The organism is Halanaerobium polyolivorans (assembly GCF_020711195.1).
GTDB classification, from domain to species: domain Bacteria; phylum Bacillota; class Halanaerobiia; order Halanaerobiales; family Halanaerobiaceae; genus Halanaerobium; species Halanaerobium polyolivorans.
Genome location: NZ_JAJFAT010000001.1, coordinates 230,687 through 284,616, shown reverse-complemented (window position 1 = coordinate 284,616; position 53,930 = coordinate 230,687). Strand labels below are relative to the sequence as shown.

50 protein-coding genes, 2 pseudogenes and 1 riboswitch (1 of these 53 cut by a window edge) are annotated in these 53,930 nt (G+C 30.3%); of the genes and pseudogenes, 41 read left to right on the top strand and 11 right to left on the bottom strand.

Annotation, left to right across the window (positions count from 1 at the left end; translation table 11 throughout):
- Positions 1-905: pseudogene (locus tag LJ207_RS01435) on the top strand (hypothetical protein); the annotation flags it as partial.
- An 83-nt stretch (positions 906-988) separates the two neighbouring features.
- On the opposite strand, the gene LJ207_RS01430 reads toward LJ207_RS01435, so the two are convergent.
- Entirely contained in the window at positions 989-1,657 is a 669-nt protein-coding gene (locus LJ207_RS01430) for a DUF3159 domain-containing protein (protein ID WP_229343383.1), read from the bottom strand.
- A 226-nt stretch (positions 1,658-1,883) separates the two neighbouring features.
- Here LJ207_RS01430 and LJ207_RS01425 point away from each other — a divergent pair, with 226 nt between their 5' ends.
- Positions 1,884-2,426 (top strand): macro domain-containing protein, encoded by a 543-nt coding sequence (locus LJ207_RS01425; protein ID WP_229343381.1) that lies wholly within the window; start codon positions 1,884-1,886, stop codon positions 2,424-2,426.
- 36 nt (positions 2,427-2,462) lie between these two features.
- The gene (locus LJ207_RS01420; RefSeq protein WP_229343379.1) at positions 2,463-3,053 is read left to right on the top strand and encodes a hypothetical protein; all 591 of its coding nucleotides are present in this window, start codon (positions 2,463-2,465) and stop codon (positions 3,051-3,053) included.
- Positions 3,054-3,116: 63 nt separating this feature from the next.
- On the opposite strand, the gene nadE is transcribed toward LJ207_RS01420, so the two are convergent.
- Positions 3,117-3,908 carry an NAD(+) synthase gene (gene nadE, locus LJ207_RS01415; RefSeq protein ID WP_229343377.1) on the bottom strand — a complete coding sequence of 264 codons (792 nt, stop codon included), beginning with the start codon at positions 3,906-3,908 and terminating at the stop codon, positions 3,117-3,119.
- 232 nt (positions 3,909-4,140) lie between these two features.
- On the opposite strand from nadE, the gene LJ207_RS01410 reads away from it, so the two are divergent.
- Complete coding sequence (locus LJ207_RS01410) at positions 4,141-4,761, top strand: cyclase family protein (protein WP_229343375.1); 621 nt, start codon at positions 4,141-4,143, stop codon at positions 4,759-4,761.
- A gap of 50 nt (positions 4,762-4,811) precedes the next feature.
- Positions 4,812-5,558, top strand: coding sequence for a DUF1385 domain-containing protein (locus LJ207_RS01405; protein WP_229343373.1), 747 nt, complete (start codon positions 4,812-4,814; stop codon positions 5,556-5,558).
- 51 nt (positions 5,559-5,609) lie between these two features.
- Here LJ207_RS01405 and LJ207_RS01400 read toward each other — a convergent pair whose 3' ends face one another.
- Positions 5,610-5,804 carry a DUF6485 family protein gene (locus LJ207_RS01400; protein WP_229343371.1) on the bottom strand — a complete coding sequence of 65 codons (195 nt, stop codon included), beginning with the start codon at positions 5,802-5,804 and terminating at the stop codon, positions 5,610-5,612.
- 139 nt (positions 5,805-5,943) lie between these two features.
- On the opposite strand from LJ207_RS01400, the gene LJ207_RS01395 reads away from it, so the two are divergent.
- From LJ207_RS01395 to LJ207_RS01345, 11 genes are all read left to right on the top strand, one after another.
- A complete protein-coding gene (locus tag LJ207_RS01395) occupies positions 5,944-6,744 on the top strand; it encodes a Cof-type HAD-IIB family hydrolase (protein WP_229343370.1) in 801 nt (266 codons plus the stop codon).
- Between the two features lie 37 nt (positions 6,745-6,781).
- Positions 6,782-8,134, top strand: coding sequence for an N-acyl-D-amino-acid deacylase family protein (locus tag LJ207_RS01390; RefSeq protein ID WP_229343368.1), 1,353 nt, complete (start codon positions 6,782-6,784; stop codon positions 8,132-8,134).
- 55 nt (positions 8,135-8,189) lie between these two features.
- Positions 8,190-9,596, top strand: a complete 1,407-nt coding sequence (locus tag LJ207_RS01385; protein ID WP_229343366.1) for a YfcC family protein — start codon at positions 8,190-8,192, stop codon at positions 9,594-9,596.
- Between the two features lie 197 nt (positions 9,597-9,793).
- A complete protein-coding gene (locus LJ207_RS01380) occupies positions 9,794-11,017 on the top strand; it encodes an NAD(P)-dependent malic enzyme (protein WP_229343364.1) in 1,224 nt (407 codons plus the stop codon).
- Between the two features lie 114 nt (positions 11,018-11,131).
- Complete coding sequence (locus LJ207_RS01375) at positions 11,132-11,677, top strand: nucleotidyltransferase family protein (RefSeq protein ID WP_229343362.1); 546 nt, start codon at positions 11,132-11,134, stop codon at positions 11,675-11,677.
- 21 nt (positions 11,678-11,698) lie between these two features.
- Entirely contained in the window at positions 11,699-12,709 is a 1,011-nt protein-coding gene (locus LJ207_RS01370) for a GTP pyrophosphokinase (RefSeq protein WP_229343360.1), read from the top strand.
- A 269-nt stretch (positions 12,710-12,978) separates the two neighbouring features.
- On the top strand, positions 12,979-13,182 hold the full coding sequence (locus tag LJ207_RS01365) for a hypothetical protein (RefSeq protein WP_229343358.1): 204 nt from the start codon (positions 12,979-12,981) through the stop codon (positions 13,180-13,182).
- Between the two features lie 233 nt (positions 13,183-13,415).
- Positions 13,416-14,699, top strand: coding sequence for a homoserine dehydrogenase (locus LJ207_RS01360; protein ID WP_229343356.1), 1,284 nt, complete (start codon positions 13,416-13,418; stop codon positions 14,697-14,699).
- A 205-nt stretch (positions 14,700-14,904) separates the two neighbouring features.
- Positions 14,905-15,639 carry a class I SAM-dependent methyltransferase gene (locus LJ207_RS01355; protein ID WP_229343354.1) on the top strand — a complete coding sequence of 245 codons (735 nt, stop codon included), beginning with the start codon at positions 14,905-14,907 and terminating at the stop codon, positions 15,637-15,639.
- Positions 15,640-15,684: 45 nt separating this feature from the next.
- Positions 15,685-16,446, top strand: a complete 762-nt coding sequence (locus tag LJ207_RS01350) for an epoxyqueuosine reductase (protein ID WP_229343352.1) — start codon at positions 15,685-15,687, stop codon at positions 16,444-16,446.
- A gap of 25 nt (positions 16,447-16,471) precedes the next feature.
- Positions 16,472-17,047 (top strand): TVP38/TMEM64 family protein, encoded by a 576-nt coding sequence (locus LJ207_RS01345; RefSeq protein WP_229343350.1) that lies wholly within the window; start codon positions 16,472-16,474, stop codon positions 17,045-17,047.
- Here the strand turns inward: LJ207_RS01345 and LJ207_RS01340 are convergent.
- Positions 17,044-18,195 (bottom strand): acyltransferase family protein, encoded by a 1,152-nt coding sequence (locus tag LJ207_RS01340; protein ID WP_229343348.1) that lies wholly within the window; start codon positions 18,193-18,195, stop codon positions 17,044-17,046. The two genes, LJ207_RS01345 and LJ207_RS01340, sit on opposite strands and share 4 nt — an antisense overlap.
- Before the next feature lie 245 nt (positions 18,196-18,440).
- Here LJ207_RS01340 and LJ207_RS01335 point away from each other — a divergent pair, with 245 nt between their 5' ends.
- Both LJ207_RS01335 and LJ207_RS01330 read left to right on the top strand, forming a co-directional pair.
- Positions 18,441-18,776 carry a rhodanese-like domain-containing protein gene (locus LJ207_RS01335; RefSeq protein WP_229343346.1) on the top strand — a complete coding sequence of 112 codons (336 nt, stop codon included), beginning with the start codon at positions 18,441-18,443 and terminating at the stop codon, positions 18,774-18,776.
- Between the two features lie 38 nt (positions 18,777-18,814).
- Positions 18,815-20,758 (top strand): thioredoxin domain-containing protein, encoded by a 1,944-nt coding sequence (locus LJ207_RS01330; RefSeq protein ID WP_229343344.1) that lies wholly within the window; start codon positions 18,815-18,817, stop codon positions 20,756-20,758.
- Positions 20,759-20,797: 39 nt separating this feature from the next.
- On the opposite strand, the gene LJ207_RS01325 is transcribed toward LJ207_RS01330, so the two are convergent.
- The gene (locus LJ207_RS01325) at positions 20,798-22,060 is read right to left on the bottom strand and encodes a 4Fe-4S dicluster domain-containing protein (RefSeq protein ID WP_229343342.1); all 1,263 of its coding nucleotides are present in this window, start codon (positions 22,058-22,060) and stop codon (positions 20,798-20,800) included.
- Between the two features lie 186 nt (positions 22,061-22,246).
- Here LJ207_RS01325 and LJ207_RS01320 point away from each other — a divergent pair, with 186 nt between their 5' ends.
- Together LJ207_RS01320 and LJ207_RS01315 are read left to right on the top strand one after the other, a co-directional pair.
- Positions 22,247-23,017 carry an S-methyl-5'-thioinosine phosphorylase gene (locus tag LJ207_RS01320; protein ID WP_229343340.1) on the top strand — a complete coding sequence of 257 codons (771 nt, stop codon included), beginning with the start codon at positions 22,247-22,249 and terminating at the stop codon, positions 23,015-23,017.
- A gap of 129 nt (positions 23,018-23,146) precedes the next feature.
- Positions 23,147-24,487: a citrate synthase gene (locus LJ207_RS01315; RefSeq protein WP_229343338.1), complete on the top strand. Its 1,341-nt coding sequence runs from the start codon at positions 23,147-23,149 to the stop codon at positions 24,485-24,487.
- Between the two features lie 61 nt (positions 24,488-24,548).
- On the opposite strand, the gene LJ207_RS01310 is transcribed toward LJ207_RS01315, so the two are convergent.
- Positions 24,549-24,893, bottom strand: a complete 345-nt coding sequence (locus LJ207_RS01310; protein WP_229343336.1) for a hypothetical protein — start codon at positions 24,891-24,893, stop codon at positions 24,549-24,551.
- Between the two features lie 161 nt (positions 24,894-25,054).
- On the opposite strand from LJ207_RS01310, the gene LJ207_RS01305 reads away from it, so the two are divergent.
- The 6 genes from LJ207_RS01305 (at position 25,055) to LJ207_RS01280 (ending at position 28,857) form a co-directional block, all read left to right on the top strand.
- The gene (locus LJ207_RS01305) at positions 25,055-25,897 is read left to right on the top strand and encodes an oxidoreductase (protein WP_229343333.1); all 843 of its coding nucleotides are present in this window, start codon (positions 25,055-25,057) and stop codon (positions 25,895-25,897) included.
- Positions 25,898-25,973: 76 nt separating this feature from the next.
- Entirely contained in the window at positions 25,974-27,320 is a 1,347-nt protein-coding gene (locus tag LJ207_RS01300; RefSeq protein ID WP_229343331.1) for a C1 family peptidase, read from the top strand.
- A 93-nt stretch (positions 27,321-27,413) separates the two neighbouring features.
- The gene (locus LJ207_RS01295; protein WP_229343329.1) at positions 27,414-27,743 is read left to right on the top strand and encodes a tRNA-binding protein; all 330 of its coding nucleotides are present in this window, start codon (positions 27,414-27,416) and stop codon (positions 27,741-27,743) included.
- 73 nt (positions 27,744-27,816) lie between these two features.
- The gene (locus tag LJ207_RS01290) at positions 27,817-28,164 is read left to right on the top strand and encodes an ArsR/SmtB family transcription factor (RefSeq protein WP_229343326.1); all 348 of its coding nucleotides are present in this window, start codon (positions 27,817-27,819) and stop codon (positions 28,162-28,164) included.
- 29 nt (positions 28,165-28,193) lie between these two features.
- Positions 28,194-28,580, top strand: coding sequence for a hypothetical protein (locus LJ207_RS01285; protein ID WP_229343324.1), 387 nt, complete (start codon positions 28,194-28,196; stop codon positions 28,578-28,580).
- 4 nt (positions 28,581-28,584) lie between these two features.
- Entirely contained in the window at positions 28,585-28,857 is a 273-nt protein-coding gene (locus LJ207_RS01280; RefSeq protein ID WP_229343322.1) for an SHOCT domain-containing protein, read from the top strand.
- A gap of 63 nt (positions 28,858-28,920) precedes the next feature.
- Here LJ207_RS01280 and LJ207_RS01275 read toward each other — a convergent pair whose 3' ends face one another.
- Complete coding sequence (locus tag LJ207_RS01275) at positions 28,921-30,219, bottom strand: YhjD/YihY/BrkB family envelope integrity protein (RefSeq protein ID WP_229343320.1); 1,299 nt, start codon at positions 30,217-30,219, stop codon at positions 28,921-28,923.
- 125 nt (positions 30,220-30,344) lie between these two features.
- Between LJ207_RS01275 and LJ207_RS01270 the strand changes: the two genes are divergently transcribed.
- From LJ207_RS01270 to LJ207_RS01245, 6 genes are all read left to right on the top strand, one after another.
- Positions 30,345-30,830, top strand: a complete 486-nt coding sequence (locus LJ207_RS01270) for a hypothetical protein (RefSeq protein ID WP_229343318.1) — start codon at positions 30,345-30,347, stop codon at positions 30,828-30,830.
- 262 nt (positions 30,831-31,092) lie between these two features.
- Positions 31,093-34,524 carry a pyruvate carboxylase gene (locus LJ207_RS01265; RefSeq protein ID WP_229343317.1) on the top strand — a complete coding sequence of 1,144 codons (3,432 nt, stop codon included), beginning with the start codon at positions 31,093-31,095 and terminating at the stop codon, positions 34,522-34,524.
- 200 nt (positions 34,525-34,724) lie between these two features.
- Complete coding sequence (locus LJ207_RS01260; protein WP_229343315.1) at positions 34,725-35,084, top strand: DUF4870 domain-containing protein; 360 nt, start codon at positions 34,725-34,727, stop codon at positions 35,082-35,084.
- Positions 35,085-35,214: 130 nt separating this feature from the next.
- Entirely contained in the window at positions 35,215-35,673 is a 459-nt protein-coding gene (locus LJ207_RS01255) for a hypothetical protein (RefSeq protein WP_229343313.1), read from the top strand.
- Positions 35,674-35,703: 30 nt separating this feature from the next.
- On the top strand, positions 35,704-37,020 hold the full coding sequence (locus tag LJ207_RS01250) for a metallophosphoesterase family protein (protein ID WP_229343311.1): 1,317 nt from the start codon (positions 35,704-35,706) through the stop codon (positions 37,018-37,020).
- Positions 37,021-37,022: 2 nt separating this feature from the next.
- Complete coding sequence (locus LJ207_RS01245; protein WP_229343309.1) at positions 37,023-39,929, top strand: AAA family ATPase; 2,907 nt, start codon at positions 37,023-37,025, stop codon at positions 39,927-39,929.
- 19 nt (positions 39,930-39,948) lie between these two features.
- Here LJ207_RS01245 and LJ207_RS01240 read toward each other — a convergent pair whose 3' ends face one another.
- Positions 39,949-41,205, bottom strand: coding sequence for a Y-family DNA polymerase (locus tag LJ207_RS01240; RefSeq protein ID WP_229343306.1), 1,257 nt, complete (start codon positions 41,203-41,205; stop codon positions 39,949-39,951).
- Between the two features lie 160 nt (positions 41,206-41,365).
- Here LJ207_RS01240 and LJ207_RS01235 point away from each other — a divergent pair, with 160 nt between their 5' ends.
- Complete coding sequence (locus LJ207_RS01235) at positions 41,366-41,512, top strand: hypothetical protein (RefSeq protein WP_229343305.1); 147 nt, start codon at positions 41,366-41,368, stop codon at positions 41,510-41,512.
- Between the two features lie 140 nt (positions 41,513-41,652).
- The gene (locus LJ207_RS01230; RefSeq protein ID WP_229343303.1) at positions 41,653-42,798 is read left to right on the top strand and encodes a ribose-phosphate pyrophosphokinase; all 1,146 of its coding nucleotides are present in this window, start codon (positions 41,653-41,655) and stop codon (positions 42,796-42,798) included.
- A gap of 75 nt (positions 42,799-42,873) precedes the next feature.
- Here the strand turns inward: LJ207_RS01230 and LJ207_RS01225 are convergent, their stop codons facing one another.
- Positions 42,874-44,139 (bottom strand): ATP-binding protein, encoded by a 1,266-nt coding sequence (locus LJ207_RS01225; RefSeq protein ID WP_229343301.1) that lies wholly within the window; start codon positions 44,137-44,139, stop codon positions 42,874-42,876.
- 94 nt (positions 44,140-44,233) lie between these two features.
- Here LJ207_RS01225 and LJ207_RS12465 point away from each other — a divergent pair.
- Positions 44,234-44,422: pseudogene (locus tag LJ207_RS12465) on the top strand (TIM-barrel domain-containing protein); the annotation flags it as partial.
- A gap of 65 nt (positions 44,423-44,487) precedes the next feature.
- Here the strand turns inward: LJ207_RS12465 and LJ207_RS01220 are convergent.
- Positions 44,488-46,077 (bottom strand): DEAD/DEAH box helicase, encoded by a 1,590-nt coding sequence (locus LJ207_RS01220; RefSeq protein WP_229343299.1) that lies wholly within the window; start codon positions 46,075-46,077, stop codon positions 44,488-44,490.
- Positions 46,078-46,511: 434 nt separating this feature from the next.
- Here LJ207_RS01220 and LJ207_RS01215 point away from each other — a divergent pair, with 434 nt between their 5' ends.
- Both LJ207_RS01215 and LJ207_RS01210 read left to right on the top strand, forming a co-directional pair.
- Positions 46,512-47,690, top strand: coding sequence for a quaternary amine ABC transporter ATP-binding protein (locus LJ207_RS01215; protein ID WP_229343297.1), 1,179 nt, complete (start codon positions 46,512-46,514; stop codon positions 47,688-47,690).
- Positions 47,691-47,747: 57 nt separating this feature from the next.
- A complete protein-coding gene (locus tag LJ207_RS01210; protein WP_229343295.1) occupies positions 47,748-48,596 on the top strand; it encodes an ABC transporter permease in 849 nt (282 codons plus the stop codon).
- A 70-nt stretch (positions 48,597-48,666) separates the two neighbouring features.
- Here LJ207_RS01210 and gdhA read toward each other — a convergent pair whose 3' ends face one another.
- Positions 48,667-50,007, bottom strand: a complete 1,341-nt coding sequence (gdhA, locus tag LJ207_RS01205; protein ID WP_255666606.1) for an NADP-specific glutamate dehydrogenase — start codon at positions 50,005-50,007, stop codon at positions 48,667-48,669.
- 251 nt (positions 50,008-50,258) lie between these two features.
- A riboswitch (Lysine riboswitch) is annotated at positions 50,259-50,449 on the top strand.
- 108 nt (positions 50,450-50,557) lie between these two features.
- Between gdhA and LJ207_RS01200 the strand changes: the two genes are divergently transcribed.
- The 4 genes in view from LJ207_RS01200 to dapD are tightly spaced (at most 24 nt apart) and all read left to right on the top strand, a layout consistent with a single transcriptional unit that may run on beyond the window.
- Positions 50,558-51,796 (top strand): diaminopimelate decarboxylase family protein, encoded by a 1,239-nt coding sequence (locus tag LJ207_RS01200; RefSeq protein WP_229343293.1) that lies wholly within the window; start codon positions 50,558-50,560, stop codon positions 51,794-51,796.
- Between the two features lie 2 nt (positions 51,797-51,798).
- Positions 51,799-52,677 (top strand): 4-hydroxy-tetrahydrodipicolinate synthase, encoded by an 879-nt coding sequence (gene dapA, locus LJ207_RS01195; protein WP_229343291.1) that lies wholly within the window; start codon positions 51,799-51,801, stop codon positions 52,675-52,677.
- Positions 52,674-53,321, top strand: a complete 648-nt coding sequence (locus LJ207_RS01190) for a 4-hydroxy-tetrahydrodipicolinate reductase (RefSeq protein ID WP_229343289.1) — start codon at positions 52,674-52,676, stop codon at positions 53,319-53,321. Before dapA ends, LJ207_RS01190 begins: the two co-directional genes overlap by 4 nt.
- A 24-nt stretch (positions 53,322-53,345) precedes the next feature.
- On the top strand, positions 53,346-53,930 hold the 5' portion of the coding sequence (gene dapD, locus LJ207_RS01185) for a 2,3,4,5-tetrahydropyridine-2,6-dicarboxylate N-acetyltransferase (protein ID WP_229343287.1). Its footprint extends 114 nt past the window's final position; 585 of the gene's 699 nt are visible here — the first part of the coding sequence; the start codon lies at positions 53,346-53,348; its stop codon lies beyond the right edge, outside the window.

Sequence of the window (53,930 nt, the reverse complement as noted above, 5' to 3'; positions counted from 1 at the left end):
AGTTAGTTACCATAGATATTGATCCTAGTACAGGTTATGGTGAAGAGCTTTTAGAAAACCTGATACCTGGTGACTACGATGTAGAAGAGTTGGATTTTGATGGTTCAGAAGCCTGGGATTCTGATATAGTTGGTTCCCCAGCAGAAGTTGTGGCAGGAGCTACTCCAGTAGTAGAAGTTAATATAACAAACACCTATTTAACAGGTGAGCTATTGATAACAAAACAGTTCGACTTAAATGATGTTGAAGGAGATGTAGACTTCCCTGCTTCGATTACAGTAGAGGTGACAGGAGATTCCTATCCTAATGGTGAGTTAGTTACCATAGATATTGATCCTAGTACAGGTTATGGTGAAGAGCTTTTAGAAAACCTGATACCTGGTGACTACTATGTAGAAGAGTTGGATTTTGAAGGCTCAGAAGCCTGGGATTCTATTATAGTCGGTTCCCCAGCAGAAGTTGTGGCAGGAGCTACTCCAGTAGTAGAAGTTAATATCTTTAATAACTTTATAATGGCTGCTGAAACTGCTTGGGCTGCTCATGATGTGGGAGTTTATAGATATAATCCTGGTAGAGGTGGTAACTGGGCAACTTATGTTAAATATGAAGATATTCTTACAGATAATGGAGAAGCAAATATTTATGCAGGTCAATTTGAATATGTAGGTTATGTAGTATTTACAGAAAATGGAAGTTTTGTAGAGATTGAAGTTTATCTTGATGGCTGGGCATTTGAACCAGGTACCACAAATCTATATGTTCAAGATTATAGTAGTGAACCTAGTGGAAACCCTGCACCTGGCAGATTTGATTATAAAGCAACAGAATCAGGTCTAGAAGCTAGTATTAGAGTTCCATTAAATGATTACTATGGTATCCACTTAAATGTTTATCCATTGTATTAATCATTTATAAGCTATTAGCTATTGCTTTTTAAATGATCATAGTTAATCAGTTAAACCCCGAATTTTAATTCGGGGTTTGACTTTTAAAATCCTTTTTTCTGTCCTTCCCAGGGAGGATTTTTATCATTTTTAAATTCTTCAACTCCTGGGCCACCTAAATTTTTAAGCCTCCAAAGTCCATAAATATAACTAATAATTAAAATTGTTATTGTAAATGGCCAGCCAAGCAAAATATTTGCCCAGGCTAAAAACAAGGGGCTTGCAGATTGAAATAATATTATTTGAATAATTAATCTTAAAGCAATAAATATTGCCCAAAAAATGCTAACTTCTTGATAAGCAGGCTTAATATCTTTTCTCCAAAACCATGCTAAAGGCCAAGATCTTGAGATGTGACTTGCCCAGGCAGCTATTGGCTTGCCTAAAATTATAGAAGTTAGGGTAATAATAAGCAGTATAGAACTACTAAAGATGGCCGGAAGAAAATAGCTGCTTGCATTATCTGTTAATAAAGTGAGAGCAGAGGCAAAAAGTACTATAAATAAACCGCCCCAAGAGTATTTCCAATTTTCTTTTTTGATAAACCTTTTCAAAATTAAGGCTAAGGCAGTAAAAATTGCCAGAATTAAGGCATAATTGAGATTAAAAAAATTATTGACCAAGGCAAAGATCAAGGGAGGTAAAATTGTATCAAAAGTTCTACTGAGAACTATATTTTTTAATTCGGCTTTTATATCTTTTATGATTTTCATTTTTGTTAAGTCCCCTTTGAAAATTCCATTCTACTTTATCTAGATATTATTATTAATTTAAAAAAATTACAAGTAAAGATTTAACCAAAATCAAATTAGTTTCAGCTTTAATAATGTTCTTGAACTCAGGCAGGAGAAAGTTAATAATTATAGAATATAAAAAATAGATATAAAAAAATCAAAGCATTATTATCAGTGTAATAGAAATTAAAGGAGGTATCTAAATATGGATAAAATTAAAATTTCTGAGCTTGAACTAGAATTTATTCAGGGCGATATTGTTAAGCAAGCTGATTTAGATGCCATTGTTAATGCTGCCAATGCAGAACTTAAAATGGGAGGAGGAGTGGCAGGAGTTATTCACAGAGCAGCAGGTCCAGAACTTGAAAAAGAATCTAGCTCTTTAGCTCCTATCAAACCCGGAGAAGCAGTAATTACAGCTGCCTATCAGCTAGAAAATGATTATGTGATCCATACTTTAGGACCTGTTTATGGTGTTGATAAACCGGAAGCAAAACTGCTCGCTAAATGTTATCAAAATAGTTTAAAGCTTGCAGAAAAAAATAATATAGAATCACTTGCTTTTCCTGCTATTTCAACAGGAGCTTTTAATTATCCTATTGAAGAAGCTGCTGTAGTTGCATTACAGACAATAAAAGATGAAATTGATGAGCTTAACAGTGTTAAATTAATAAGATTTATCCTATATAATGAACATGATTATAATATTTATAAAAATAGAGCTGAAAAAATTTTCGAAGTTGATTAGTTTAGTTGAAAACTATTTAGCAAGGGAGGGTTAAAAGTGGACATTACCTGTGATCAAGAGTGTGAAATGGGATATATTTATCTAAAAGAAAGTTACAGTGGTAATTATGAACACTTTAAATTAAAAGAAACTATCTCACAACAAAATATTGATAATACTATTGATAATATTTATTTACAGCTTAATAGATTAAATTGGCCTAAAAAAACTTATAAAGAAGCTTTAAATAATGGTGATTTTATTGAGGAATTTCAAAATGATTTAGATGATGAAGGATATATGAAAGGGATTGAGTTAAAATTAACCCAGCAAAAGTTAAAAGAAATAGTAGATAATCTAGAAATGGCTACTTTTGAATTTACTAATTCTAAATTCTATTATATACCATTTGCTAAAGATGAAGAGATATTTTCAAATAAAAATTACATTTACCCTTTTACAAAGGATGAAGATGCTTATGTGATTTTATCCAGATCTAAGCAAAGTCGTTATGAAATCGATGAAAATGGTGGTACAACAAAGGTCTATGTAATCGCATATATTAAAGCTATAATGTTTACAGAAGAATCACCATATGATATTAATTATTTTAAAAACTTAAAAATTTTCAAAGCATTTGATGAGTAAATATATATCAAAGGCCGGGGAAGTGAATGTTATGTTCCCCGGCTTCTTTATATTAATTAATTATCAATTCAATTGGAAAATAGGAGTTTTTTCTTTATTTTTTGCACTATCAATCAATTCTTCCACCCTGGCAACATCACTTTCATCAAATTTGCTCAAATCATTGCCATTGCTCATTTCTTTATAGATTCGATCAAATTTCTCATAACTAATTCCAAATTCTTTTTCATCTCTATCACTTTCATCACCTCTACAACCACCAGTAGGGGGACGATTTATTATCTCTTGTGGTACTTCTAATTCTTTGGCTAATTCCCAGACTTCTGTTTTAGTTAAATCACCAATTGGCCTCATATCTGTGGCACCATCACCATAAAGAGTATAATAACCTGTTTTGATTTCACTTTTATTACTAGTACCCATAACTACATAATTCATTTTTTCTGCTATATAATAGAGTGTCATCATTCTTAAACGGGTTTGAATATTTTGTTCAGCTGGATTAGGGGTTGGAATTTTAGTTTGTGGCCAGTATTCTCTTTCTACACCATCAATTTCTATATCCTTTAACCTGTTTTCAAGTGGTCTGTTAATATCATCCATATTAACTTTTAAAGTTTCAATGTCAAATTTATCAGCGAGCATTTCTGCATATTCCACATCTTTAGAAATTGTTCCATTTGCCGGCAGCATAACCCCTAATGTGTTTTCTGGGAATGCCTTTTTGCTTAAAGCTGCAACAACAGAAGAGTCAATTCCTCCACTTAATCCAATGACAACACCATCAGCATCTCTTTTTTTAACTTCCTTTTTCATCCATTCCTGAATTTCCTCACTCAGATCTTCATCAATCATTAATATTAATACCTCCCAAAATTGAATAGATATTGATTATGATTAACAAATCCATCAAAAATTATAAGAAATATTACTAGCTCTGTCAAGCTATATAGCAAATTATCTTAACAATATTTGTCTATGAATACTTTCCTTGTATTTAAATTACTTCAAATTTCTGATATAATAAATTTTAATAATTATTATTAAGAAGAATTTAATTTATTTTAGATTTGTAAAGGGGAATTTTATGAAGAAATTAGTTGATTTAAGTCATGAAATTAGAACTGATATGCCTGTTTATCCTGGGGATAGAAAAGTTAACTTAGAAAAAGATCGAGATTTAGAAAAAGATGAATATACAAATCATAATTTAAGTATGGGGATGCATGTTGGAACTCATATTGATTTACCAATGCATATGATCAACAGCAACTATGCTGTTAGTGATCTATCATTAAATAAACTATCTGGGCCAGCAAAACTAATTTATGCTAAAGGTGAAAGAGTTATAGAATATAAAAGTATTTATGAAGAACTGATTAAAAAAGATGATATCGTTATATTCTATACAGGTTTTGCTGAGAAATTTAATAGTGAAGAATATTATCATGATCACCCTTTAATAAGCAGAGGTTTAGCTGAGTTTTTGGCTGAAAAAGAAATTAATATTCTTGCTTTTGATATGCCCTCTCCAGATAAATCACCTTATGAGATTCATAAAATATTATTTGAAAAAGATATTTTAATTTTAGAGAATCTCTGTAATTTAGATAAACTACTTGGTTTTAAAGAATTTAAATTATTAATTTTTCCTTTAAAAGTTAAAACTTCTGGAGCACCTGTTAGGGTTGCAGCAGAAATTTCTTAGTGAATTTTGATATTATTTTCTAAAATTTTTCTAATCTGAGGAGATTTTAAATGAATAAAAAAGAAAGTATTGGTGGAAGAGCTTATAGTAATGGGGTTCAACTTATGAACAGCAAAAAAGCTGTTAAAGCTTATTATGATAAAACTGGAGATTTAAAAGTTAATATTAAGAGATCTAAAAAGATAAAAAAAGCTCATATATTAAAAAAGATTCCTGTAATAAGGGGTATTTTAAGTATTTTAATTGCCCTCTGGGTATTTTTAAAAGAGGTTTTGAAAAACCCAATAAAATACTGGTTTATATTTTTAATAATACTTTTTGATTTAGTATTTTGGTTTGGTGGTAATGGAGAGATCAGTACTTATAGAGCTGTATTTTTAATTAGCTATTTTATGCTGCCTTTGTTTTTGATCTTTTATTTTCGTAATAATATTTCTGAAGTTTTAAAATTTCATGGAGCAGAGCATATGGCAGTAAATTACTATGAAAACGACTGTAAGGGTCAAATAAAAGACTATTCACGTATTCATAAAAGTTGTGGCAGTAACTTTATCTTTTATTTTTTACTCTTTCAAATAATTGGGAGTTTATTAGGTTTTGAATTTAATTTGTTTATTCGTCAGCTTTTATATATCGGGCTTGCCTATGAAGCAATGAAATATACACCTGATAGTTTACTTTTTATCGTGACTATTATTCAGAGATTTGTTGCAAAAAAACCTGATCAAAAACAAATTATTGCCGCGGAAAAAGCTTTATATATATTACTGGAGGAAGAAGGAGATGATTTTATATAAAAAATGCCCTAATCAAATTAGGGCATCAAAGCTTTAAATCTCTGATTTTATTTAAGAATTAAGCTGCACAAAATGATCTATGCTGCGGTCATAAGTTTTTTCGGCATCTGCACTAAAATAACAGGCTGGCAATTCACCTCTTTTACGGTGATAATGCAGACATTCACAGCAGTAACCTTTTTTAGAGCAGGTGTAAGTACAGTTGCACATGTCTTTATTATTATTAAAATTTTTGCAGTCAGCCATTTTGATTCCCCCTTTTTTAAAAATTCTCATTTTTATTTTAACTAAAAATAAGCTTTTTGTCCAATTAAATATCTAGCTTTATAATCTAAGAGAATAAATTATAATATTTTAAATAATAAATATAAATGGAGTGATTAAATTGACGACTAAACTGTTGGCTTTAGATTTAGATGGAACTTTATTAAGAGACGATTTAACTATATCTTCTAGGAATAAAGAAGCTATAAAAAAAGTTAGAGCAAAAGGAGTAGAGGTAGTAATAGCAACTGGGAGGCCCAATTCTGCAGCAGTGAAATATATTAAAGAATTAGAGCTAGATAGTTATCTCATTACATATAATGGTGCTTTAATCAAAGATATTAAAAAGGATAAAATTATTAAACATTCTCCTGTTGAATTAGAGATAAGCTATGAGATTTTAGATTATGTTAAAGCAAATGATTTGTATTTAAATATCTATTTAAAAGATCAAATATTTTGCAATAAAGATTGTGAAGAAAGGCAATATTATAAGGAATTGATGGGGGTAGAACCAACTATAGTAGAAGATAATCTTGAGAAGATTTTTGATCAAGAATCTACTAAATTATTAATAATAGAAAAAAATCTTGAAGAAACTGAGAAAATATTTAATCATTTAAGTGAAAAGTATTCTGATAGATTAAAGTTCAAAAGATCTATAATAGATTGTATTGATATTATGGATAAAAGTGTTTCAAAGGGTAATGCCTTAAAGGTATTAGTAGATTTATTAGGACTTAATTCTGAGCAGCTCACTGCTATTGGAGATAGAAATAATGATTTAGAGATGATTGAATATGCTGGGGTTGGAGTAGCTGTCTCTAGTGGAGAAAAAATATTAAGAGATGCTGCTGATTATATTACTGCTTCAAATAATGAAGATGGAGTCGCAGAATATATAGAAAAATTTATTCTTTAGCATAAATTAAAATGATTAGAAAAAGGAGGTGGTTTATTTGTATGATCTCCTAATAAAAAATGGGATAATTATTGATCCCATAGAGGGGAAAGCTAAAACAAATATATCTCTAAAAGATGGTAAAATTGCTAAATTAAGCCAAAATGATATGGCTGCCAAAAAAGAAATCAATGCAGAAGGTCAATATATAAGTCCTGGTTTTATAGATATTCATATTCATGAAGACAAATTAATAAATAATAAGATTGAATTTGATGTATTTAAAACTATAGTTTTAATGGGGGTTACCACAGCAGTAGGAGGAAATTGTGGTTTTAGTTCTCAAAATTTATCAAATTATTTTGATGAATTAGAAAAAAAGAAGCCTTTAATTAATTATTTGAGTTTAAGTGGTTATGGTAGTTTAAGAGAAAAAGCAGGTGTGAAAGATAATTACAAAGATATTTCAGGCTCTAAATTTAAAGAAATCAAAAGGCTCCTAAAAGAAGATTTAGAAGCAGGTAGTTTAGGACTTTCTTTTGGTTTAGAATATACTCCTGGAATAAGCACTAAGGAAATGATTGAGCTTTCTGAGCTTATTGCAGAATATCCTGATCGTTTAGTTACAGCTCATTATAGATTTGATTCTTTACGTGCTTTAGAATCAATAGCAGAACTGATTATTATTTCCAGAGAAACAGGACAAAAAATACAAATATCTCATTTAGGTAGCTGTACGGCTTATGGGCAAACAACTGAGGCCTTAAAGATGATTGAGCAGGCCAATAAAGCAGGGGTTGATTTAATGGCTGATATTTATCCCTATGATGCTTTCAGCAGCTATATTGGTAGTGCAGTTTTTGATCCAGGATGTTTTAAAAACTGGGGAATTAATTATCAAGCAGTTAAGATTTTAGAAGGCAAATATAAAGGACATAAATGCACTGAAGAAATCTTCAAATATTTGCGAAAAAATGAAGTCGACACCCTAGTAGCTGTTTCTGCAATGGATGAAGAGGAGATAGTAGAAGCTATTCAAAACCCGCTGCTGATGATTGCAAGTGATGGACTGCTTAATAATGGTCAGGGCCATCCCCGCTCAGCTGGTACTTTCCCCCGTGTAATAGCAAAATATGTTAGAGAAGAAAAGCAAATAAGCTTAAAAGATGCTGTTAAAAAGATGAGTTATCTGCCTGCTAAAAGAATAGGGCTTAAACAAAAAGGGAGAATTAAAGCAGGTTATGATGCAGATTTAACTATCTTTGACTTTGCTAAAATTAAAGATAATGCAACTTTCGAAGAGCCGACTAAAGCCCCCACAGGAATTAATCATGTATTAATCAAAGGGGTTGAGATTGTGCAGCAATCTAAATTAACCGGGAAAAGATCTGCCGAAATAATAAAGTTATAGCTATTTATTTTTTTAATTCAATCAATATAAAAAGATCAAAGGAGGAAAATAACTAATGAGTAGTCAAAAGAAGAGAGTAGGATTTGCTGAAAGGTTTCCACATGTATTGGTTTTACTATTTGCAATTATTTTACTAGCCGCTCTTTCAACTTATATCGTGACTCCAGGTTCATATGAGCGAGTAGTAGTAGAGGGAAGAGAGGTTATTGATCCAGTTTCTTATCAGGTAGTAGAAAGAACACCAGTTGGCTTTTTTGGTGTTTTGAAATCTATTCCTCAGGGTTTAAATGAGGTAGGATTTATAATATTCTTTATATTTATAGTTGGTGGAGCCTTTGGGATTATTTCTAAAACTGGAGCTGTTGATGCTGGGATAGCTTCATTAACCAGAATCTTAGAGGGAAGAGAGAAGATTATAATTCCAGCCATTATGGGCGTTTTTGCCTTAGGTGGTTCAACTTTAGGTATGGCTGAAGAAACCTTAGTATTTATTCCGGCTATGGTTCCACTGGCAATTGCCTTAGGTTTTGATTCGCTGACAGGGGTTGCAGTTGTTTTAATTGGAGCTGGAGCAGGTTTTGCAGGTGCATTTATGAACCCTTTTACAATAGGTATAGCTCAAGGAATAGCTGAACTGCCAATTTTTTCAGGGATGGGATTTAGAATAGGTGTTTGGTTTGTGATCACTGGAATTGCAGTTGCTTTTGTATATAGATATGCAGCCAAAATAAAGGAAAATCCTGAATTAAGCCCAATGTATGAAGAAGATCAAAAGAGAAGTCACTCAGTTGATATTTCTGAATTTGATAAATTAGAAAACCACCACAAACATGTTCTAGCTGTTGTTATTATTGGTTTTTTAATATTAATCTGGGGTGTAACTCAATACGGATGGTATATAACAGAAATATCTGCCCTATTCCTTGGGATTGGTATAGCCTCAGGTTTAATAGGTAAACTAGGTGTCAATGGGACTGCAGAATCCTTTGTTGAAGGAGCAAGAGATTTAACAATGGCAGCAATTATCGTTGGTGTAGCCAGGGCTATATTAGTTGTATTAAATGATGGTAATATTATAGATACAATATTGTTTTCTGTCTCTAATGCAATAGAAGGACTACCTTCATATTTTTCTGCCCTTGGCATGTATTTTTTCCAGAGCCTTTTAAATATCATAGTTCCTTCTGGAAGTGGTCAGGCAGCTTTAACAATGCCAATTATGTCACCTCTTTCAGATTTAGTAGGTGTTTCCAGACAAACTGCTGTTCTTGCTTATCAATTAGGGGATGGATTTACAAATATCTGGTCTCCAACTTCAGGCTATTTTATGGCAGGTTTGGGACTGGCTGGAGTAGGTTGGGAGAAATGGGCTAAATGGTTTATGCCTTTATTGCTAATTTGGCTTGCAGCTGGTGGGGTGCTGGTTACAATTGCTCACCTCATTCAATATGGTCCTTTTTAAAGTAAAAATATAATAGAATTAATTTAAACTCTGCTTAAAAATTAAAAGCAGGGTTTAAAAATAATAAATATTATTTTAAGTTAAAGGAATAAATTTTTTGATTAAGTTAAAGGAGAATCTAATTTCACAGAGAATAATTTAATAGAATTAATTTTAAAGTTTTAATTACTTAATTTAAGAGGGAGCGAATAAATATAATGAGTCTAAAAGAAGAAGCATTAAAAATGCATAAAGATAATCAAGGTAAATTGATGGTAAAAACAAAGGTAGCAGTAAATGATGAACATGATCTTTCACTTGCTTATTCCCCTGGAGTTGCAGAGCCCTGTTTAGAGATAGAAAGAGAGCCTGATAAGATTTATGAATATACAAATAAGGCTAACTTTGTGGCAGTAGTAAGTGATGGTAGTGCTGTCTTGGGCTTAGGAGATATTGGAGCAGCAGCTTCAATGCCTGTTATGGAAGGTAAGGCAGTCTTGTTTAAAGAATTTGGTGGTGTAGATGCTTTTCCAATCTGTCTGGATGAATCTGATCCAGATAAACTAATAGAGATAGTTAAGAAGATGGAATCTGTTTGGGGTGGAATTAACTTAGAAGATATTAAAGCTCCAAAGTGTTTTTATATAGAGGATCGACTAAAAGAAGAGTTAAACATCCCTGTTTTTCATGATGATCAGCATGGAACAGCTATTATAACAATAGCTGGACTTATCAACTCACTTAAAATTGTGGACAAAAAGATAGAAGATATAAAAGTAGTAGTAAATGGAGCAGGTGCTGCTGGAGTAAGTATTATCGATTTACTTTTAGCTGAAGGGGTAAAAGATATAGTTGCTTTAGACAGTAAGGGAGCTATATATAAGGGTAGAGATAATCTTAATGAGAGCAAAAAAGAACTTGCTAAAATAACCAACAAAAACAATCAAGCTGGAGATCTGGCAGAAATAATGAAAGGGACAGATGTCTTTATAGGTGTATCAATAGCAAATCTAGTTTCAAAGGATATGGTTAGGTCGATGAATGCAGATCCAATCATCTTTGCCATGGCCAATCCAGTTCCAGAAATAATGCCTGATGACGCCTTTGCAGCCGGGGCTAAAATAGTAGGTACAGGTCGTTCTGATTTTCCAAATCAGGTTAATAATGTGCTTGCCTTTCCTGGGATTTTCAGAGGAGCCCTTGATGTAAGAGCGAGAGAGATTAATAGAGAAATGAAACAGGCAGCAGCATATGCTTTAGCAGATTTGATTGCTGAAGATGAACTTAAAGCTGATTATGTGATTCCAAAACCATTTGATCCGAGGGTTGGTCCCCATGTAGCAGCTGCAGTAGCTCAAGCAGCAATAGATACTAATGCAGCTAGAATCAAATTAACTTATGAAGAAGAACTAGCAAATGCTAAAAAAATAATGGCTAAATAAAGAATAATTGAATTTGCTTAATTATAGTTCAAAAAAAGACAGTTCTACATTTAAGAGCTGTCTTTTTTAATTAAGTTTAAGTTAAATCAAAACAGCTAAAATAGGAGAGAAATTATGAAAAAAACATTATTAAAAATAGCTGAGCACTTTAATGAATCTGATATTAGTTGGGCTGTAGGAGCATCATATTTGTTGAAATTGCATAATATTGTTGAACAGGCAAATGATTTAGATATTTTAGTTTTAAAATCTGATTTGAATAAGGCAGTTTCAATATTAAATAAATTAGGAAAAGAAGCAAGTCTAGAAAAAATGAATAAAAACTTTTCAAGAGATTTTTATAAATTTAAAATTAATGGAGTTGAGGTCGATCTTTTTGCTGATTTACTAATCAATTATAATAACAAATCTTATAATTTTCAGTTAAAAAAAGAATCAATCACAGATTTTAAAAAAATTAATGCTTTTTTAATACCTCTAGCTTCACTGGAAGATTGGTATATTTTGTATTCTTTAATGACTGGCAAAGAAAAGAAAATAAAATTGCTTGAAAACCATTTTGAAAAACATGGCATAAAAAACCCAGAAATTTTAGAAAAGAATTTAGAAAAAGCTCTTCCTGAAAAACTCAAACAAAGTATTGTTAAATTATTGAGATAATGAAAGAAAGGGGAGTATAAAATGGCTGATAAAAGAACGGTCAAAAAGGCAGTCGAAAATTATAGAAGAAACAGAGAAAAATTTATCCATTTAACTGTAGAAGTAGAGAAAATCGTAAAAGAAGTATTAAATGAGCAGGAAATAGAATATCATAATATAGAAAAGCGTACTAAAAGCATTGAAAGTTTTAAAAGAAAAGCAAGAAGAGAAAAATATAAAGATCCAATTAACGAAATAACAGATTTAGCTGGGATAAGAATAGTAACCTTATTTGAAAAAGATGTTTATGAAATAAGCTCTATTATAAAAGAAATATTTAAAATTGATTATGAAAACAGTGTTGATAAATCTGATTTTTTAGATGCCGATAAAATGGGTTATAAGTCAGTTCATTATATAGCAGCTTTAACAGAAGAAAAGATCAAAAATTCTCAATTACAAGCTTTTAAAGATTGTTATTTTGAGATACAAATTAGAAGTATTCTCCAACATGCCTGGGCGGAAATAGAACATGATAGAAATTATAAGTTTAAAGGCAATTTACCCAAGCACTTACAGAGAAGATTTTATTCCTTAGCAGGTATGCTAGAAATGGCAGATAGAGAATTTAATCAGCTGGCAAAAGAAGTGGAAGCCTATAAATCAAAACTAAAAGAAATTACCAGTGATGGTGAGATCACTCTATACCTAAGTCATAATTCTTTAAAAAAATATTTTTTGAATAAATTTAAGGAGCTGATTAAAGAAAAACAGATAAAAGTAAATTTTGATGATGAGAGTATTATTAAAGAATTAAGAATTTATGGGGTTAATGATTTGATAGAATTTGATGAAATAGTTGCAGATGATTTTCAAAGAGCTTTAAAAAATATCTTAAATAATAAAAGGAAGTTAAAGTTGGCAAAATTAATCAGAACTATTATGATAATCAATGATTACCATAAATATTATGAAATAGTTTGTGCTGGACAAAAAGTAAATCCTGATAATTTCTATATGGAGCTCTTAAAATATTACAATATTTTTTTATAAATCGAACGATATATAGCTGCAAGATTCCTAATCAAGTTAATTTTTACTATTAATTTACTATTAGATTAGAAAAAGATTAGAATAAATAATTTTAGCAGGATTTTTTTAAAAAATCAATAATAATTATAATAGAGCAAAGATAATGTTTTTAATAAATCTATCAACTTCTTTTTGGAAAATTTATAGTTGATTATAATTTTAACCTTTTTCTAATTATAAGAATAAGGTTATTTTCATAAGCACATTAAATTTTGAAAGGAGGTATGAAAATGAGAAATTTAAGAAACAAGAAACTAATAATTCTCTTAAGTATCTTAGCTTTATTTGCTTTAGTTCTTGTTGGGTGCGGTGTTGATGACATCGAAGAACCAGTAGAAGAACCAATGGAAGAACCGATGGAAGAAGAGCCTGCTCCTCCAATGGAGGAAGAACCTCCTCCAGCACCTGAAGATGATATGAATGGAGAATTTTAATTAAAAATATATTTAGCTTTAAAAATTGATTAATAACTGAGAAAAATTATGAGGTCCCTATTAATTTAGGGGCCTTTTTCATTTTTAGAGTATAAATTTGCAGCTATTTAACATACAGGTTTAATTATTAAAAAAAAGATGGTATAATTAATTTATCAAAACTTAATTGATTTTAATCCCCTTTGATTGGGGATTTATTAAATTAATATAAAAACATCAGGAGGGGAAAGAATTTGCTTAAGATTGGAATTTTAGGATTAGGAACTGTTGGCAGTGGAGTAGTAAAGATTATGCAGCAAAATAGCGCAAACATTCATAATAAAGTAGGAACAAATTTAGAAATTGAAAAGATTTTAGTGAGCAATATAAACAAAGATAGAATTGTGGATATTGAGGCAGGTATTTTAACAGAGGATGAGACTGAAATATTAGATAATCCAGCTATTGATATAGTTGTAGAACTGATTGGTGGAGAAGAGCCTGCTTATCAATATATAATGAGAGCAATTGAAAATGGAAAACATATTGTAACAGCAAATAAATTAGTTATTGCAAAACACGGTAAAGAAATTTTTAAAAAAGCTGAAGAAAAAAATGTGCAGGTGAGTTATGAAGCAAGTGTAGCTGGTGGTTTACCAATTATCAGGCCACTTCAAAATTCATTGGCAGCTAATAGAATCGAAAAGATTTATGGTATTTTAAATGGTACAACAAATTATATATTAACAAAGATGAGCGAAGAGAATCAGAGTTTTGAAGAAGCATTACTTAATGCTCAAGAAATGGGGTATGCAGAAAGTGATCCCACTTCTGATGTAGATGGATATGATGCTGCGTACAAGATAACTATTCTATCGTCTCTTGCTTTTCAAAGATTTGTAGATGTAGAAAATGTCTATGTAGAAGGTATCCGAAATATTGCTATTGATGATATTAAATTTGCTAAAGAGATGGGCTATGTAATAAAGCTTTTAGCAATCGCAAAAAATTCTGAAGAGGGTCTTGATATTAGGGTCCATCCTGCTTTTGTTCCTGAAAATCATACTTTAGCAATGATTAATAATACTTATAATTGTGTTTACTTACATGGAGATGCCGTTGGGGAAGTAATGTCTTCAGCAGAAGGTGCAGGTCAAATGCCAACTGGAAGTGCTGTAGTAGCTGATATTATTCATATTAGCAAAAACATTAATTATAATAAACAGGAATTCCCTAAAATTGATGCCTCTGAAGATAATAATATAATTGAGACAAAAGAAATAGAAAGCAGCTTTTATATCAGGCTGAGTGTTTTTGACAAACCTGGAGTTATGGCTAAGATTGCTAAGATATTTGGTGATAATAATGTTAGTCTTGCTTCTGTATTACAAAAACAACGTTTAAATCCAGTTGTACCACTTGTTTTGATCACTCATTCTGTTAAAGAGAAATATCTTTATAGATCAATTGATCAAATAAAAGAATTAGAAGATGTCAGAGATATAAATAGTGTTATTAGAGTAGAAAAGCATATTTAATAATATATCTGCTAATATTTTATAATAATAATCAAAACAAATTATTCTAGATACCTGGCTTTTAAAAGCTAAATATCTGGGGGTAAAAAAATGAAAAAAAACAAAAGTGACAAAAAGTTAGTTGTCAGGTTTTTTGAGTTTTTGGTTTATTTAATAGTGCAGATCATATTTAGCAAGAAATTATTATTATGGATTAATATTAACTATGGCTCCAATCATTATTGCAAATAACAAATCGGAATATCTACCTAAAATTGTTTCAATACCTTATCCTAAAAATGAAACTCTGTTTTTAATGCCTAATATTAGGATAATACAATTTGATAAAATTCTAGCAAAATATAAAGATAATTATGAGCAGATTGTATTTATTGAAGCAGGTTATGATACTAGATCATTTATGCTGGCAAATTCAAATAATAAATCTTTGAATATTTTTGAAATTGACTACCCTAAAAGACAAAGTATAAAAATTGAAGCAGCAGAAAAAGCAGATATTGAGAAAAATAATATAAACTTTATTCCTATGAATTTAGAGCAGGGAGTAGTATTTAATAATTTAATCGAGCAGGGCTTTATTCCTTCTCAGAGAACTTTATTTTTATTAGAAGGTTTAAGTTATTATCAGGATGAAGAAATAGTAAAAAAGATATTATTTTCAATCAGTGAAAATAGTACTGAAGGAAGTATTATTGTCTTTGATTTTATTTCTAAAATTGTTGAAGCCGATAATTTACCACTTGATTTTAAATTGCGTAAAAAATATTTAGGTTTGCTTGAAGAAAAATTATTGTTCAGCTTAGATATCCAGCAAAATCCAGAAGCACAGGTTGAAAAATTTGTAGAAGAAATGGATCTTAGTTTAAAAAGTTACTATTTTGGGGGAAGCAAAAATAATAATACACCTAATTTCATGGCAATAATAGAATTGCTTAAATAAGATCATAGATTTGACGTAACTATTTATAATTTTGGAGGCAAAATTATGAGAGAAAAAATTGAAGTTTTAATAAAAGACTTTGTAGCTTCTTATCAGAGAACAAAGAATCTAAAAACTAAATGGAGAGAAGCAGTTGTAGGCTTTGCAGATGTTGAGCATGATTTCAAAGAGTTGATTTCTCCTGCTCACGCTCTAGCTGAAGATTATCTCAATGGGGCTAAAACGATAGTTGCTTATTTTTTGCCTTATGCTCAAGAAATTGTTAATTCAAATATTGGGGGAAGATACAGTTCTAAAGAATGGGCATTAGCCTATGTAGAAACAAATGAGTTGATTGTCGAACTTGATAATTACTTAAAAAAAGAACTTGATAAAATGGGTATTAATGCTGCTGTTATTGCCCCAAGAGAAAACTTTACTCAATCTGAATCTCCTGCCGATTGGTCACATAGACATATGGCCTATTTTGCAGGCATGGGTAATTTTGCTTTGAATAATATGCTAATTACAGAACAGGGGTGCTGTGGTCGTTTTGGCAGTATAATAACAGACCTGGATATTGAAACAAATAAAATTACTGATCAAGAATACTGCCTTTATAAAGAAGGATTAGATTGTCAGCTTTGTGTTGAAAACTGTATAACTGGTGCCTTAAAAGTTGATTTTTTTATTGGAGAAAAATGCTACAAAATCTTATTATATAATGATGTTCTGCATTCAGATATTCTTGCTTCTACAGAAGTTTGTGGTAAGTGTTGTGCAGGGCTTCCTTGTTCAATGACTAATCCGGTAAAAGAATATAAATAGAAATTATTGTTGTTGGGGGTAGAGGATGAATAAACATTGGTATAAATTTTTATTATTAATTATAATTATAGCTATAGGGATGTTTTCACTTTATTATTTTGGAGTTGCTGATTATTTCACATTAGAAAACTTAGAACAAATTAGAGATCAAATAGAAGGATATGGTTATTTAGGACCCATAATATATATAGCGGTATTTACAATTGGCACACTCTTTTTTCTACCTGCAATTCCTTTTGCAATTTTAGGTGGTTTGTTATTTGGCTTTTTTTGGGGCTTAGTTTGGGTTTTAGTAGCTACCACTACTGCAGTATCATTAGCTTTTTTGGCAGGGAGATATGCAATTCACGATCTGGCCGAAGATATTTTTAAACATAAAGATTATTATCAAAAAATCCAAACTGGTTTTAATGATTATGGCTGGAAAGTGATTTTAATTACTCGTTTTTTACCTATGTTTCCTTTTATACCCCAAAGCTATATTTATGGATTGATAAATATTAAATTTAGAACCTATATTATATTTTCATTTATAGGTAAAATACCTGCCAGTATTGCCTATGTTTATATTGGTTCTTCATTGATGCACTGGGTTGTTTAAAAAATTTTCACTTGCTTATAAAGTTTAGTATATAGCAGACTTAGTAAATAGCTTAAGATAAAACTAGCTCCAAAAACAACCATAAATTTAGTAAATATAGAAATATTGAAAGTTAATAAATAATATTGAATTGCTACTAAAATAATCATATGGAAAAAATAGATCTGATAAGAATTAGCTGCTAGACTATTAAGGGTTTTAAACGGTTTGTCCAGGTATTTTTTGAAAAATAATAATAAGCTGCTAAATATTAAAAAGCAAAGTGAAAAATGCAAAAATGCATTTAATAGCTGTAAAGGCCTTGTCTTATTGGCCAGGGCCATAAAATTTATTTTGAAAGCTAAATAAATAACTGATAAAATTGCTGTTGAAATTAAAAATAATGGCAATTTTTTTGTCATTTTTTTAGTGATTTTTATTTTCTTTAAATAAGCAAAAATCCCAAAAGAAAAATAAAGTATATAGATGGTCCATCTAGTAGGTTGAAAAACAAGTATGTTTAGAATAGAGACCCAGCTGTCATCAGCGCTAAATTGACTAACTATAAAGAAAGACAATATTCCTAATGCAAAGAAAATAAATAAAAACTTACTCAATTCATGCTGGCTTATACTTTCTTTTTGTTTTTCATATATAGAATCAATTTTATCTTTATTAAGTCTGTAAATTAAGACAAAAGCCAAATAAAAGACAAAAAGCGAAGATAAAAACCAATAATGACCAGCATGTTCTGCCTGAATAAAATTATTGAAATAAAATCCCCTCCAATATTCAAGGTAGCTTAGATTAGGAGATATATACTCAAGTGCATAAAAATAATTCATTATTGGTGATAAAAAAACAATTCCAAGGCCAAAAGGAACTAAGATTCTTTTACTTTTTTTATTAATAAATAATTTTGCTCCATATTTTTTTAAAGAATAATAACAAAAATAACCAGCAATAAAAAACATAATTGGCATTATAAAAACATCTATTAAAAGACTTAAGAGCCCGAATAAATCACTTTTTGGGCTGTCGTTAACATACCATTCATAGCCTTGCACATGAGGAAGCAAAGAGTGGAGCAAGACAACTAATGTTATAATAAAAACTCTTAAATAATCAAAATAGTACATTCTATTATCTGTTTTATTTTTGACTGCCATTTATTTCACCCTTTAGTTAATTTTTTAAATCACATTGTTAATTATATGTGATGTTGAAAATATTTTCAAGCAATATTTAGAAAATTTCTATTAATCTATTATTAAGATAAATTATTATTATTATTTGTTTATTATATTCAATAATTATGATATAATAATTAAAGAAAAGTAATATTTGCTAATTAAAAAGCAAATATTGAAAAACAAGAGAAATAACTTTAATTTAAAGAGGGAGGAATTTTATTATGATCAAAGATCTTTTAGCAGGTGTTTTCGGCAAAGGAGTAGCAAAAATAGATGCAGAAGAAGTCATAGCAAAAGATTTAAAAATAATTGACCTAAGAAATAAAAAAGATTATGAAGAAGGACATATACCAGATTCCATAAATATTCCTTATGGAGAATTTAAAACCGATCACCCTAAATTAGCAGAAATTGATAAAGATGAGGAATTTTGTGTTGCCTGTATAGCTGGTATTTCCAGCCAGAAGATAACAAGGTTATTAAATGAGGCTGGTTATAAAAATGCTAAAAGCTTAAAAGGTGGAATTAAATCATGGAATCATGACTGGGTACAATAAATGTTTTATTATTTTCCTGAATAGAAGGGGTGGTCATTTTGAATTCATATAATAATTTAAAGGATGAAAATAGTCCCTATCTTAAACAACATGCTGATAATCCCGTAAATTGGTATCCCTGGGGAGATGAGGCTTTTAAGAAGGCTAAAGAGAAAGATCTACCCATATTTTTGTCCATTGGTTATTCTACCTGTCACTGGTGCCATGTGATGGCAGAAGAATCTTTTGAAGATGAAGAGGTTGCTAAAATGCTCAATCAATATTTTATTTCTATTAAAGTTGATAGGGAAGAAAGACCAGATATTGATGCCTTATATATGGATCTTTGTCAGGCGATGACCGGCAGTGGTGGTTGGCCTTTAAGTATATTTATGACAGCAGATAAAAAGCCTTTTTATGCAGCTACCTATATTCCTAAAGAAAATAAGTATGGTAGAAAGGGTCTTTTGAGTATCTTACCTGAAATTCATAATTTATGGACTGAAGAAAGAGAGAAGCTGCTGCAAGCTTCAGAGAATATTGTTTCTCATTTAGCTAAAATAAATATTAATCAAAAAGCAGATATAAAAAGTGATATATTAGAAAAAACAGCTCAAGAAATAGCAAATAATTATGATAATCAATATGGAGGATTTGGTAGTTCACCTAAATTTCCAATGTATCAATACCTTTTATTTTTACTCCACTATTGGAAAAAAACTGATGAGCAAAAATATCTATCTATTTTAGAAAAAACTCTTCAAAAAATGAGAGCTGGAGGAATATATGATCACTTAGGCTGGGGGTTTCATAGATATTCGACAGATAGAGAATGGGAAATGCCCCACTTTGAAAAAATGTTATATGATCAAGCTTTAATGATTTACATCTATACTTCAGTTTATCAAGCAACATCTAAAGATATTTATGCAGATGTAGTAAAAGAAATTATCAGTTATTTAGAAAATGAAATGTTAGCTGAAGAAGGAGCTTTTTTTGCGGCTGAAGATGCTGATAGTGAAGGAGAAGAAGGCAAATATTATCTCTGGCAAAAAGAAGAGCTCAAATCTATTCTCAGTAATAAAGAATTCCAAAAAATTGCTGAGGTATTTAATATCAAAACAAGTAAAAATATAAATTTAAATTTAAAAAACATTCAAGATTATAATAACTTAGAAAATATAAAAGATAAATTATTACAGTATAGAGAAAAAAGAATAAGGCCAGGTAAAGATGAAAAGATCTTAACAGATTGGAATGGCTTGCTAATTGCCGCTTTAGCAAAAGCAGCTTTTGTTTTAAAAGATAATAAATACCTAAAATTGGCTGAAGATGCTGAAAAGTTTATTCATAACCATCTGAAAACAACTAAAGGTAGATTAGCTCACAGTTATTATCAAGGGAAGAAATCAGAGGTTGATAACCTAAATGATTACAGCTTTTTGCTTTGGGCTTTAATAGAATTATATCAGGCAACTTTAAAAGATGAATACTTAATAAAGGCAGAAAAAACTGCTAAAATAATGAAAGAATATTTCTGGGATCAAAATCAGGGTGCTTTCCATTTTAGCTCCAAAGACAATAAAGATCTATTTTTAAAGCAAATTAAGGCTAGAGATAATTCACTACCCTCTGCTAATTCTACAGCAGCTTTTAATTTTTTAAAGCTGGCTCATCTTAAAGATGATTTATCATATCAAGAAGATAGTGAAAAAATTATTGCTGCCTTTTCTGATAAGATAAATAAGGCTCCCAGCAATTATATTTTTTTAGTTTTGAGTAATTACTATTTAAATAATCCCTTTGTTGAGCTAAAGATTCATGGAGATAAAAAATATCCCTTAGCCCAAGAATTAATTGAAAATATAAGAGCTAGATATTTACCTGATTATCTGTTAAAACAGCAAAAAGATGATCAAAATAACAAATTATCAGTTTGCAGAGATTTCATTTGTCAAATGCCAACTGATAATTTAAATGAAATATTAAAAGAAATTAAATAATATTTTATATTAGTTAAAGCAAACTTAGCTAAGTTTGCTTTAACTAAATTTTTTAATTAATTTAGCAAGATATTTAGATTGAAGCTGTTTATTAGCCATAATTTGTTTGATTGGTGGTAGTTTCAATATTGCTGAAATAACAGCTGCCATTGCTCTATGACTGGCAAAAACCTGTTTATCAAAAATTAAATTTTGCAATTTGCCCCTTTCTACTGCCATCATTACAGTCCGATGAACAGAATTTACAGGGGTAATTATTTTTTCCTGACGCCTTTTTAGTTCAATACTGTTATTTGGACATTCTCTCAGACAGACTCCACAACCTAAACAAAGTTCTTTATCTATAATAATCTTTTTGTTTTGCTTATCTTCAATTTCTGAGATGGCATTAACAGGACAAATTGAAATGCATTTTTTACATTGGCTGCATTCTGAGTTAATTATAGCTGCTAAATAATGGGTTGTTTGAATAGGATGTAAAGCTCCAAACTCTTTTGCAGCTACAAGTGCCTCACAACAACAGCTACAGCAGTTACAGATGAAACTGGGCTGTTCCTGAACATTTTCTCCACACTGGACTAAATTATGTTCATAAGCTTTATGTAATAGTTCCAGACATTCTGAACTATCTACTCGACGAGCATGGTCATGTCTGATTAATGAATCTGCAGTATTATTAAAAGTCATGCAGATATCTAAAGGGGCATTACAAGCTTTATCTAAATGATGCATTTTATGTCTGCAGTAACAAGTACTAATTCCAATATCATCTGCAGTTTTTATTATATGACTTGCCTTTTCAAAATCGAGAATATGGACCAAATTATCTCTTGAAAGCACATCTTCATTGACATAAACTCTACCAAGTTTAGTGTCTCCACCTAAAAATAAATCTTTGATAAAGTCTTCTTCAATATTAAGGTATTGATAATATAGTTCTGCCAGTAATTTTTGATTTATATCATTTCTAGTTCTCATCATTGAAAATTCAAAAAATCCAGCCATAGGTGGTGGGAGAATATAGTGCTTTGTATTTTTGTTTATTGAGTCTAACAAAATTGCTCTTGCTGCAAGTTCATTTAAAATTTTTTCAGTTTCTTTTTTATCTTTTTTAAGTATTTTAGCTGCTTCTTTTGCTGTAAAGGGTTTTATAGGAAGTTGTGCAACTATTTCTGCTTCTTTTTCGCTAAATAACATTGCTAAAATCTCATAAAGAGTTTTGCTTGGTGGAGCCCCTTGAGGAAATTTATTTAATCTTTCTACAAGATTTTCATATGACTTTTTTGCAGTTTTATGTGACATTTTTCTCACCTCTAATTAAATAATTAATTATTTAGCCTTAATCTCCTCTAAAAAATTGCTACAAAAAAATAATATTTTAAAAAAAGTCTTTACAGAGCAAAAGATTGACTAAAATTTTTTAAAATGATACAATTTTTATAATATAGATAGTTTAGTGAAAATCTATTTTATTAAGGGGGGAGAAGATTGGATAAAGCTGTAATAGGTGGGACAGGTGTTTATGATTTAGATAATAAAAATATCAGCAGAGAAGTAAAAACAGAGTATGGAACAGTTAAAGTTGATATTATAACTCATTATGGAGAAGAGATAGTTTTTTTAGCCAGGCATGGTAAAAATCATTCAAGAGCTCCCCATAACATTAATTATAGAGCTAATATTAAGGCTTTAGAAAAACTAGGGATTAAATATATATATGCTACTGCTGCTGTAGGTTCATTTAATGAAAATTATGAACCAGGTGATATAGTTGTAATTAAAGATTTTATTGATTTTACTAAAACAAGAGCTCAAAGTTTTTTAGATTCTGAAGCTGAGTCGGTAAAACATTTTGATATGAGTGATCCTTACTGTAAAAATATGCGCAGTAAATTTTCTCAAAGAAGCTTGGCCAAACAATTAAAAATCAAAGGAAATGCTGTCTATGTTTGTACAGAAGGGCCTAGATTTGAAACTGCTGCAGAAATAGAAATGTTTAAAAAATTGGGGGGAGATGTTGTTGGTATGACAGGAGTACCAGAAGTAATATTAGCTAAAGAACTCGGTATCTGTTATGCTTCAGTTGCTATTATAACTAATTGGTCTACCGGGATGAAAGATGAATTAGATATCCATGAATTTCAAGAGCTTATCTCAGCAAAGAAGGCTAAAATAACAGAAGCTTTCATGCATGTTTTTTTAGAAGGTCTTGATCAAAACAACTGCAGCTGTGGGGATTCATTAATAGAAATTGGATAAATCAGCTTTAAATGATATAATTAATTAAAGAATCTTAAATATTTTAAATTTTATTTTGCTGCTTAGTATTCTAGTAGGATTTTTTGCTTTTAGAAATACATATTTAGAGTAGATAATAGGAGTGAGAATATGAGTATAAAAAAATGGTTGAAAGAAGTTTCTTCTACTGTTGAGGAAGTCAATAAAATTGACAAAAGATATTATAAAAAATATGATATTAAACAGGGTTTAAGAAATGCTGATGGTACTGGTGTTGTGGTTGGATTTACTAAAATTGGTTCAGTACATGGTTATACTTTATGTGATGGTAAAAAAGTTCCTACTGAAGGAAGATTGTTTTACAGAGATATAGAAATTGGAGAGTTAATTGAGAAAACAGGTAAATTTGGTTATGAAAGTATAATATATTTATTACTATTTGGAGAGCTTCCTAATAAGAAAAACCTCAAAGATTTTAATGCAATTTTAGATAGTTTTAGAAAGCTGCCCCCTCACTTTACCGAAAATACAATCTTAAAAAGTCCCAGTAGTGATGTTATGAATAAACTACAGAGAAGTATTTTAGTACTTTATTCATATGATAATAATCCGGATTGTCTTGATATTGAGAAAATATTACTGCAGAGCATTAAACTTATAGCAAGATTCCCAACTATCATTTCTTATGGTTACCAGGCTAAAGCACATTATTTTGATAATCAAAGTCTTTATCTTCATAATCCTAAAAGAGGTGTTGGAACTGCTGCTAATATTTTGCATATGATTAGAGCAGACAATCAATATTCTAAATTAGAATTAGACACACTTGACTTATTATTAATTCTCCATGCTGAACATGGTGGAGGTAATAATTCAGCATTTGCTACCCACGTAGTTTCATCAAGTGGTACTGATACTTATTCAGCTGTTGGTGCAGCTGTAGGTAGTCTTAAAGGACCTAAACATGGTGGAGCAAATTTAAGGGTAAGAGCTATGATAGAAGATATGAAAGAAAATATTGATGATTATAGTGATGAAAAAGAAGTTAAAGCTTATTTAATAAAAATATTGAATGGAGAAGTTTTTGATAAAAAAGGTTTAATTTATGGAATGGGCCATGCAGTATATACTAAATCAGATCCTAGAGCAGAAATTTTAAAAGAGAAATCTCTGGAGTTAGCTGAGGCAAAGGGTCGAATTGATGAATTTAAATTATACAGCAATATAGAAAAACTAACAAAAGAAATATTTAAAGAGATTAGAGGAGAAGATACAGAAATTTGTGCTAATGTTGATCTTTATTCTGGTTTTGTTTATGAGCTGCTTAATATACCAAAAGAATTATATACCCCTCTATTTGCAACAGCAAGGGTAGCAAGTTGGTGTGCACATAGAATAGAGCAGGTAGTAAGTGATCACAAGATTATTAGACCAGCATATAAATCACTTAAAAATGAGGAAAAATGTAATTTTGAAGAAATAAAAAGATAATTTAATATTTAATCTTAAAAACCCTCCCTTTAATTTTTAGAGGGAGGGTTAATTATATTCTTTATTCAATTAGCATTTCTGTTTCTAGTGAGCCAAATTGATTACAGTAAGCGATAAGTTTAATAAGATCGCCTTCTTCGGCCCCAGGAATTAAATAAAGTGTTTTCTGCTGATCATTGTCAAATTGAAGGAAGAAATCTTGATTGATAATTAACTCATCATTAAGGAAGACTTCAACCTTTTCAACATAATGATCGCGATTGTCTCCTGATCTGTGGTCTACAGAAGCTTCTAAAATATTATTTTCAAGGTCAAATTCTAGATCAATAGCTGCCGGTGGGTGAGCAAAAGCGTTTAAAGTGAAAAGAAAAAGTATAACTAATGTAAAACAAAATATTTTTTTCATTATTTACTCCTTTCTTTTAATAATAACTAATCTTAATTATATATATTATAGAGGAATTTAGAAAATCCTTTATTTTTTAGCTCATAAATAAAATAAATTTGTACCTTTAATGTACTGCAATACATTAAAGGTACACTTTATAAGGAAGTGAGGCTAATAAAATGAATAAAGAGGTAGTCTTGATAACAGGTGCTTCAAGTGGAATTGGGAAAATAACTGCTGAAAAACTTTTAAAAGCCGGTTATATAGTTTATGGTGTGGCAAGATCAATTGATAGTTTGAAATATTTAGCTGAATATAAGTATGGTCATTATAAATATCTTGATCTAAGTGAAACTGAATCTATTGAAAAATGTGTTTCAGAAATTATAGAAACAGAAAATAAGATTGATATTTTAATTAATAATGCTGGTTATGGTGCTTTTGGAGCTGTTGAAGATTTTGATATTTCTGAAGCTAGAGCTGAATTTGAAGTTAATCTTTTTGCAGCTGCAAAATTGATTAAAGAAGTTTTACCATTTATGAGAGCAAATAAAAATGGTAAAATAATTAATATTTCTTCAGTAGCAGGCAAAGTATGGTTTCCTTTTGCTGCTTGGTATAATGCTAGCAAATTTGCTCTTGAAGGTTTAAGTGATGTTTTAAGAAATGAAGTTAAGGAATTTGGAATTGATGTTGTGATAATTCAACCTGCTGCTGTTAAGTCAAATTGGGTCAATGGGGCTACAGAAAGTTTATTAGAAAATTCAGCAGAAAGTGTATATGCAGAAAATGCTAAAAAAACTGCAAAAGCATTTAAAAATATTTATGCAAATAATTACCTGGTTATAGAGGCTGAAGTTATAGCAAATCTTATTTTAAAAGCAGTTAAAGCTAAAAAAGCAAAAGCAAGATATAGAGCACCATTTTATGCAAAACTCCTGCTTTTTTTCCGCTCTCGTTTACCAGACCGCATTTTTGATTATTTGACAAATAAAATAATGAATTTTTTTGCTAATAAATAATTTTTTCTTTTTGTAAAGGAAATTTATAACTTTTCATGAATATATAAAAAAGAATAGGAGAGGGAGGAATTTTATAATGAACAGACAGATAATTAATTTTGAACAATTAAAAAGATTTTCGAATGAATTTAAGTCGAGAGAAAACAATCGAGTTATTGCCAATGCAATAATTAAAAATGGGATTAACAATACTGCTTTAAATAATGAGTCAGTTAAAAATATGCATCATGATTTTTCTAAAGAAATAGATGTGGGCTCTGTTACCAACCAGAAAAAAAGTGGTAGATGTTGGATGTTTGCTGCTTTAAATAATATTCGTTACAGTATCTCAGAAAGCTTAAATATTAAGGAGAATAACTTTGAGTTATCCCAATCTTATACAATGTTTTGGGATAAACTTGAAAAAGCAAATTATTTTTTAGAAAATATTATAACAACTGCTGATTTAGAACTGGACAGCAGGAGAGTAATGTGGCTTTTAAATGAACCTACAAATGATGGTGGACAATGGGATATGTTTACTGCTTTAATCGAAAAATATGGTATTGTGCCAAAATATGTGATGCCAGAAACTTATCACAGCAGTAATTCTCGTTTAATGAATAAAATATTAAATCTCAAACTTCGTGATCAGGCTCATACTTTACGTAATGATTTTAATCATGGGGCTGACAAAGCAAGCCTAAGAGAAGAAAAAGAGGAATTATTAGCAGAGATATATTCACTCTTAGCTTACTTTTTAGGTGAACCACCTCAGGAATTCGATTTTGAATATAAAGATAAAGAAGGTCACTTTTATAGAGATTCTAAATTAAGTCCAATGGAGTTCTATAATAAATACTCTAAAGTTAAAATGACTGATTATGTAAGTATTATAAATGCTCCAACATCTGACAAAGATTTTTATAAAACTTATACAGTTGAATTTTTAGGTAATGTAAAAGAAGGGCAACAAATTCATTATTTGAATTTACCGATTAAAATGCTTAAAGATTTAAGTAAAGAACAAATTAAAGCCGGTGAACCTGTTTGGTTTGGCTGTGATGTTGGCCAGTGGTATGATAGAGACTTAGGAATTATGGATACCGAATTATATAATTATGAAGAGGTCTTAGATACTAAATTTAAACTTGATAAAGGGAGTAGACTTCAGTATGGAGAAAGTGTTTTAACTCATGCTATGGTTTTTACCGGCATTAATATTGATGACAATGCTAATGTTAATCGCTGGAAAGTTCAAAATAGCTGGGGAGATAAGGTTGGTAAAGATGGATTTTTCATAATGAGTGATCAGTGGTTTGAAGAGTTCAATTATGAAGTTGTGATCCATAAAAAATATCTTTCTGATGAATTATTAGAAGCGTATAGCAAAGAACCAATTGTTTTAAACCCCTGGGATCCAATGGGATCACTTGCAAAATAATATTTTTCTAAAAATAAGATAGAGGGATAACTTTAATATTTTTCTAGTTATCCCTTTTTTAAAAATAATATATTTTAAAAAGGACTGGTATAAATGGCTGAATTTGAAGACTTTTTACAGCTTGATATTAGAGTAGGAAAAATTGTTGCAGCAGCAGATTTTCCTGAAGCCAATAAAGCTGCTTATAAACTAAAAATAAATTTTGGAGAAGAGATTGGTATAAAAAACTCCAGCGCTCAAATAACTGAATGTTACACTAAAGAAGATTTGCTTAATAAACAGATCTTAGCCATAGTGAATTTCCCGCCCAAACAAATAGCAAATTTTATTTCAGAAGTTCTTGTTTTAGGGACCTATTCCAATGAAGGTGTTGTTTTAATCACTCCAGATAAAAAAGTGGAAATAGGAGATAAATTAGGCTGAAAAAATTGACATAATTAATATTTTTCTATATAATATAAATGAGCATTAATATAAACATTCATTTATATAGGTGGTGATAATAATTGAAGAAGGCAAAATCAAAGAATTAGCAAATATATTTCAAATTTTAAGTGAAGAAAATAGAATTAAAATTTTATTTTCTTTAAAAGATGAAGCACTATCAGTATCAGAAATTATTAAAAGAACTGGTTTATCACAACCACTAGTATCTTTTCATCTTAAGACTTTAAGAGAGGCAAAGTTAGTTAATAAGTACAGAGAATCAACATTCGTTTTCAATAAAATTTGTAATAAAGAAATTGTTGATTTAATTAATGAATTTAGTAAATTTATTAAAAACAGAAAGGGAAAAAGCACAAGCAAAGAAACAAGATTTCCTTGTCCTCCCTGGAATAATTAAATAGTGTTTTAAGGAGTTGCTAAATTATTATGAATGATAACCAATCTGATGAGAATAATGAGGAGGAAAAAAATATGATGCCTGATATGGCAAAAAAAATGATGAGCAATATGCAGAATAAAGATAATTCTTTTAATCCTAAGCAAATGTGTGAGAGTATGATGAAATCTGTTGAGTCTACTGCTAAATTGGCTGGTCAAGCTAATAGTGAGGTCCAGATGCTATTTGAGGAATGGGTAGAGCAGGTTGAAGAAGAACTTTTAGAAATTTTAAAAGATGAGCATAATTTCGATACCCAAAATATTTCTAATCAGCTTCGGGTAAGTGAAGAATCGGTTTTATATTTTTTAAGCAAATTAGTAAGAGAGAAAAAAATTGAGATTCTGGATTTACAAATAATAGAAAAAGGAGAGTAATATTATGCCATTTTTATTTGGAGGAATGTGGTTTTTCCCAATGTTTTTAATGCCGATTATTTTTTTATTCATGTTTTTTACACTTCATAAAAAAGGATTCTTCACAAAATGTATGAATTCAATGCAGGAAAATAATAATTCAAAAGTTAAGAGTAATTATTATCTTGAAGAAGATTCCAGTAATTTAAAAGCTTTAGAAATTATTAAAGAAAGATATGCAAAAGGAGATATTACTAAGGAAGAATATAAAGAAATGAAAGAGGAATTATCAAAATAATAAAAGTAAATCCCCTTAAAGCTAGTAACTAAGTAAATTTTTTGCTAAAGGGGATTTATTTTTTTAATTTATTATATCTTTAATTTTAACTTCTCTTAAATTTTCTTTAAGGTCTGTATTGAGATAATTATAAACAGTTTCCATTTCTGGGTCTAGAAAAATTTCTTTTATTTCTACCTCCTTTTTAAGAGCAGGAGAGTCATAAATTTCCCAGAGGGATAATGAGGAAACATCGGTTAAAAGTGTATATTTTCCTTCTTTTGTTTCAGTTATTAAATTTTTATTTTCCATTTCTTTAAGGACTTCTTTTATTTTTTCTTTAGGTAATTTTATTTTATTAATGATATCATTTAATTTTAAACCATTCCTATCTTTTTTTAAGAAATCTTTTTGTAAAGTAATTAAAATGGCTGCTGGAATCAAAGCTTTAAATCCTTTTTGATCTTCTTTGCCTACAGTTAAATGTTCCAGATTATTTCTGTGCTGGAAAACATAAGATATTACAGCTCCAATGAGGACAATAAGCCAGATTAAATAGAGCCAGACCAAAAAGAAAGGAATAACATATAAAGAGCCATAAATTTGCCTTTCATAACTATGAACAACCAGATTACGAGTATAGATTGTATAGATATTTTTACTTAAAATAAAGAGACCTCCACTTATTATACCTGCAAAAGCTGCTGCCAAAGGATCAACATCTGTGTTGGGAATGAAATAATAGGCAATTATAAATACTAAAAAATTGAAACTAAATAGAATCCAATTAAAAATATTGCTCTCACTTATTCTTGTTCCCGGCATTCCCAGGCCTAGATATTGTTCAGCTAAAACCAGGGTTGCGGTTAAAAGTAAAGTTATTAAAAATGTTCCCAGAGTAATAAATGTCCAAAAAGCAACAAATCTTCTTACAATATCTCTATGTTCACTAACAGACCAGATTTGATTAAAGGTGACTTCAACTCTAGCTAACATGAATATAATTAAGATAAGCAGAGAGAGAAAACTAACAGCACCTAATTGCTCAATATCAACATTAAAGATATACATTTCTAGATAACTAATTAAAGTTTCACCTGTGCCTGCAGCTAGATTATTTAAAATTACATTTTTAATTTGATTAACAATGGTGTCTAATCTGCCAAAAAAGTTGAAAAGTGTCATGATATAGAAAGAAAAGATTAGAAAGGGAACAATTGTTAAAATTGAGATATAAGCCATACCCATAGCCTGAATTAATATATCATTTTCTCTGGATTTTTGATATACTTTAACTATAAACATTTTCCATTTCACAGGAGAAAGATCAGTATTTTTAAAATTATTTTTGATTTTATTGAGATATTTTTTAGCTTTTGTCATCTTGATCACCTTTATTTTAGAATTAATGAAATTTTTTTAGTAACTCTAGCCTATTATATTTATTCAACAAAAAAATTTTTTAACCTTTAAAGATATGAATTAATAATTTTTGGGAGGGTATAAACATGGATAAAAAGAAACTAGGAATTATTTTAATAGTAATAGGAATCTTTTTGCTCTTAAATACTTTAAACTTAATTGGAGAAGATATCTTTATTTATTTTTTAGGTGGTGGTTTTATAGTTGCTTACTTTGCATTTGGAGCAAGAAAATATTACAGAAATATAGGTTTCTTAATTCCTGGAAGTATTTTGCTTGCTTTAGCTCTATTTTCTGATTTGCAGAGAATAGAATTCTTCAGGAATATTGGCGGAGGTTTGTTTTTCATTTTACTTGGTAGTGCTTTTTTGATCGTTTTTATTCATACCAGAGCTTTTTCTAAATGGGATTGGCCAATTTATCCAGGCCTTGCTCTTTTCATTTTTGGTCTTTTTATAATTACCGTGGAAAAGACCGAGATTTTAAAAGATTTAACTATACTTAATTATTTATTTCCCATTCTTTTAATTGCTGCCGGAGGCTTAATAATTTTTAAACAAAAAGAGAAGTGATAGAGTGAAAGTCTGCTCGCAAACCTAGTGGGCTTGCCCCGAGGAGGGTCAATATTGACTAAAATAATAAGCAATTGTCATATTATTTTAAATATTATAAATCTAAGCCTAAATTAGATATTGCTAAATAAATATGATATACTATAAAAAATATTGGGAAGTAAAATAGTTTTTTAATAATTTCTACCTAAAACTAGGTAGGATTTTATTAAATATATGTAATTTAATTAGACAATTATTTTCTATGAAGGGAGATTAGAGTATGCCAAAAAAGTTTAAAAGAGTATTAGTGGCCAATCGAGGAGAAATAGCAATTAGAGTAATTAGGGCCTGTCAAGAATTAGGTATTAGAACTGTAGCAATTTATTCTGAAGAAGATAAAACTGCTCTATTTAAAACTAAAGCAGATGAAGCTTATCAAATTGGTGGTAACAAAGGACCAATCGAAGCTTATCTGAGTATTAATGAAATTATTGATTTAGCAATTAAAAAAGATGTGGATGCAATCCATCCTGGTTATGGGTTTTTAGCAGAAAATCCAGAATTTGTTCGTAAATGTCAGGAAGCAGATATTAAATTCATAGGACCTGATGCTGAAATTATGGATAAATTAGGTGATAAAATTCAATCTAAAATTTTAGCTAATAAATTTGGGGTTCCTACCATTCCAGGTTTAGAAAGACCTATCAAAAATGAAGATGAAATTAAAGAATTTGCTAAAAAGAATGAATATCCCTTAATGCTTAAAGCTGCTGCAGGTGGTGGTGGCCGTGGGATGAGAATTGTGAGATCTGATGATGAATTAATAGAATCTTTTAGGGATGCTTGTGAGGAAGCTCGCAAAGCCTTTGGTGTTGACGATATTTTTGTTGAAAAATATCTTGAAAATCCCAAACACATAGAGGTGCAAATTCTTGGTGATGAACATGGAAATATCGTTCATCTATATGAAAGAGACTGTTCAATTCAAAGAAGACATCAAAAAATTGTTGAGTTCACACCAGCAATTGCTTTAAGTGAGAAAAAAAGAAATGAAATTTTAGACGATGCTATAAAACTCTGTGAAGGTGCAGGTTATAAGAATGCTGGAACAGTTGAGTTTTTAGTTGATAAATATGATAATCATTATTTTATAGAAGTTAATCCCAGAATTCAGGTAGAACATACAGTTAGTGAAATGGTTACAGGTATTGATATTGTTCAGAGTCAAATCCTAATCGCCGAAGGTTATAGGCTTGATTCTCCTCAAATAGACATTAAATCTCAGGATGCAATAGAGGTTAGAGGTTATTCTATTCAGTGTAGAGTTACTACTGAAGATCCTACAAATAATTTTATACCTGATACAGGCAAACTTGATCATTACCGTACAGGCTCCGGATTTGGAATCAGACTTGACGGGGGAAATGGATACACAGGTTCAATTATCCAGCCTTATTATGACAGTCTTTTAGTTAAGACTATTTCTTGGTCTAGAACCTTTGAGGATGCTGTACGTAAAGTGCTTCGTTCAGTTGAAGAGATGAAAGTTAGGGGAGTTAAAACAAATGCTTCCTTTTTGATTAATGTTTTAAATCATGAAGATTTCAAAAAAGGACTTTGTGATACAGGTTTTATAGAAAACAATCCTGATTTATTTAATATTACTCCTAGATCTAATCAAGAATATAATATTTTAAAATATTTAGGGGAAATAATTGTTAATAAAACACGTGGTCATAAACCAGACTTTGATGTACCTAAAGTTCCTAAATTCGAAAAAATTGATAATTTAAGTGGTTCAAGACAACTTTTAGAAAAGGAAGGACCTGATGCATTAGTTGAATGGATTAAAAACAAAGAAGAAATCCTTTTAACTGATACAACTTACAGAGATGCTCATCAGTCATTAATGGCCACAAGAATGAGAACAGTTGATATGGAAAAAATTGCTGAAGCAACCTCTCATTTAGCCTCTAATCTGTTTTCACTGGAAATGTGGGGTGGAGCTACCTTTGATGTTTCTTATAGATTTTTAAAGGAATCTCCCTGGGAAAGAATAGAAAGATTAAGAGATAAAATACCGAACATCTTATTTCAGATGCTATTAAGAGGTTCAAATGGAGTCGGTTATAAAAATTATCCCGACAATGTAATTAGAAATTTAGTTCAGGAAGCTTCAGATGCTGGGATTGATGTTTTCCGTATTTTTGACTCTTTAAATTGGCTTCCTGGTATGGAAGTTTCAATTGATGAGGTAGTTAAAAATGATAAGATTGCAGAAGTTTCTATTTGCTATACTGGTGATATCTTAGACCATGAAAGAGATAAATTCGATCTCGACTACTATTTAGATTTAGCCAGAAGAATTGAAGATATGGGTGCTCATATACTGGGTATCAAAGATATGGCAGGTTTGTTAAAACCTTATGCAGCATATGAATTGATTAAAGCTTTAAAGGCAGAGATTTCTATTCCAATTCATCTCCACACTCATGATACAAGTGGAAATGGTGTAGCTACTTTACTGATGGCTGCAGAAGCTGGAGTTGATATAATTGATACCGCCTTTAATACAATGGCTGGATTAACAAGTCAACCACCTTTAAATTCAATTGTTGCTGCTTTAGAAAACACTTATAGACAACCAGATATTGATATAGAAAATCTGCAAAAAATATCTAATTACTGGGGAGCAGTAAGACCAGTTTATGCTGAGTTTGAATCTGATCTTAAATCTGGTACTGCAGAGATCTATAAATATGAAATTCCCGGTGGACAATATTCTAATCTAAAACCACAGGTCGAAAGTCTTGGCCTTGGTCACAGATTTAAAGAAGTAAAAGAAATGTATAGAAAAGTTAACTTTATGTTAGGAGATATACCAAAGGTAACACCATCTTCAAAGGTAGTTGGAGATTTAGCTATCTTTATGGTTAAAAATGATTTAACTCCTGACAATATTATTGAAAAAGCTAAAAATATGGCTTTCCCAGATTCAGTACATGCTTATTTCAAAGGTATGTTAGGCCAGCCTCCAGGAGGATTTCCAGAAGATTTACAAAAACTGGTACTCAAAGGTGAAGAGCCAATCACAGTTAGACCTGGTACTCTTCTTGAGCCTTTCGATTTTGAAGAAGCAAACAAAATATTAAAAGATAAATACAATAAAGATGCTACTCAAAAAGAACTTGTAAGTTATTCTCTCTATCCAAAAGTTTATCAAGATTATCTAGATTATCTTGATCAATATGGAGATTTAAGCTATATGGGTAGTGATATATATTTCCATGCTCTTTCTGAAGGTGAAACCAGTGAAATAAAACTGGAAGAAGGAAAAACACTTGTTGTTAAATTACTTGAAATTGGCAAGGTTAATGATAGAGGTTACAGAAGACTTGATTTTGAAGTAAATGGTTTTAGGAGAGAAATAGAAATCTTAGATGAGGCAACTAACGTTGTTGTAGATGGTTCATCTCAACAATTTGCTGATCCTGATAATGAGCTTGAAATAGGAGCCAGTTTACCAGGTAATATTGTTGAAATTCTGGTAGAAGAGGGCGAAGAAATTGAGAAGAATCAGAGTTTAGTTATCATGGAAGCAATGAAAATGGAAACTAATATTACTGCACCAGTTGATGGAGTAGTTAGTTCTATCCATGTCAGCAGAGGACAACAGCTTGAATCTGGAGAATTAATTATGGAACTTGAGTAAGCTAAAAAATAAAACTGATTTATTATACCCTGCTCTTAATTTTGAGCAGGGTTTTAAAATTTTCAAATACTTTAAATTATTATTCTTCAAATTAGAATGTAATTTTCTCTTAAATATGATATCATAAAGATAGATACTAAAGGTTCACCTTGTGTTTAAAATATTTATATTTGAATTGAGAAACAGAAGGGGGAATAGCTATGTATCATAAGAAAACTTCTTTAGGAATGGATGAGAATATAGAATCTATACTCTGTTATGCTGGAATCTGGGTTACAGGATTATTTTTTCTCTTTTTTGAAAAAGAAAATAATCATGTGCGATTTCATGCCATGCAGTCATTATTAACTTTTTTCTCTTTATTTATCGTATCTTCACTTATTCTTATAATTCCCGGAATAGGGCTAATAATAGCTTCTGTTATTACTTTTTTTGGAACTATACTCTGGATTTTATTAATGTATAAAGCTTATATTGGAGAAGTTTATAAACTGCCCTTTATTGGTGATGCAGCAGAAGAAATGGTTTTTGGAGAAAGTTTTGATGATCAAAAAAAATAATACTAAAAATTTAGGGCCTGTAGAAATTAAATATCTGCAGGCTTTATTTTGTTAAATATTTTTGATAATAAAAGGATTAACAAAACTTATATAGAAAATTATAGTTAGAATGAATTTGGGGGAGAAGAGCATGGGAAAAAAGTTTTATTATTTTTTGCTAAGATTTACTATTGTCCATTTAATTACATATGTTTTTATTGGGGTCTTATTTATGAATGTCCAGAGTTATGCTAATATTTTTATCAGCATTGAGCATTTTGAAAGCCTTAGAGCCAGCAATTCCTTAATTTTAAGAACTGCTCTTTTATGGCAGTTGTTACGGGGATTATTTTTAGCTGCAATTTTATATCCTTTTTATGGGATAATTATTAAAAGCGAGTATGCTTTGTTAAAGTTATTTTTTCTAATTTTGGGTTTATCAATTCTTGGCAGTCTTTTTCCTGCAGCCGGTTCTATAGAAGGCTTTATTTATAGAGATTTATTATTAACAGATCATTTGACTGCACTGGCAAAAGCAGCAATTCAAATATTTGTTTTTAGCTGGTTTTTTGTCAAATGGGAAAATAGAACTGAAAGAGATTATAGTTAATTTAAGATCTATTTTTTTTGGGGGTTTATAATGACTAATAAAATTAAATTTATTCATACAGCAGACATTCATCTAGGAAGACCCTTAAGTTATGGGGGTAATCCAGATGAGGAGCTATTAGAGATTTTTACTCAGGCAGATAAAAAATCACTTGAGAGACTGGTTAATATAGCTATTAGAGAAAAGGTGGATTTTATTGTTATTTCAGGAGACCTATATGATAGAGAAGCAAGATCAGTCAACTCTAGCCGTTTTTTTCTTGAGCTATGTCAAAAATTAGACAAAGAAAATATTTTTGTTTATATTATTTCTGGTAATCATGATCCAGCTGGCAGAAAAAAAGAACCTTTTGAACTACCAGAAAATGTACATTTCTTTTCTAGTGAAGAAGTTGAAATCAAAGAATTCAAGAAAAATAACCAAGTTAAAGCTAGGATATTGGGCCAATCATATAGACAGAAATTTGAGTCGCGAAGCATGTATAACTTCTTTACACCACCTGATAAATCAGTCTTCAATTTAGCTCTTCTTCATACCGCTTTAAAAGCAGATAGCAGGAGATATGTTCCGGTTACCAAAAGTGAGTTATTGTCTAAAGAAGATATCCATTACTGGGCTTTAGGACATATTCACCAATATCAAGAGATAAATAAAGTTAATCCTGTATTAGCTTATTCAGGAACAATTCAAGGTAGAGATATTAATGAAGATGGGATTAAAGGCTGTTTATTGCTTGAAGTTGATCAAGATATGAAAATAAAAAAAGAATTTATTAAGCTTGCTCCAATAGTATTTAAAAATATTACTATTGATATCAGTGAAAAAGATGAATTAAAAAATATCTCTCATTTAAAAAAACAGGTTTTTAATCAGGCAGAAAAGATCTTAAATGATCTCGTCAATAGCCCTAAAAGTGAGGTTGTTGAGGGCTATATAATTCGCTGGCTAATTCAAGGTAGGTCTGAAGTTAACCAATATATTAAAAATGACAGAAAAGAAATAGAAAACAGCCTTTTAAGTGACCTCAGATCAGTATTCGCAAAACAAAGACCTTTTTTGTGGTCTCACTCAATTGTTCTAAGAACTGCAGATAAACTGCCTGAACTTGATAATTTAAAAGAAAAAAATCAGCTTTTTAAAGAGCTTGAAAATTTGCTGGCAGATCTTTTAGAAGATCCGGAACTAGAAGAAGCTCTCTTAGATGAATGGGGAGAAATATGGCAGGGTGATCCTGAAGCTGAAGATCGAGAAAATGATAGATTTTTCGCTAGTCAAGACTTAAAAAAAGAAATTTTGGCTGAAAGCGAAAAAATTATAATATCTGAATTAATTGAAGGTGGAGATTAATATTGAAACTTAAAAATATTTATATTAGAGATTTTGGTATTTTTAATAATCAGTATTTAGAAGATTTAGCAGATGGGCTGGTTGTTATAGGTGGATATAATCGTTCTGGTAAAAGCAGTTTTTTAAATATAATTAAAAACCTTCCTTATGGATTACCCCAAGGTGGCTCTATACCTCCTGCACGAGAACAATATTATATAGAAACAGAAATAAAAAAAGATAAGAAAAACTATACTTTGATTTTAGAAGGTTTTGCCAAAGCAAAGCTTAATTCAAGCAATAATACAGATAATGATCCTGCTGTAGATGCTGCTCAGCTATTTAACAATCTTGATAGGTTAACATACCAACAACTATTTACTATAAGTTTAGATGAACTACAGAATTTATCTAAAGTAGCTAATAATAACAAAGAAGAAAAAAAGATTTTTTCTTTACTGCTTGGAGCAGGTCTTTCTGAATTAATCAAGGTTCCAGAAATAGCAGATGCTTATTTTAGAGACTCTGTAAAAATTGGAGGCAAACTGGGCAGCAGCAATGTCAGCCAATTTAAAAGCTATTATAAGCAGATTAAAGATGCAGAAAAAGATAAAGATAAAGCTTTAAAACAGTTAGATGAATTTATAGCAAAAAGAAAAGAACTTGCCGAAAAAGAAAAGCAGCTGGAAACAATTGAGGCAGAAAGTGAAAACTTAAGGAAAAAAGAATTTTTGTTTGATCTTTTAAAAAATAATTATCAAAAATATAAAGAAATTGAAGAACTTAAATTTAAATTAGATCAGTTTTCTCTAAAAGATTGCCATGCAAAAAAATGCAGCAGAGAAAATTATGAGCAGGCACTTTCTTTAAAAGAAAGTTATAAAGATTTAAAAGCTAATTATCAAAGAGAAAAAAACAAGCTCAACTCATTAACTAATCCAGGATCCAGGAATGAATTTTTAGAGATTATTATAGAAAAATCTGGACAAATAAATAGATCTAATTCAAAAAAAGAAGTAATTGAAGAAAAAACAAAAAATTATTTAGAAACAAAAAGTGAATTAAATGAAAAAAGAAATATTCTAGAAACTGAATTAAAAGAGATTAATTCTGATTGGAAACAACCACTTCAAGAAATTAAAAATATAGAGATTGATAAGATCAAACAAAAAGATTTGAGCAGCAAAATAGAAACTTTTAAAAACACAAAACAGGAGCTTAATACCATAACAAAAGAAAAAGAAGAGTTAAAAGAAAAACTTGAGATTTTTCAAGCAGAAATGAAAGAATACCAGAATTATAATCTAAATTCTACTCTTAGAAAAACTTATCTTTTCGGCTTTCTATCTTTTCTGCTTTCTATTTTTCTTACTTTCTATAATTTAAGTGCAGCTTTAATTACTTTGCTTGCTACTTTATTTTTAAGCTATATTTATTTTTCTACCCAATATAAACCGCTTTTAGAGAAAGAAAATGAAAGAAAAGAAATAGAGTCTAAAATTAAAGCAAATGAGAAAAAAATCAAGAAAACTAATTTGAAGTTAGAAGAACTTAAACAGAAATTAGAGGCTTATGAGCAGGAATTAAACAGTTATCGCTTTGAACTAGGCATCAAAGATAGCCATAACTTTGATATTATAAGTGATTATTATCGGATGATTCAAGATAAAAAAAGTAGATTAAATTTATTAAATAAAGATCAAGAAAAACTGAGGAAAAAAAGAGAAGAATTAGAGCTTTTCTTTAATAAAATATTTGTAATAATTGATGAAGTTTATCAATATACTGATAATCAAAGACTAGAATTAGATGAGAATAGATTACTTAGTAAATATCAAGAAATTTTGATTGAGTTTGAAAATATCGCAGATTATTTGGAAATAGTTAATAACTTTAATCTTGTTGCAGAAAAATATCATAGTCTTGAAACTGAAATCCAGAATTTCTTAAATAAAGAAGAAATTAAATTTGATAATAATCTTTTATCTGCTTTAAATAACTATCTTGATAAAGTAGAAGCATTTTTAGAATTTAAAAAAATTGAAGCAGAATATGCAAATAAAAAAGAAAAGCTTAGTGCTAGTTTCAACTCTTCAGATAGAATTCGCAGTTATCTTTTTCATTATTTTAGGCAAGAAGAAGGAATAGATAATGAAATAGGAACATTGCAGTCATTCAAAAAACTTTTTCAGGGTTTTTCTTCGCTTCAAGCTGTAGAAAAAGCATATAATGAGAGTACTAAAGAGTTGGCTGAAAAGAAAAAAGAAAAAAAATTATTGCAAGAAAAGGTCAATAGCTTAAAAAATGAAATTGAAAAATTAGCATCTTCAAAGGATGTTCAAAAAGCTCATCAAAAAATTAATGATGCTAGAAGTGATTTGAGAAATCTTGCCGAAAGATATGCAGTAAATAAAAGTGTTTATTTTATTTTAAATAAGTTGAGAGAGAGATTTATCACTAGAGCTGAAGCTGAGCTCTTAAAGCCTGCAGCTGATATTTTGGCAGAAATAACTTCAGATGAATATAAGTCTATTCAAACTTCAGGTGATATTAAAGATACAGAATTCAAAACTGTATTAGCAGATGGAAAAAGTTTTAATAGTGTTGATTATTTAAGCAGAGGAACAATGGAACAGCTCTTTTTAGCAGTACGCTTGAGTAGAATAAATGAGATCAAGCCTCATTTACCAGTTGTTTTAGATGATTCATTAGTTAATTTCGATCACAGCCATTTATTTAATACTGTTAAAGTAATTTCTAAGCTTGCTAAAACTCATCAAGTTTTTCTTTTAAGCTGTCATCCACATTTAATAAAATGTCTAAAAAATATTTCTCAATCTGCTCAGTATTGGAAATTAGAAAATGGTAGTTTTGAGCTGACAAATGCAGATTCTTTAGAGAAACACCTTAGAGAAACACCTTTTAACTAAATAGAGATTATTGAGGCGGCTACTTTTTATGGCCGCCTATGGTATTGTCTATTTTATTTTTTACACTTCCTTTTTGAATATTCCGTGCATAAAATAAAGCATCATGGCCTAATTGTTTTTCTAGTTGATCTCTAATTTGATTAATTTTTATTTTTTTCTCATCACTTCCAAAGAGTTTTAATTGTCTATAACTATTATTTGAAAAATTACCAAGTGATAAAGTAACTTTTCTTAGCGTTTCTCCCCGATAATATTTTTGGAGAAGAAAAATAGCAGCGGCAAAAATATCCTGGCTTAAATTAGTAGCTTTTTTAATTGTCGTTTGTCTGCTAAATCCTTTTTCGCTTTCTTGATAGGAGAAAGAAAGACTTAATTTAATAGTTTTAGCTCTTAGATTATTATGTCTGGCTCTTTTAGCAACTTCTTCAGCCAGATTAAAAATAACGGTTTTAATTTCTTCAAGATCATTATAATCTCTGAGTAGAGTAATCCCTCTTCCAATATTATGTCTGTTATCTTGATAATGACCTTCCAGTTTAGAATAATCAATTCCCCAAGCATGATAATATAATTGATTACCTATTATACCAAATTTATTCTCTAAATAACTTAGAGGTAATTTAGCTAGCTCTCCAACTTTAAAGATTCCAATTGAATTTAGTTTTTTTTCTGTTTTTTTCCCGATTCCCCAGCATTTTGACAATTTAATAGGCCAGAGTTTAGTCTTTACATCAGAATAGTCCCACTTACATAAGCCAACTTTTTTACCTTCAATATCCATAGCGACTTTGGCTAAAAACATATTGGGAGCAACTGCCATGCTGCAGAGCAGAGAAAATTTATCCCAAATTTTTTGTTTAATTTTTTTAGCAGTAGTTAAACTGCCACCATACTTTTTTTCAGTACCATTTAAATTTAGCCAGGCTTCATCTATAGAATAAATATGAATAGAATTCAACGGTACAAATGAATTAAAAAGTTTAGTTATTTCCATTGAAATATCAAGATATAACTGCATATTAGCTTCAGCAATTATAATTTCATCATGTTGAGGGATTTCAAAAAGTCTGCTTCCGGTATGAATGCCATATTTTTCTTTTAAAGCTGTAGAGGTAGCTAAAACTACAGAACCTTTGCGTTTTTTATCCCCAACAACTGCGAGATGGGCTTCTAAAGGATTTAAATTTCTTTTAATTAATTCTATACTTGCATAAAAAGCCTTCATATCAACACATAATATATTGTCATTTGGAGCATTTTTATAATCGATTTTCATTTTGACCCCCTTTTTATTAATACGAACAAGTGTTTTATATTATTTTAACAAAAAACTTCTTATTATGCAAACATAAGTTTGTTTAATTTAGCTTTTAAATTTACATAAAAATTGATATACTTAATTTAAGAATTTTTTAATAAAGGGGAGGTAATTTTTATTGCGTAGATTAATTTTTTACGCTTTTATCGGTGCATTGTCAGCAGCAGTTATAAATTATTTTGATTTAAATCTTGCCAAAGGAATTCTTGCAGCAATATTAATAGGTAGTACAGCTGGTATTTTGATGCATTTTTTTCTAAACTAGAACTTAGATTTGCTTTTTTAAAATTTAACTTGCAATAGTTATCAATAATGATATACAATATTAGTTGTATATGAAGCTATTAATCACATTCTAATTCAACAAAGAAATATTATAATTTTTAAATGAGGTGGATTAACAAAGTGGAAGAAGATAATTTCAAAAAAATACCATTTGGGCAATTAGGGATTATTGTACACAAAAGTTGTGAAGATTTAGGGCAGAAAATCGATAAATACCTTGTGCAAAAAAGAAAAGAGATGTTAGCTGAATGTCCAGAAGAATATCATGTTGAAAAATTACAGGATTCTTATATTATTGAGAGTGAGATTGTAAGATTTTCTAATGGAGAAGCAAAAGGACATTTAAAGGAAACTATTCGTGGTAAAGATATTTTTATCATAGCTGATATTGGTAATTATAGTGTAAGCTATAATATGTTTGGCCAGGAAAATCGGATGAGTCCTGATGATCATTTTCAGGATATAAAAAGATTAATTTCAGCTATAGCAGGTAAAGCAAGAAGGATTCATGTGATAATGCCTCTTTTATATGAAAGCAGACAGGATAAAAGAAACAGCCGGGAATCACTTGATTGTGCAATGGCGCTGCAGGAGCTAGAAAACCTCGGGGTTGAAAATATATTTACTTTTGATGCTCATGAACCAAAGGTACAAAATGCAATTCCACAAACAGGTTTTGAAAGCTTACATTCTACTTACCAAATTATTAAAGCTCTTAAAAGAGTAGAAAAGGACCTTGACCTGGATCAAGACAAATTAATGGTCATTTCTCCAGATACCGGGGCTATGAATAGAGCAATTTATTATGCAGGAGTTCTGGGTTCAGATGTTGGTTTATTTTATAAAAGAAGAGACTACAAAACAATTGTTAATGGACAAAATCCTATTATACAGCATGAATATATGGGAGCAGAAGTTGAGGGAAAAGATGTTTTAATAGTTGATGATATGATTGCTTCCGGAGGTTCTGTTTTTGATATTTCAAAAGAATTAAAAAAGAAAAATGCCAGAAACATCTATGTAGCAGTTTCTTTTACCTTTTTCACAAATGGTATTGAAAAAATGAATGAGTATTATGAAAAGGGCTATATCCAAAAATTATTTTCAACTAATTTAACCTATATACCTCAAGAATTTAAAGATGCAGATTGGTTTGAAGAGGTAGATATGTCAAGACTAATTGCTCATTTGATTGATACTGTTAATTATGATGATTCGGTAAGTCCACTGCTTGATGCTACAGATAAAATCAAAGGAATTTTATAAGTTTTAAGTAAATATACTCTAGATTTCAAAAACCAGCAAAGTCAATTATGACTCTGCTGGTTTTAATAGTTAAAATTATTTTAATTTTAGAAGTTGATCAATAAATTGTCGGGCAGTTCTACCTGATCTACCATTATGCCATTTACTCCATTTTAAAGCTTTATCTTCAAGTAGAGAAGCCTCAATATCTATATCTTCTTGAGCAGCAATCTCTCTAACTATTTTTAAATATTTTTCTTGATCAGGATTATTATACATAAGTGTGAGGCCAAATCTTTCAGCAAGTGATAATTTTTCATTTAAGATGTCATTTTTATGAACTTCAGATTTTCTATCCTGCCACTTTTCTCTAACTAAATGGCGGCGATTACTGGTTGCATAAAAGAGTACATTATCTGGTTTAGACTCAATTCCTCCCTCCATAATTGCCTTTAGATCTTTATAATCGGTTTCAAATTCTTCAAATGAAAGATCATCCATGAAAATAATAAAATATAAACCTCTTTGACTTAAATATTCCATTATTTCTGATAGTTCTTTAATTTGTGAAGAATTGATTTCAATTAATCTTAACCCCTGATCTTGAAATTCATTTAAAAGTGCTTTAACAGAAGAGGATTTACCGGTACCACTATCACCATATAATAAGACATTATGGGCTTTTTTGTCATTGAGAAAACTCTTTGTATTATTAATCAATTTATCTTGTTGCTTCTGATAAGCAATAATTTGTTCAAATCTAATTTTATCAGGATTTTTAACAAGCTTTAATGCAGAATTCTTCCAGTAAAAAGCAGAGCTTTGATTTAATAATGCAGTCCCAAACTTTTGATAGAAATTATTAATATTTTTTAGGCAATCTTCAAGCTTAGATTGATTATCAAATATATAGTTATACATTTTAAGATTCTTATTATTTATTGTCTGAGCTTGATAAGAAGCTAAAAAAGAGTAATTTTTTAAATTAAAAGCTTTAATTAAATCAGAAAAATTAATTTTAAGAACTTGCCTAATTACTTCAATGTCATTATAAGCAAGCTGATAAAGACTAGAATTTTTTGCAATAGTATTTTTTTCAGCTGTTAAAGAAAAGCTATTTTGATCATTAATAAAAATACCTTTTAAATAATTTTTAAAAATATCACCTTTAAGACCCAGCTTTTCATTAAATTCTACCAACTCATTTATAATCTGACTGAAACTAAACTTATCTTCAGAGCCTTGGACTAATAGTTGAGTTTTAATTTTTGCTAAGAGATCATTTTTAGTAAAATCTCTATAAAGTATCAGCTGCTCCAAAGAGGAGATAGATTCAATTATTTCATTTTTGCTATAACTCATTAATATATTCACTTCCTTTGTTTAAGTTAAGTTAAAATAATTATAGCAAAAATATTGACGGATTTATAGATAGAAATAATTTTTTGCAAAAAAGCTAGCAGATAATGGGGTTAAAGCACTAAGAATTGTTGATCCAGGAATCAAAAAAGATCCAGAATATGAATTATATAAAAAAGCTATGAAAAATGATTATTTTTGTAAATACCTTAATAACAAAGTATTTATTTATAAAATTGTTCTCACAAGCATTATTACAAGAGATTTAGTAAAAAAATTGCTTTAAAAATATAATAATAAAGCCAAAAAGGGTCTAAGAATTAAAATTCTCAGACCCTTTAAAAATATTTTCTATTTTGCTTTTGCAGTTTCAATATTTATTTTATTGCCTTTAATATAATTATTTTTCATAATTTCTAAAACATCATGTCCTTTTTCTCTTGGTACTTCTACAAAGGTGAAATTATCATAAATATCTATTGCTCCAATAAGGCCGCCGGGAAGACCGGTTTCGCCTGCAATCGCTCCGACAATATGTCGGGGTGATATTCTATCTTTTTTACCTATATTGATAAATAATCTAACCATACCTGGTTCTGCACCTGTGTCACCAAAATTAGGTGATACAACTTTTTCTTCAGCAAGATCTTCAACTTTATTTAATGACTTTTTCATTAAGGCTGCTGCAATTTCTATAGCTGAGTATTCTTCATCAATAATATTTTCTATCAGTTCAATATATTTTTCCAGTTTTTCTGATTCAATATAAGCACTAAGCTCTTCGTTAAATAGTTCGAACTTAGCTTCTTCTATATCATCAGCACTAGGAATTTTATCTCTTTTGATTTTAGTTTTAGTATATTTTTGAATATCTCTTAATTTATATATATCCTTACCAACTACAAAACTAAAAGCTTTCCCACTTTTACCTGCTCTACCAGTACGACCAATTCTATGCACATAATAGTCAGTATCTTGAGGCAGGTCATAATTGAAGACCGCTTCAATATCATCAACATCAATTCCTCTAGCAGCTACATCAGTTGCAACCAGTATTTCAATTATACCATTTCTGAATTTACCCATTACTCGATCGCGCTGATTTTGGTTTAAGCCACCATGGATTGCATCAGATAAATAACCCCGAGCCTGTAATTTAATATTTAATTCATCAACCATTTTTCTAGTATTACAAAATACAATTGCTAACTCCGGATTATTGAGATCAAGTAATCTGCTAAGTGCTTTTAATTTATCATGTCTTCTTAATTCATAATAGTACTGCTCTATAGAAGGAACAGTTAACTTTTCGTGGGCCACTTTCAAAAACTGAGAATTTTTTTGATATTTTCTACTTAATCTACGAATAGATTTAGGAATTGTAGCAGAAAAGAAGAGAGTTTGTCTATCATCTGGAATATCTCTTAAAACAGTTTCTATATCATCTATAAAGCCCATATCTAACATAACATCTGCTTCATCAAGTACAAAATAATTAATTTGTTCTAATTTTAATGTGCCTCTTCTGATATGATCCATAACCCTACCTGGGGTACCAATAACAATCTGAACTCCTTTTTTTAGAGCTCTGATTTGTCTTTTAATTGATTGGCCTCCATAAACAGGTAAAGTATAAATTCTTTTTTTGTATTTAGCTAATCTCTTTAATTCCTCAGATACCTGGATTGCAAGTTCTCTTGTTGGGCAGAGTATAATAGCTTGAGGATCCTTGTTATCAGCATCCATCTCTTCTAATAATGGGATACCAAAAGCTGCTGTTTTACCTGTACCTGTTTGTGCCTGTCCTACAATATCTTTGCCTGCCAGTACTGCCGGAATAGCATTTGATTGAATAGGGGTAGTTTCTTCGAAACCCATATCATCTACTGCTTTTAAAATTTCTTTTGAAACATCAAGTTCATTAAATCTAATTTTTTGCAAATCTAATTCCACTTCCTTTTTAATTTATTGCGTTTTTTAAAGTTTATTAATCCATTAAACAAATAATTTATTCTAAAAACAAAAAACCCCTGACTAAAAGTATATAGTCAAGGTTTAGGTGCTATATTTTCTATTTATTTTAGATTAACTTTTATTCAACTCATTAAGTATAACTTAAGCAATCTCTAAAGTCAAATTTAATTCTCATGCTTTCTCAAGGTTTGACAAATTAGAAGTTCTTTGTTATTATTTAAGCGAGTTAAATTTGCTTTTTATTTTTGCCGCTTATTATTATCAGAGCAGCTTTATTGCTGATAAAAATAGAGAAAAATATTATGGTTTAGAATTTGTTCAAAAAAATGAACATTTCTAGACCATTTTTGTTTTTAAAGAGCTTAGAAAGTTTAAAATCAAAAACAAGTGGGGTGAAGAACTTGAAAATACAAGTAAATAATCTTTATAAGATTTTTGATGGAAAAGGAAAAAAAGAAATTGAAATGCTCAAAGATGGAATATCTAAAGACGAAATACTCGAAAAAACAGGTGCAACAGTAGGTGTTAATGATGCTAGCTTTGAAGTGAAAGAAGGAGAAATCTTTGTCATTATGGGACTATCAGGTAGTGGCAAATCAACCTTACTGCGCTGTTTAAACAGATTAATTGAGCCAACATCTGGTTCTATAAGAGTAGATGGCAAAGACATAATGGAGTTGAATAAAGATCAATTAAGGGAATTTAGAAGAAAAAAGTTCGGGATGGTATTTCAAAATTTTGCTCTTTTTCCTTATCGTACGGTTCAAGAAAATGCAGAATTCGGTCTAGAAATACAGGGAATGGATAAAGAGGAAAGAAGCAAAAAGGCCAAAAAAGCTTTAAAACAGGTTGGACTTGATGGCTGGGAAGAGCAAATGCCTGATCAATTAAGTGGTGGAATGCAGCAGCGGGTTGGTCTTGCTAGAGCACTGGCAGTAGATACAGATGTGCTTTTAATGGATGAACCTTTTAGTGCTCTTGATCCATTAATAAAAAAAGATATGCAGGATAAACTTTTAGACCTTTATGAGCATATTGATAAAACCATAATATTTATTACCCATGATCTCGATGAAGCCCTTAAACTTGGTGATAGAATAGCAATTATGAAAGATGGTAAAATTGTACAGATTGGTAATCATGAAGAGATATTAACAAACGCCGAAAATGATTATGTAGCAGAATTTGTGCAGGATGTAAATCGTTCCCGTGTTTTAACAGCTGAAGATATAATGGACAAGCCCAAAGCTGTGCTCTATAATCAGGATGGGCTAAGAACTGCCCTTCACAAAATGAGAAATAATGAACTGGGAAGTATTTTTGTTCTGGGTGAAAATAGAAAATATAGAGGAATAGTTAAACTTGAAGATGTAGTTGAGTATATAAATAAAGACAAAGAAGATATTGAAGAAATCATTCAGGATGTTCCTATTGCAGAACCTGATGAAAAAGTAGACCAGCTCTTCGCAAAAATTGCCGATATTAATACCCCTTTACCAGTTTTAGATGAAGAAAATAAATTAGAAGGAATAATAGTAAAAACAAGCGTTTTGGCTAATCTTGCCTCTGAGAATGTTTAAAAATTATTATACTCTCAAAATTATAAGTTGATATAAGACAATTTTTATTCAATAAGGATGGTGATTAAGATTAACGAAATTATCTCATTGTTAACAACTAGAATTCCTTTGGGTAATTGGGTAGAGGCTCTAGTTGATTTTATTATAAATAATTTCCAAGGAGTTTTAGATGGTTTTTCTGCTTTAATTGGCTTTATAGTTAGTAGTGTAGAAACAGTATTAGCTTTCCCTAACCCATTTGTACTAATAGCCATATTTGCTTTAATTGCCTGGAAATTAAAAGGCTATAAGCTGGCAATATTTGTGGTATTAGGGCTTGGGCTAGTTCATAATATAGAAATGTGGGATCCACTAGTTGTAACCCTTGCTTCAATAATAACTTCTGTACTTGTAGCTTTAATTTTAGGAATACCAATTGGAATTTTAAAAGCACATAATAAATATATAGATTATATAACTAGACCTATTTTAGATTTTATGCAGACTATCCCGCCCTTTGTTTATTTAATACCTGCTCTAATGTTTTTTGGACTTGGGAATGTCTCAGGAGTTATTGCAACAGTAGTATTTGCAATTGCACCCCCGATAAGACTAACCTATCTTGGTATTAAGCAGGTAGATGAAGAATTAAAAGAGGCAGGCCATGCTTTTGGTGCTAACTGGTGGCAGATATTATTTAAGATTGAACTGCCTGGAGCAATGCCGTCAATAATGATGGGAATTAATCAATGTATTATGCTTTCCCTATCAATGGTTGTTATTGCAGCTATGATTGGTGCAGGTGGACTAGGACAGCCAGTATTGAGATCTCTTAACATGGTTGATATTGGACTTGGTTTTGAGGCAGGTCTGGGAATAGTTATTATAGCAATGGTCTTAGATAGAATGTTTGGTAGAGATTCTTAAAAATAATAAGAGAACAAAAAACCCCAGCTCTATAAAAGAACGGGGTTTTTTGCTTATATTTAACTTTTATTTATATTACACCATGATCGATCATTGCATCAGCAATAATGTGGAAAGAAGCAATATTGGCTCCTGCCACTAAATCACCTTCTAAGCCGTATTCTTTTGCCACTTGACTGGCATTTTTATAAATATTTATCATTATTTGCTGTAATTTTTGATCAACTTTATCAAAGCTCCAGTGGTCCCACATTGCATTTTGGGTCATTTCTAAAGCAGAGGTTGCAACTCCTCCTGCATTTGCAGCTTTACCAGGTATATAATAAACATCATTATCCTGAATAAGTTTAGCAGCTGCAGGTGTTAAAGGCATATTTGCCCCTTCAGCGATTGCCATTACTCCATTATCGATTAATTTTTGGGCTGACTCTTCATCCATTTCATTTTGAGTTGCACAGGGAAGAGCAATATCACATTTCATTGACCAGATATCAGTACAATCCTCACAGTATTCGGCTTCAGGATATTTAGTTAAATATTCTTTAATCCTACCCCGATTAACTTCTTTGATCTCTTTGATATATTCTAGATCAATTCCGCTTTCATCATAAAGGTGTCCGGAAGAGTCACTCATTGCAACTACTTTAGCCCCCAACTGAGTTATCTTTTCAGCAGCATAAATTGCAACATTACCAGAACCAGATACAACAACCTCTTTATCAATTAGTGAAACATTGTTTTCTTTAAGCATTTCTTCTAGTATGTAAATCAAACCATAACCAGTTGCTTCTGTACGAACAAGGCTTCCACCCCAGCTTAAACCTTTACCAGTTAATACTCCAGCTTCATATCTATTTTTAATCCGTTTATATTGTCCAAAAAGATAACCGATTTCTCTTCCGCCTACCCCGATGTCACCTGCAGGGACATCTGTTTTATCACCTATATGGCGAGCTAATTCTGTCATAAAACTCTGGCAAAAACGCATTACCTCTCCATCAGATTTTCCTTTTGGATCAAAATCACTCCCACCTTTACCTCCACCAATAGGACGTCCGGTTAAAGCATTTTTAAAAATCTGTTCAAAACCAAGAAATTTTATTATACCTGAATAAACAGAAGGATGAAATCTAATCCCACCTTTATAGGGGCCAAGAGTACTATTGAACTCTATTCTAAAACCACGATTGACTTGTACATTGCCATTATCATCAACCCAGGGAACCCTAAAGATAATCTGTCTTTCTGGTTCTACCAATCTTTCTAAAATACCATGTTCTTCATATTCAGGATGTTTGTCAAAAACAACTTTAATAGATTCTAATACTTCTTCAACTGCTTGATGAAATTCTACTTCACCTGGATTTCTTTCTTTAACCATTTTTAATACTTTATCAGTATACGCACTCAAACTTCTCACTCCTCTAAAATATAATATTAAATAACTATCACATAGATTTATATTATTATAGATTAGAATTAAAATCAATCAAAATACTTTAAACAACAACAAGTATACATGTATACAAAGAATATTTCTAAACTATAAATAAATCTCTGAGATTTTCTTGACAATAAAACTACAATTATATATACTAAATCTAAGTAATATTATAAATATTAAAATTGAATAAATTAAATAGGAAAATGCCTCATCTTTTTGGATGGGGTAGAGGCGCGAATTATAAATTAGTAACTTAAAGTTTAATTTAAGCTTAAGATTTTAAGTGAAAGGTTTATTCGCCGAAGTGGTTAATTGAGCTTAAGCATTTAACTGCTGGGTCTGCATAAAATATGTGCAGAACTGTCATTAAAAGTTTAATCCAGACTTTTAGTGTTGAGCTATCTCAAAAGATTTGGAAGAGGTGATTTCTCTGGTTAAGCTATTTAACTCAGCGAATTCGCTGAGTTTTTGTTATGCTAAAATTAGATTGGAAAAAAATACAAAAATGGAGTAGGTTATGGCTATGAAAAATATTACTATCCCAAAGCAGAAAATAAGAAAAATTGTTGAAGAAAATGGTACTCCCTTTCATATTTATGATGAAAGAGTAATTATAAAGAGGTTAAATAATTTGCTTAATTCATTTAATTGGACTGATTTCAAAGAATATTTTGCCATCAAAGCAAATCCGAATCCACATATTTTAAAGATTATGAAAGACATGAATTGTGGAGTTGATGCAGCAACAGTATCAGAAATAAAACTGGCAGAAAAGGTTGGCTTTGAAGGTACTGACATAATGTTCACCTCTAATTTAACCACACTTGATGCTTATCAATATGCGGTTGATAGAGGCGCTATTATTAATATCGATTGGGCTGCTGATATTTATGAACTCTTTGAGAATGGTATTATACCTGAAAATATTTCTTTTAGATTAAATCCAGGCTCAATTGAAAATGAAATTATGGGTGACTCTAAAGATTCTAAATTTGGTTCTACTGCAGAACAAATTAAAAAAGCTGTTTCTTTTTTAGCCGATAATGGCATTCAAAAACTTGGACTGCATACAATGGTGGTTTCAAATGAAAATGATCCAGCCATATTTAAAGATTATACAGAAATGATCTTTAGTTTTGCTCTAGAATTAATCGATGAATTTGGAGTAGAAATAGAATTTATCAATATTGGCGGTGGAATTGGCATTCCCTATTTACCAGAACAAGAAGTTGATTTAGAAGCAATTGCTGAGGCAGTATATCAATCATATCAGGAGATCATTCTTGCGGAAAATTTAAGTCCTAAAATTTTTCTGGAATCAGGTAGATATGTCAGTGGAGAATCTGGATATTTAGTTACAAGGGTGATTAAAGAAAAGGAAACATTTAAAAAATATTTAGGGCTTGATGCTTCAATGTCAGACTTAATGAGACCTGGTATGTATGGAAGTTATCATCATTTAAGTAATATTGATGCCGAAGAAAGAGCAGAAACAGAGTTGGAGATTTATGATGTTGTGGGATCACTTTGTGAAAACAATGATAAATTTGCGGTTAATAGAGAGCTTCCTTTAAGTAAAAAAGATGATATAATAGTTATACATGATACTGGTGCTCATGGTCATGCTATGGGTTTTAATTATAATGGTATGTTGAAAAATAGTGAGTTTTTGTACACTAAAGATGGAGAAGTCAAAAAGATCAGGCGGGATGAAACATTTGAAGATTACACTAATACTATTATAGGAGGCTATTAATTATGTTTAAAGGTTTAGGAACAGCTCTAATCACACCATTTAAAGAAAACGGCGATGTTGATTATCAGCTCTTTGAGAAAATTTTAGATCACCAACTAGAAAACAATGTTGATGCATTAATTGTAATGGGTACTACTGGTGAATCACCAACCATTCATTTTGAAGAAAGAAAAGAATTAACAAAAATGGCAGTTGCTAAAGCTGATGGTGAGCTACCAGTAATCATTGGTACCGGCACCAATGATACAGTTAAAGTTGTAGAGATGAATGAAATGGCAGAAGAGCAGGGTGCAGATGGCCTCTTGATTGTAACTCCTTATTATAATAAAACCAGTCAAGCTGGTCTTGTAGATCATTACACCTATGTTGCAGAAAGAACTGAGCTGCCTATTATTGTCTATAATGTTCCCTCTAGAACCGGAGTTAATATTGAAGCAAAAACATTTAAAGAAATGGCTGATAAAGCAGATAATATTGTCGCTATTAAGGAAGCAAGTGGTGATATGAGCCAAATTCTAGATGTGATTTCTCTAACTGGAGATAAAAGTACTATCTTATCTGGTAATGATGATCAGGCAATGCCGCTGATGATGTCTGGAGGAAGTGGAGTTATTTCTGTGCTTTCTAATTTACTGCCAGGTGTAATGAAAGAAATTTGTGATCATATTTTAGGAGAAGATTATCCAGCTGCTAGAGAACTATATTATAAATATCATCGTTTAATGCAGTTAATATTTATTGATGTTAATCCAATTCCAATTAAATTTGCAATGGCTCAAATCGGTCTGGCTAATAATAATTTGCGTCGTCCTCTTATAAAGTTAAGCTCCAAGAATCAGGAAATTCTCTTAGAGGAGATGAGGAGGTTAGAAATTATATGAAATATGGAATCATAGGTTATTCAGGAAGAATGGGAGAGGCCATAGAGAAACTTTTTTCTCAAGCTGGCCATGAATTAGTTTATCAAAAAGATGAAAATGGTGAAAAGGAAATAGAAAAACCTGAATTAATAATTGATTTCTCTTTAAAAGAAGCTTTTCCGGAAACAGTCAAAGTTATAAAAGAAAAAGAGATTCCTTTGGTTATTGGGACAACCGGCTTAGATGAAGCTGATTTCAAGCAGCTAAATCAATTAGCAGAAAAGGTAGCAGTTATTCAGAGTTTTAATTTCTCAATTGGAATCAATATTTTAAGTGAACTTGTCTCTAAAGTAGATAATTATATTGATCAGGACTGGGATATTGAAATTTCTGAAACTCACCATAGATTTAAAAAAGACAAACCTTCTGGCACAGCAATTATGCTCTCAGATTTGATAGATAGAGATATTGATATGCATTCAAAAAGACTTGGTTCAGAATTTGGTGAACATGAAGTTTATTTTGCCAGTACTGGTGAGGTTTTAACTTTAAAACATAGAGCTTATTCTAGAGAAGCCTTTACAAAGGGTGTACTCTTAAGTGCTGAAAAAATATTGGATTTAAACCCCGGTTTATATTCTTTTAAAGATATATTAACAAATTAAATATATAAAATGGAGTGATACAAAATGAATTCTTATGATTTAATTGATTACATTTCCAATTCGGAAAAGAAAACACCTGTAAAACTATATGTGCAGGGAGAAGCTTTAAGTGAGGCTTTAAGTGAATATGATTATTTTGGTGATGATAATTCTGGTATTGTTTTTTGTGATAACAATCAAGTAAATGAAATCAGAGAAAAGCTTGGTAACAAACTTCACAAAGAAAAAATTGAAATGGACCGCAAAAATTCAGCAATTCCTTTAGCAGACTACAACAAATATAATGCAAGAATTGAACCAGGGGTTCATATTCGAGATCAGGTTGAGATTGGTGATGGTTGTGTAATTATGATGGGGGCAGTAATTAACATTGGTGCTAAAATTGGCGAAAATACAATGATTGATATGAATACAGTTTTAGGTGGTAGAGCTACTGTTGGTAATAACTGTCATATTGGTGCTGGAACTGTCTTAGCAGGTGTAATTGAACCACCAAGTGCTGATCCAGTAATAGTTGAAGACAATGTTTTAATTGGAGCTAATGTTGTTGTTTTAGAAGGAGTAAAAATTGGTGAAGGTGCTGTAATTGCTGCTGGTTCAGTAGTAATT

Excerpts from the sequence above, each read along its gene's own strand:
- LJ207_RS01430 (WP_229343383.1), bottom strand. The coding sequence starts at position 1,657 with ATGAAAATCATAAAAGATATAAAAGCCGAATTAAAAAATATAGTTCTC.
- LJ207_RS01425 (WP_229343381.1), top strand. The coding sequence starts at position 1,884 with ATGGATAAAATTAAAATTTCTGAGCTTGAACTAGAATTTATTCAGGGC.
- nadE (WP_229343377.1), bottom strand. The coding sequence starts at position 3,908 with ATGATTGATGAAGATCTGAGTGAGGAAATTCAGGAATGGATGAAAAAG.
- LJ207_RS01410 (WP_229343375.1), top strand. The coding sequence starts at position 4,141 with ATGAAGAAATTAGTTGATTTAAGTCATGAAATTAGAACTGATATGCCT.
- LJ207_RS01405 (WP_229343373.1), top strand. The coding sequence starts at position 4,812 with ATGAATAAAAAAGAAAGTATTGGTGGAAGAGCTTATAGTAATGGGGTT.
- LJ207_RS01400 (WP_229343371.1), bottom strand. The coding sequence starts at position 5,804 with ATGGCTGACTGCAAAAATTTTAATAATAATAAAGACATGTGCAACTGT.
- LJ207_RS01385 (WP_229343366.1), top strand. The coding sequence starts at position 8,190 with ATGAGTAGTCAAAAGAAGAGAGTAGGATTTGCTGAAAGGTTTCCACAT.
- LJ207_RS01380 (WP_229343364.1), top strand. The coding sequence starts at position 9,794 with ATGAGTCTAAAAGAAGAAGCATTAAAAATGCATAAAGATAATCAAGGT.
- LJ207_RS01375 (WP_229343362.1), top strand. The coding sequence starts at position 11,132 with ATGAAAAAAACATTATTAAAAATAGCTGAGCACTTTAATGAATCTGAT.
- LJ207_RS01370 (WP_229343360.1), top strand. The coding sequence starts at position 11,699 with ATGGCTGATAAAAGAACGGTCAAAAAGGCAGTCGAAAATTATAGAAGA.
- LJ207_RS01365 (WP_229343358.1), top strand. The coding sequence starts at position 12,979 with ATGAGAAATTTAAGAAACAAGAAACTAATAATTCTCTTAAGTATCTTA.
- LJ207_RS01355 (WP_229343354.1), top strand. The coding sequence starts at position 14,905 with ATGGCTCCAATCATTATTGCAAATAACAAATCGGAATATCTACCTAAA.
- LJ207_RS01350 (WP_229343352.1), top strand. The coding sequence starts at position 15,685 with ATGAGAGAAAAAATTGAAGTTTTAATAAAAGACTTTGTAGCTTCTTAT.
- LJ207_RS01345 (WP_229343350.1), top strand. The coding sequence starts at position 16,472 with ATGAATAAACATTGGTATAAATTTTTATTATTAATTATAATTATAGCT.
- LJ207_RS01340 (WP_229343348.1), bottom strand. The coding sequence starts at position 18,195 with ATGGCAGTCAAAAATAAAACAGATAATAGAATGTACTATTTTGATTAT.
- LJ207_RS01335 (WP_229343346.1), top strand. The coding sequence starts at position 18,441 with ATGATCAAAGATCTTTTAGCAGGTGTTTTCGGCAAAGGAGTAGCAAAA.
- LJ207_RS01325 (WP_229343342.1), bottom strand. The coding sequence starts at position 22,060 with ATGTCACATAAAACTGCAAAAAAGTCATATGAAAATCTTGTAGAAAGA.
- LJ207_RS01315 (WP_229343338.1), top strand. The coding sequence starts at position 23,147 with ATGAGTATAAAAAAATGGTTGAAAGAAGTTTCTTCTACTGTTGAGGAA.
- LJ207_RS01310 (WP_229343336.1), bottom strand. The coding sequence starts at position 24,893 with ATGAAAAAAATATTTTGTTTTACATTAGTTATACTTTTTCTTTTCACT.
- LJ207_RS01305 (WP_229343333.1), top strand. The coding sequence starts at position 25,055 with ATGAATAAAGAGGTAGTCTTGATAACAGGTGCTTCAAGTGGAATTGGG.
- LJ207_RS01300 (WP_229343331.1), top strand. The coding sequence starts at position 25,974 with ATGAACAGACAGATAATTAATTTTGAACAATTAAAAAGATTTTCGAAT.
- LJ207_RS01295 (WP_229343329.1), top strand. The coding sequence starts at position 27,414 with ATGGCTGAATTTGAAGACTTTTTACAGCTTGATATTAGAGTAGGAAAA.
- LJ207_RS01285 (WP_229343324.1), top strand. The coding sequence starts at position 28,194 with ATGAATGATAACCAATCTGATGAGAATAATGAGGAGGAAAAAAATATG.
- LJ207_RS01280 (WP_229343322.1), top strand. The coding sequence starts at position 28,585 with ATGCCATTTTTATTTGGAGGAATGTGGTTTTTCCCAATGTTTTTAATG.
- LJ207_RS01275 (WP_229343320.1), bottom strand. The coding sequence starts at position 30,219 with ATGACAAAAGCTAAAAAATATCTCAATAAAATCAAAAATAATTTTAAA.
- LJ207_RS01270 (WP_229343318.1), top strand. The coding sequence starts at position 30,345 with ATGGATAAAAAGAAACTAGGAATTATTTTAATAGTAATAGGAATCTTT.
- LJ207_RS01265 (WP_229343317.1), top strand. The coding sequence starts at position 31,093 with ATGCCAAAAAAGTTTAAAAGAGTATTAGTGGCCAATCGAGGAGAAATA.
- LJ207_RS01260 (WP_229343315.1), top strand. The coding sequence starts at position 34,725 with ATGTATCATAAGAAAACTTCTTTAGGAATGGATGAGAATATAGAATCT.
- LJ207_RS01255 (WP_229343313.1), top strand. The coding sequence starts at position 35,215 with ATGGGAAAAAAGTTTTATTATTTTTTGCTAAGATTTACTATTGTCCAT.
- LJ207_RS01250 (WP_229343311.1), top strand. The coding sequence starts at position 35,704 with ATGACTAATAAAATTAAATTTATTCATACAGCAGACATTCATCTAGGA.
- LJ207_RS01240 (WP_229343306.1), bottom strand. The coding sequence starts at position 41,205 with ATGAAAATCGATTATAAAAATGCTCCAAATGACAATATATTATGTGTT.
- LJ207_RS01225 (WP_229343301.1), bottom strand. The coding sequence starts at position 44,139 with ATGAGTTATAGCAAAAATGAAATAATTGAATCTATCTCCTCTTTGGAG.
- LJ207_RS01210 (WP_229343295.1), top strand. The coding sequence starts at position 47,748 with ATGGTGATTAAGATTAACGAAATTATCTCATTGTTAACAACTAGAATT.
- LJ207_RS01200 (WP_229343293.1), top strand. The coding sequence starts at position 50,558 with ATGGCTATGAAAAATATTACTATCCCAAAGCAGAAAATAAGAAAAATT.
- dapA (WP_229343291.1), top strand. The coding sequence starts at position 51,799 with ATGTTTAAAGGTTTAGGAACAGCTCTAATCACACCATTTAAAGAAAAC.
- LJ207_RS01190 (WP_229343289.1), top strand. The coding sequence starts at position 52,674 with ATGAAATATGGAATCATAGGTTATTCAGGAAGAATGGGAGAGGCCATA.